The 57671-nt window shown below is 63.0% G+C and carries 52 protein-coding genes and 4 pseudogenes (2 of these 56 only partly in view); 23 read left to right on the top strand and 33 right to left on the bottom strand.

Annotated features, from left to right (window positions below):
- The 5 genes from ACYHH6_RS18485 to ACYHH6_RS18465 all read right to left on the bottom strand — a co-directional run.
- Positions 1–366, bottom strand: the beginning of a protein-coding gene (locus ACYHH6_RS18485) for an adenylate/guanylate cyclase domain-containing protein (protein WP_352587816.1). 705 nt of this gene lie to the left of the window's left edge; the window shows 366 of its 1071 coding nt (coding positions 1–366); its start codon is at positions 364–366; the stop codon falls past the left edge of the window.
- Between the two features lie 3 nt (positions 367–369).
- The gene (locus ACYHH6_RS18480) at positions 370–864 is read right to left on the bottom strand and encodes a Rab family GTPase (RefSeq protein ID WP_112561831.1); all 495 of its coding nucleotides are present in this window, start codon (positions 862–864) and stop codon (positions 370–372) included.
- A gap of 11 nt (positions 865–875) precedes the next feature.
- Positions 876–3554 (bottom strand): OmpA family protein, encoded by a 2679-nt coding sequence (locus ACYHH6_RS18475; protein WP_352587813.1) that lies wholly within the window; start codon positions 3552–3554, stop codon positions 876–878.
- Between the two features lie 7 nt (positions 3555–3561).
- A complete protein-coding gene (locus ACYHH6_RS18470; protein WP_112561868.1) occupies positions 3562–4227 on the bottom strand; it encodes a hypothetical protein in 666 nt (221 codons plus the stop codon).
- 306 nt (positions 4228–4533) lie between these two features.
- Positions 4534–4764 carry a hypothetical protein gene (locus tag ACYHH6_RS18465; RefSeq protein WP_352587810.1) on the bottom strand — a complete coding sequence of 77 codons (231 nt, stop codon included), beginning with the start codon at positions 4762–4764 and terminating at the stop codon, positions 4534–4536.
- Positions 4765–5008: 244 nt separating this feature from the next.
- On the opposite strand from ACYHH6_RS18465, the gene ACYHH6_RS18460 reads away from it, so the two are divergent.
- Positions 5009–6049, top strand: coding sequence for an aminopeptidase (locus tag ACYHH6_RS18460; RefSeq protein WP_352587888.1), 1041 nt, complete (start codon positions 5009–5011; stop codon positions 6047–6049).
- A gap of 36 nt (positions 6050–6085) precedes the next feature.
- On the opposite strand, the gene ACYHH6_RS18455 is transcribed toward ACYHH6_RS18460, so the two are convergent.
- Positions 6086–7291 carry an ROK family transcriptional regulator gene (locus ACYHH6_RS18455; RefSeq protein ID WP_352587807.1) on the bottom strand — a complete coding sequence of 402 codons (1206 nt, stop codon included), beginning with the start codon at positions 7289–7291 and terminating at the stop codon, positions 6086–6088.
- Between the two features lie 145 nt (positions 7292–7436).
- Here ACYHH6_RS18455 and ACYHH6_RS18450 point away from each other — a divergent pair, with 145 nt between their 5' ends.
- From ACYHH6_RS18450 to ACYHH6_RS18415, 8 genes are all read left to right on the top strand, one after another.
- Positions 7437–8705: an ABC transporter substrate-binding protein gene (locus tag ACYHH6_RS18450; RefSeq protein WP_352587805.1), complete on the top strand. Its 1269-nt coding sequence runs from the start codon at positions 7437–7439 to the stop codon at positions 8703–8705.
- 83 nt (positions 8706–8788) lie between these two features.
- The gene (locus ACYHH6_RS18445) at positions 8789–9724 is read left to right on the top strand and encodes a carbohydrate ABC transporter permease (RefSeq protein ID WP_352587802.1); all 936 of its coding nucleotides are present in this window, start codon (positions 8789–8791) and stop codon (positions 9722–9724) included.
- The gene (locus ACYHH6_RS18440; RefSeq protein ID WP_352587801.1) at positions 9717–10622 is read left to right on the top strand and encodes a carbohydrate ABC transporter permease; all 906 of its coding nucleotides are present in this window, start codon (positions 9717–9719) and stop codon (positions 10620–10622) included. Before ACYHH6_RS18445 ends, ACYHH6_RS18440 begins: the two co-directional genes overlap by 8 nt.
- Before the next feature lie 82 nt (positions 10623–10704).
- Complete coding sequence (locus ACYHH6_RS18435) at positions 10705–11811, top strand: ABC transporter ATP-binding protein (protein ID WP_352587798.1); 1107 nt, start codon at positions 10705–10707, stop codon at positions 11809–11811.
- A 23-nt stretch (positions 11812–11834) separates the two neighbouring features.
- Positions 11835–12602, top strand: coding sequence for an SDR family NAD(P)-dependent oxidoreductase (locus tag ACYHH6_RS18430; protein ID WP_352587795.1), 768 nt, complete (start codon positions 11835–11837; stop codon positions 12600–12602).
- Complete coding sequence (locus tag ACYHH6_RS18425; RefSeq protein WP_352587792.1) at positions 12599–13615, top strand: sugar phosphate isomerase/epimerase family protein; 1017 nt, start codon at positions 12599–12601, stop codon at positions 13613–13615. Before ACYHH6_RS18430 ends, ACYHH6_RS18425 begins: the two co-directional genes overlap by 4 nt.
- Positions 13615–14427, top strand: a complete 813-nt coding sequence (locus tag ACYHH6_RS18420; RefSeq protein WP_352587789.1) for an SDR family NAD(P)-dependent oxidoreductase — start codon at positions 13615–13617, stop codon at positions 14425–14427. The genes ACYHH6_RS18425 and ACYHH6_RS18420 overlap by 1 nt, the downstream gene beginning before the upstream one ends.
- A 487-nt stretch (positions 14428–14914) precedes the next feature.
- Complete coding sequence (locus ACYHH6_RS18415) at positions 14915–15757, top strand: SLC5/6 family protein (protein ID WP_352587786.1); 843 nt, start codon at positions 14915–14917, stop codon at positions 15755–15757.
- 84 nt (positions 15758–15841) lie between these two features.
- Here the strand turns inward: ACYHH6_RS18415 and ACYHH6_RS18410 are convergent, their stop codons facing one another.
- Positions 15842–16747 carry a LysR substrate-binding domain-containing protein gene (locus tag ACYHH6_RS18410; protein WP_352587783.1) on the bottom strand — a complete coding sequence of 302 codons (906 nt, stop codon included), beginning with the start codon at positions 16745–16747 and terminating at the stop codon, positions 15842–15844.
- Between the two features lie 138 nt (positions 16748–16885).
- On the opposite strand from ACYHH6_RS18410, the gene ACYHH6_RS18405 reads away from it, so the two are divergent.
- The 5 genes from ACYHH6_RS18405 (at position 16886) to ACYHH6_RS18385 (ending at position 22372) form a co-directional block, all read left to right on the top strand.
- Positions 16886–18250, top strand: a complete 1365-nt coding sequence (locus ACYHH6_RS18405; protein WP_352587780.1) for an FAD-binding oxidoreductase — start codon at positions 16886–16888, stop codon at positions 18248–18250.
- Positions 18251–18273: 23 nt separating this feature from the next.
- The gene (locus ACYHH6_RS18400; RefSeq protein WP_352587777.1) at positions 18274–19449 is read left to right on the top strand and encodes an MFS transporter; all 1176 of its coding nucleotides are present in this window, start codon (positions 18274–18276) and stop codon (positions 19447–19449) included.
- A gap of 97 nt (positions 19450–19546) precedes the next feature.
- Positions 19547–19930 (top strand): hypothetical protein, encoded by a 384-nt coding sequence (locus ACYHH6_RS18395; protein WP_352587774.1) that lies wholly within the window; start codon positions 19547–19549, stop codon positions 19928–19930.
- 307 nt (positions 19931–20237) lie between these two features.
- Positions 20238–20696, top strand: a complete 459-nt coding sequence (locus tag ACYHH6_RS18390) for a hypothetical protein (RefSeq protein WP_352587771.1) — start codon at positions 20238–20240, stop codon at positions 20694–20696.
- A complete protein-coding gene (locus tag ACYHH6_RS18385; protein WP_352587768.1) occupies positions 20687–22372 on the top strand; it encodes a hypothetical protein in 1686 nt (561 codons plus the stop codon). The genes ACYHH6_RS18390 and ACYHH6_RS18385 overlap by 10 nt, the downstream gene beginning before the upstream one ends.
- 342 nt (positions 22373–22714) lie before the next feature.
- On the opposite strand, the gene gloA2 is transcribed toward ACYHH6_RS18385, so the two are convergent.
- Positions 22715–23098 carry an SMU1112c/YaeR family gloxylase I-like metalloprotein gene (gene gloA2, locus ACYHH6_RS18380; protein ID WP_112561848.1) on the bottom strand — a complete coding sequence of 128 codons (384 nt, stop codon included), beginning with the start codon at positions 23096–23098 and terminating at the stop codon, positions 22715–22717.
- Positions 23099–23492: 394 nt separating this feature from the next.
- On the opposite strand from gloA2, the gene ACYHH6_RS18375 reads away from it, so the two are divergent.
- Both ACYHH6_RS18375 and ACYHH6_RS18370 read left to right on the top strand, forming a co-directional pair.
- Positions 23493–24032: a flavodoxin domain-containing protein gene (locus ACYHH6_RS18375; protein WP_352587765.1), complete on the top strand. Its 540-nt coding sequence runs from the start codon at positions 23493–23495 to the stop codon at positions 24030–24032.
- Between the two features lie 62 nt (positions 24033–24094).
- Positions 24095–24544 (top strand): pyridoxamine 5'-phosphate oxidase family protein, encoded by a 450-nt coding sequence (locus tag ACYHH6_RS18370; RefSeq protein WP_352587762.1) that lies wholly within the window; start codon positions 24095–24097, stop codon positions 24542–24544.
- Here the strand turns inward: ACYHH6_RS18370 and ACYHH6_RS18365 are convergent.
- The 19 genes and pseudogenes from ACYHH6_RS18365 to ACYHH6_RS18275 all read right to left on the bottom strand — a co-directional run.
- Positions 24519–25825 (bottom strand): annotated as a pseudogene (locus tag ACYHH6_RS18365) (mechanosensitive ion channel family protein). The gene ACYHH6_RS18370 and the pseudogene ACYHH6_RS18365 overlap by 26 nt on opposite strands.
- Before the next feature lie 173 nt (positions 25826–25998).
- The gene (locus tag ACYHH6_RS18360; protein ID WP_352587759.1) at positions 25999–26982 is read right to left on the bottom strand and encodes a substrate-binding domain-containing protein; all 984 of its coding nucleotides are present in this window, start codon (positions 26980–26982) and stop codon (positions 25999–26001) included.
- A gap of 122 nt (positions 26983–27104) precedes the next feature.
- Entirely contained in the window at positions 27105–28157 is a 1053-nt protein-coding gene (locus tag ACYHH6_RS18355) for an ABC transporter permease (RefSeq protein WP_352587756.1), read from the bottom strand.
- A complete protein-coding gene (locus ACYHH6_RS18350) occupies positions 28157–29674 on the bottom strand; it encodes a sugar ABC transporter ATP-binding protein (protein ID WP_352587753.1) in 1518 nt (505 codons plus the stop codon). The genes ACYHH6_RS18355 and ACYHH6_RS18350 overlap by 1 nt, the downstream gene beginning before the upstream one ends.
- Positions 29671–30543, bottom strand: a complete 873-nt coding sequence (locus ACYHH6_RS18345; RefSeq protein WP_352587750.1) for a LacI family DNA-binding transcriptional regulator — start codon at positions 30541–30543, stop codon at positions 29671–29673. The genes ACYHH6_RS18350 and ACYHH6_RS18345 overlap by 4 nt, the downstream gene beginning before the upstream one ends.
- A 4-nt stretch (positions 30544–30547) precedes the next feature.
- Positions 30548–30646: pseudogene (locus ACYHH6_RS18340) on the bottom strand (GFA family protein); the annotation flags it as partial.
- A gap of 34 nt (positions 30647–30680) precedes the next feature.
- Positions 30681–31217: an isochorismatase family protein gene (locus ACYHH6_RS18335; RefSeq protein WP_192249043.1), complete on the bottom strand. Its 537-nt coding sequence runs from the start codon at positions 31215–31217 to the stop codon at positions 30681–30683.
- 230 nt (positions 31218–31447) lie between these two features.
- The gene (locus ACYHH6_RS18330; protein WP_352587747.1) at positions 31448–33460 is read right to left on the bottom strand and encodes an amidase; all 2013 of its coding nucleotides are present in this window, start codon (positions 33458–33460) and stop codon (positions 31448–31450) included.
- A 299-nt stretch (positions 33461–33759) separates the two neighbouring features.
- The gene (locus ACYHH6_RS18325; protein ID WP_352587745.1) at positions 33760–34680 is read right to left on the bottom strand and encodes an ABC transporter permease; all 921 of its coding nucleotides are present in this window, start codon (positions 34678–34680) and stop codon (positions 33760–33762) included.
- 121 nt (positions 34681–34801) lie between these two features.
- Positions 34802–36544 carry an alkaline phosphatase gene (locus tag ACYHH6_RS18320; RefSeq protein WP_352587742.1) on the bottom strand — a complete coding sequence of 581 codons (1743 nt, stop codon included), beginning with the start codon at positions 36542–36544 and terminating at the stop codon, positions 34802–34804.
- A 207-nt stretch (positions 36545–36751) separates the two neighbouring features.
- Positions 36752–38350, bottom strand: coding sequence for a WD40 repeat domain-containing protein (locus tag ACYHH6_RS18315; protein ID WP_352587739.1), 1599 nt, complete (start codon positions 38348–38350; stop codon positions 36752–36754).
- Between the two features lie 106 nt (positions 38351–38456).
- The gene (locus ACYHH6_RS18310) at positions 38457–39227 is read right to left on the bottom strand and encodes an exodeoxyribonuclease III (RefSeq protein ID WP_352587736.1); all 771 of its coding nucleotides are present in this window, start codon (positions 39225–39227) and stop codon (positions 38457–38459) included.
- A gap of 7 nt (positions 39228–39234) precedes the next feature.
- Positions 39235–39879, bottom strand: a complete 645-nt coding sequence (locus ACYHH6_RS18305) for an alpha/beta hydrolase family protein (protein WP_352587733.1) — start codon at positions 39877–39879, stop codon at positions 39235–39237.
- A 207-nt stretch (positions 39880–40086) separates the two neighbouring features.
- Positions 40087–41208 (bottom strand): tetratricopeptide repeat protein, encoded by a 1122-nt coding sequence (locus ACYHH6_RS18300; protein WP_352587730.1) that lies wholly within the window; start codon positions 41206–41208, stop codon positions 40087–40089.
- Positions 41205–42107: a non-homologous end joining protein Ku gene (gene ku / locus ACYHH6_RS18295; RefSeq protein ID WP_352587727.1), complete on the bottom strand. Its 903-nt coding sequence runs from the start codon at positions 42105–42107 to the stop codon at positions 41205–41207. Before ku ends, ACYHH6_RS18300 begins: the two co-directional genes overlap by 4 nt.
- Before the next feature lie 221 nt (positions 42108–42328).
- On the bottom strand, positions 42329–44818 hold the full coding sequence (gene ligD / locus ACYHH6_RS18290; RefSeq protein WP_352587724.1) for a DNA ligase D: 2490 nt from the start codon (positions 44816–44818) through the stop codon (positions 42329–42331).
- A gap of 46 nt (positions 44819–44864) precedes the next feature.
- Positions 44865–45089, bottom strand: coding sequence for a hypothetical protein (locus ACYHH6_RS18285; protein ID WP_112566525.1), 225 nt, complete (start codon positions 45087–45089; stop codon positions 44865–44867).
- Between the two features lie 91 nt (positions 45090–45180).
- Positions 45181–45375 carry a hypothetical protein gene (locus tag ACYHH6_RS18280; RefSeq protein ID WP_352587721.1) on the bottom strand — a complete coding sequence of 65 codons (195 nt, stop codon included), beginning with the start codon at positions 45373–45375 and terminating at the stop codon, positions 45181–45183.
- 91 nt (positions 45376–45466) lie between these two features.
- Positions 45467–45775 (bottom strand): annotated as a pseudogene (locus ACYHH6_RS18275) (helix-turn-helix transcriptional regulator); the annotation flags it as partial.
- Positions 45776–45881: 106 nt separating this feature from the next.
- Here ACYHH6_RS18275 and ACYHH6_RS18270 point away from each other — a divergent pair.
- A complete protein-coding gene (locus ACYHH6_RS18270) occupies positions 45882–46889 on the top strand; it encodes an aldo/keto reductase (RefSeq protein ID WP_352587718.1) in 1008 nt (335 codons plus the stop codon).
- Between the two features lie 65 nt (positions 46890–46954).
- On the top strand, positions 46955–47452 hold the full coding sequence (locus tag ACYHH6_RS18265) for a GNAT family N-acetyltransferase (protein WP_352587715.1): 498 nt from the start codon (positions 46955–46957) through the stop codon (positions 47450–47452).
- A gap of 5 nt (positions 47453–47457) precedes the next feature.
- On the opposite strand, the gene ACYHH6_RS18260 is transcribed toward ACYHH6_RS18265, so the two are convergent.
- The 6 genes and pseudogenes from ACYHH6_RS18260 to ACYHH6_RS18235 all read right to left on the bottom strand — a co-directional run bounded on the left by ACYHH6_RS18260 (position 47458) and on the right by ACYHH6_RS18235 (position 53050).
- Positions 47458–47700, bottom strand: coding sequence for a hypothetical protein (locus ACYHH6_RS18260; RefSeq protein ID WP_352587712.1), 243 nt, complete (start codon positions 47698–47700; stop codon positions 47458–47460).
- 148 nt (positions 47701–47848) lie between these two features.
- Positions 47849–48478, bottom strand: coding sequence for a glutathione S-transferase family protein (locus ACYHH6_RS18255; protein WP_352587709.1), 630 nt, complete (start codon positions 48476–48478; stop codon positions 47849–47851).
- Positions 48479–48554: 76 nt separating this feature from the next.
- A complete protein-coding gene (locus ACYHH6_RS18250) occupies positions 48555–49565 on the bottom strand; it encodes a LacI family DNA-binding transcriptional regulator (protein WP_352587886.1) in 1011 nt (336 codons plus the stop codon).
- Between the two features lie 144 nt (positions 49566–49709).
- Positions 49710–50718 (bottom strand): annotated as a pseudogene (locus ACYHH6_RS18245) (alcohol dehydrogenase catalytic domain-containing protein).
- 35 nt (positions 50719–50753) lie between these two features.
- Positions 50754–51524, bottom strand: coding sequence for an L-iditol 2-dehydrogenase (locus tag ACYHH6_RS18240; protein ID WP_352587706.1), 771 nt, complete (start codon positions 51522–51524; stop codon positions 50754–50756).
- A gap of 206 nt (positions 51525–51730) precedes the next feature.
- Positions 51731–53050, bottom strand: a complete 1320-nt coding sequence (locus ACYHH6_RS18235) for an ABC transporter substrate-binding protein (protein ID WP_435053367.1) — start codon at positions 53048–53050, stop codon at positions 51731–51733.
- A gap of 295 nt (positions 53051–53345) precedes the next feature.
- On the opposite strand from ACYHH6_RS18235, the gene ACYHH6_RS18230 reads away from it, so the two are divergent.
- From ACYHH6_RS18230 to ACYHH6_RS18210, 5 genes are all read left to right on the top strand, one after another.
- Positions 53346–54332 (top strand): tagatose kinase, encoded by a 987-nt coding sequence (locus tag ACYHH6_RS18230; protein WP_352587703.1) that lies wholly within the window; start codon positions 53346–53348, stop codon positions 54330–54332.
- Positions 54332–55612: a D-tagatose-bisphosphate aldolase, class II, non-catalytic subunit gene (locus tag ACYHH6_RS18225; protein ID WP_352587880.1), complete on the top strand. Its 1281-nt coding sequence runs from the start codon at positions 54332–54334 to the stop codon at positions 55610–55612. The genes ACYHH6_RS18230 and ACYHH6_RS18225 overlap by 1 nt, the downstream gene beginning before the upstream one ends.
- A gap of 83 nt (positions 55613–55695) precedes the next feature.
- Entirely contained in the window at positions 55696–56286 is a 591-nt protein-coding gene (locus ACYHH6_RS18220; RefSeq protein WP_352587700.1) for a DUF922 domain-containing Zn-dependent protease, read from the top strand.
- A 195-nt stretch (positions 56287–56481) separates the two neighbouring features.
- Positions 56482–57567, top strand: coding sequence for an ABC transporter ATP-binding protein (locus ACYHH6_RS18215; RefSeq protein ID WP_352587697.1), 1086 nt, complete (start codon positions 56482–56484; stop codon positions 57565–57567).
- A 39-nt stretch (positions 57568–57606) separates the two neighbouring features.
- A protein-coding gene (locus ACYHH6_RS18210; RefSeq protein WP_112566560.1) for an ABC transporter substrate-binding protein crosses the window boundary here: on the top strand, positions 57607–57671 show its 5' end (the start). Its footprint extends 1261 nt past the window's final position; only the first 65 of its 1326 coding nucleotides appear in the window; the start codon lies at positions 57607–57609; the stop codon falls past the right edge of the window.

Here is a 57671-nt window from a genome sequence, read left to right as displayed (position 1 = left end):
GAGCGTCATTTCATAAGCCTTCTGCTGAAGCCGCTGCCTGTTGGCGCGTTCGGCGGAGGCGTCAAGAAAGACCAGCCACACGCAGTCATCGTCAGCAAAAAAATGAAGGTCCGCGACACGCCCGCTGGGCAGTTCGACCATGGGAATATGAAACGGAAGCTCCGGGCAAGGCAGCAGCCCTTCCATGAATTCAAGCTGCTCGGCAACAGGCTCGCCGATGCGAAGAGATGAGAGTCCGTGATGTTCAACATTACCGCCCTTCGCAGCTACGCAAAGCTGGACGTCGATTTTTACATATGCGACAGCGTGCCCATTGGAGAAGAAGTTGAAAATCCAACTTCTGACCTCTTTTGGCAATCCATGCATGGTCTATTTTGTGACCATCAAGGCAAGTTGATGAAACGCATCATCAACATGCTCACCCGTGAGCGCACTTGTCAGATAGATTTGCCATCCACGCTGCCTCAGTTCGTCAATCTCACTATCCGATATTGCCCACCGATCGGCCAGATCGGATTTGTTGATCAGCAATATAAACGGCATAGCGCCGAATTCGGCCTCGACCCGTTCGCGCAGCGTGAGCGCCACGGCAAGGGTTGCGGCGCGGGTTCCATCGACGACGAGCACGAGCCCGGTTGCACCTCGGACATAGCTGACGCGGAATGAGCCGATATCGTCTTCGCCGGCCAAGTCCCACAAAATCAGATCCACGGTTTTGCCCGGGAGTTCGACACTCTTCTTGTCGATTTTCACTCCCACCGTGGTCAAGTAGGTTTCTGAAAAGATGCTTTGCACAAACCTGCGAACCAGACTCGTCTTTCCGACAGCGAACCCGCCGAGCATACAGATCTTTTTTTGCAACATTTTGGGCTCCGCTAGTCCAGGTTTACGGTAATCGAAACCCGGCGATTGGTGGAGCTCCCAGCTTGACTATTTTCAGGCACCAGCGGCTCAAAGGTGCCCGCGCCCCGAACCAGCAGCAGTTCCGGAGAGACGCCGCGCTTGTTGAGAAGCGCACGAACTGTCTCGGCGCGGGCGGCGCTGATCGAAGCGTTGGCCGTCTCACGGCCCGTGGTGTCCGAATGGCCGGTCAACATGAACCGCGCTGTTACGCCTGACCTGCGGGCTTTTTCGGCGAATTCCTTTATTTGATCCGCCAATCGGTCGAGGACCGGCGTCTGCTCCGGTCCCGGCACAACTTTGCCGGAAGAGAAGAAGATATCGGTCGTCTGGATGGCCTCTCGCAAATAATTAAGTTCTGCAAGGTTCATCTCACTCAGCTGCGAGACATCCAGAACCACTCCATCCGCCGAAAGCTGGTCGGCGGCGGCCTGCGCCCGGCTGATCCAGCCGGCAGGAGCCTCACCCGCGGCAACGATGCGACCCTGGACGATCGAAAGCTGAACCGATTTCGGCGGGCTCAGCGACGCCGTCAGCCGCTTCACCACGAACTTCGGATCAAGGCTCTGATAGAATTGCCACTGTGAATGAACGCGGGCGGGATCAACTTCCGTTCCAGACAGCAGAGCCTGCGGGTCGGCGGCGAGCGGGTCTCTCAGGCCGGAAATGTAGAAATGTCCGCCCCTCGCCGTTTGTTGGGCGACGATGATTCCCGGTTGGGCCTCAAGCCGCGACACATAGTACTGCCAGTGCTCCGCCGCGCGTGCGTCGGGGCTCACATCACGAACCTTGGAGATGTCGAATTCCGGCCCGCCTGCCGAAAGCTGTCGGCCCGCTGCGCGCGCCCGATCAATCCAGGTGTCGGGAGCCTCACCCTCGGCAACGATGCGATCGTTGACGATCGAAAGTCGCACTGTATCGGGCGGATACAGCGACGCCGTCAGCCGCTTCAACACGAACTCCGGCTCAAGGCTCTCATAGAATTGCCACTGCGAATGAACACGGGTCGGATCGACCTGCGTTCCGGACAAAAGCGACTGCGGGTCGGCGCCAAGCGGGTCTCTCAGGCCGGCAATGTAGAATTGGCCATCGCGTATCTTTTGCTCTGCAACGATGATGCCCGGCTGCGTTTCCAGTCGAGACACATAGGCCTGCCAGCGCTCCGCCTCGCGTACTTCGGGGCTTACGTCACGAACCCCCGAGATATCGAAGACCGGCCCGCCTGCCGAAAGCTGCTGGGCCGCTGCGCGCGCCCGGTTGATCCACGTATCGGGAGCCTCACCCTCGGCAACGATGCGATCATTGACGATCGAAAGTCGTACTGAATCCGGCGGAGCCAGCGACGCCGTCAGCCGCTTCAACACGAACTCCGGCTCAAGGCTCTGATAGAATTGCCACTGCGAATGAACCTGGGCGGGATCGACCTCAGTTCCGGACAACAGCGACTGCGGGTCGGCGGCAAGCGGGTCTCTCAGACCGGCAATATAGAATTGGCCATCGCGTACCTGTTGTTCGGCAACGATGATGCCCGGCTGGGCCTCCAGTCGCGATACGTAACCCTGCCAGCGCGATACATAAGCTTGCCAGCGCTGCGCTGATTGCCAGGAAAGAAAGTACCAACCGCCTGCCAGACTCAAAAGCAGCAAGGCCACTGCCGCCACCAGCCAGGGAAATCCCTCGTGTGATTCATCCTGCTTCAGCTCGACGCAGGTCTGCAGCTGCGCCTCTACGGAGGCCAACTGCGAACCGTCGCCGTCAAACTGCTCTAAAGCCTGTGAGGATTCCTCATGGATGCGAAGCAATACATCGCGAACTATGTCGTGCAGTTCCTCTGGCGGATTTCCCCGGATCACCGAAACCAGGGTCGCAAACGGTCCAACTTCCGACCAGAGACGAAGGTCGCCGAAACGAATAGTGTCCAGGCCGCTCTGCTCTTTCTCGTTAAATGAGTCCTTCACAAAATCCTGAATTGCACTCAGCATCGAAGAGATGAGCTGAGGATCTTCGCTCGTTGCATTATCGGCCGTTACATGCGCTATCAAAAGCCCAGAATTGCGATGAATGAGAAAGGCATGCTCTATACGATAAACAAGTGAGTGCTTGAGAACAACTTGAGAGAAGCTTGCACCTGTTCTCCAAGCTTCAAATCTCCACTTGAGCCCATGCCAGGTAAATATATGCCTTAAAGTTTCATTCAGCGACTGGAAGGTCTGGTCGATCTTTTCCCCGATCGACTTGCGAATTGCCGGCAGAAACACCGGATACAATATATCCGTCAGCGTGCGCGGGCTTCTCTGGATCGACCGCTGCACAGCCCGTTCGACAGCCGGCGCAAGCGCCTCGCCGAGTTGCGCATGAGACGCTCGCGCGGCCGCATTGGGAAGAACATCGCCCACGGCTGCAGCAAGCTGCTCGGGTTCGCCGAGCAGCTGCGTAACGCGTGAAAGCTCCGAAATCTCGCGGCCGACCAGCAACTGGCGCAGCGTTTCCATGCGAGGATCGGCGGTTGGAACTGCCTCGAAACGCACACGGTAGTCCGGATCAACGTTCCGGGCAATTTCGATCAAAAGACGAGCCAGAGCCTCGCGATCAATCTCTGTATCGTTCGAGGCTGTTCTTTTCGGAAGGCTGACTGGGTCGACGGTTGACGTCAAGGTCCCATCAACTCACTTTCCAGCTACGGTCCGAGTTGCTCTTGCTCCCGACAGGATCCTGATTCAGACATTTTGCAACCTCGACAAACAGGCCGGCCAAAAGATTTCGGTCGGTCTTGACGTTGCTGAGATCGGCAAACATCTTCTCGATCAGCATCTGAACGCCTTCATTCTTCTGCTTGATTTCCTCACGCAGCAAATGATCGTTTCGATTGATCCGGTCCGAAACGTCGCGCTCAAGTGCGCTCAATTGATCCGACAAAGTGCGCACCTGCTTTTCAAGGGCCTGATTTTGCTCGCGAAGATTCCGATCGATCTCCTTGTCGGCATCGGCTCGTGAGTCTTTTTCGCTCCGCAATTGCCCCGCAAGCGAATCTATCTGCTTCTTTGCATTCGACTCGTACATTTCGAGATTGCGCTTGGCCTCGGATTCGACATCCTTGAAGCGCTGCAAGACTCGTTCTTCAAGCTTGGAAAAGCGGCGGTCATAGTCCTGCATCTGGTTGCCGAACAGCAGATCGCGTATCTTGTCGACACCTACAGCGTCGCCGGGGGCCCCGTTCTCGCGAGCCTGGACTCCCAGGAAGTTCAGCCCGTTTCCTTCTGCGTTACCTATCAGATTTGCGTCCGCCTTCTTTTCCGAAGAAACGGTATTCGTAGATTCCTTTGCCATGCTTTTGCCCTTCCATTTGAGCACCTGCCAAGGTGCAAAACCCCATAAAAAACAGAGCATGTCAGCAAAATACCCGGCTCGCAAGTCGGTATCTCTTGACTTAAGTTGATTCGTGAGGCAGCCGATTGCCGCGCGCCGATTCAGCAATGGACGTTTGGGGCCAGGCCATTTCAAATGGCGGCGGCGGCAACTGCAATATTGCGCTCAATATTATTCGATAAGGAGCGCTTCACCAATTACAAGGCAATACTGCGGGCGTTTCCGGTCTGAACTATGGTCGGCAGCTAGTCGACGCGCGCGACTCTGCTAGTCCGAAAAACTTACGCTCACGCCGCGCTGCCGAAAATAAGCCTGCATCAACTTGCGGCCCTGGCGGTTGTTCTGCGCCAATTTGGTTGGATCGAACACCGCCTGTTTTATTCCTTCTCGAGCCAGCGCAGCCTTGAGCGTCGCGATATGGGCGTCGATGTCGGCATTGTCCGCCCGAAGCGAGGCATAGATGCTCTCGGTCGCCTGGGCCACGCTGGGTTCGCTCACAGCTGTCGTCCTTTGGTTGGTTGAGCGCGGCTTAACACAGATTCGCGGCTCCGCCGATACCGGTGGACTTGCGTCCATCGAAGGCGAATGGCCGCATTGCCAACCCAACCAAAGTCGAAAGTCCGACCCGCTGCCCCTGTAGAGCTTGACGAAAATCGGTGCGCCTGTTTCAGAGCGGAGGATCGAGACATCGCTGCATGGGGCGACGAGCAAGGGTGGGCAAACTGTGAAGCGCGTTCTTCGGATGCTTGCCGCGGCGATCATGGCGTCCGGGGTGACCGGCTGCACAAGCATTTCCTATTACGCGCAGTCGCTGGAGGGCCATGTACAGATCATGGCCGCGCGCAGGAATGTCGGGAAACTCATTCATGATCCTTCGACGCCTGTCGCCTTGCGCGCCAAGCTGACGTCGGCGCGCGCCATAAGACGGTTTGCGACAGATGAGCTGGCGCTGCCCGACAACAGCAGCTACCGCAGCTATGTCGACATCCACCGGGATGCGGTGACCTGGGCGGTTTTTGCCGCGCCGCAATTCTCGCTCGCGCCACAAACATGGTGCTTTCCGGTTTTCGGCTGCGTTCCATACCGGGGTTACTTCTCCCGGAAATCGGCGACCGAGAGCGCTGTCGAGCTTCATGGACAGGGGCTGGACGTCTATGTCACGGGCGTCACCGCCTATTCCACGCTGGGCTGGTCCAGTGACCCGCTGCTGAGCACCATGCTGCGTCAGGACGACACCTATCTGGCAAGCCTTGTTTTTCATGAACTGGCGCATCAGCGCCTCTATGTGGATGGCGATTCCGCATTCAACGAGGCTTTCGCCGTTGCCGTCGAAACCACCGGCGTCAGGAAGTGGCTCCGCGCCGCCGGCGATCGGGCCGGATTGCGCCGCTACGAAGCCGATCGCAAGCGCAGCGCCGATTTTCTCGCACTGGTGTCGAAAACGCGCGACGAGTTAAGGCAGGTCTATGCAAGTCCCCGCACGCCGGAGCAGATGGCGGCAGCCAAAACAGCCACGATCGACAGGCTGCGGATGCGCTACCGGCAGATGCGCGACAAAGACTGGGCCGGATACCGGGGATACGACGCCTGGTTCGCTGCCCCGATCAACAACGCAAAGCTCGCCGCGACGTCTGTCTACGGTGAACAGGTTCCGGCCTTTCTTCGCTTGTTCGACTTGTGTTCGGGCGATTATCCAAGGTTTTACGCCGCTGTTCGACGGATCGCGGATTTGCCCAAATCGTCCCGTGCCGAAGCGCTCAAGGCTGCGGATAGGTGCAATTGATTTGAACGAGCACGCGACCCTGGCCTGAGGCTGCGATCAACCGAGCGACAGTTCCTTCGTCTGGTGTCGCAGCACGAGGCCGACCGCGCCCAGCAGTGAATCGTTTTCGGTGTGCTTGCCAACGATGATGCGCGTGCGCAGGGCCGGGGCGATATCGCGGGACTTGATGAGCGTGTGGCGTTCATAGGAGGCGATAAGCGGCGTCAACAGAATGTCGCCCGCTAAAGCCATGTGGCCGCCGATGATGATAAGCGGCGGATTGAGCACCGAGCCGATCAGGCCGAGACCCCGGCCGGCGATCTCGGCGGTATCCTCGATCATCCGCAACGCCCTGACGTCGCCCTCTTCGGCCATGGTGATGACATCGTCCATTGTGACTTGCCGCCCCACGACACGCGAAATCTGTTCCAGCGGCCGCGCAAAACTCGCATAGAGCTCCAGGCATCCGCGATTGCCGCACCGGCAAAGATCGCCGCCGGGATCGATGCTGATGTGCCCGAATTCGCCGGCGCCGCCGGCGATGCCCGTCACCAGCCGGCCATGCTGTACAATTGCGCCGCCGACACCCAGATCGATCTTGAACAGCACGAAATCGTCCTGGCCGACGGCCGCGCCCCACATCAGCTCCGCAATGGCCGAGCAGTTGCTCTCATTGTCGGCGAAGATCGGCTGTTCCAGGACGGGTCCGAACACATCCCGTATGTTGACGCCGGCCCATGTTGGAACCATGCTCGCGCGCAGCACCACTCCATCGCGGCTGACAGGGCCGGAGACGGAAACCCCAACCCCCAGGAGCCCAGCCACTGGCAGACCGTTTTCCTTGTAAGATTGGGCAATTGCCGATTTGACCATCTGGGCCGCCTGTTGCGGCTGGTAGTCGAGATCCATTGCTATAGTTTGTTCGGCAATGACGGAATGCGAGACATCAGCGACGATGAGCCGTATCTGCTGAAGAGCCAGGTGAATTCCGACGCAGGTGCCTGCTGTCGGATTGAGCGTAACGGCCGCGGCTGGCCTGCCGATACCTCTGATGCCAGCGCTGCTGGTCGGAGCTTCGATCACCATCCCCGACTTTCTCAAGCCGTTGAGCGCGGTTGAGACCGTTGAGCGCGCCAGACCGGTGACGCGTGCGATCTGCGACGCCGAGAGTACGCCGCGCTCGCTCAGGCAGCGCACGATCATGCTCTCCGGCGACGCGGACGGTCGGTCGATCAGCCAGGTTCTAAGCGAAGGTTTTGTCATGGATCAACATAAACATCGTTGACTGATAGCTCCAATATGTCATCTTGGAAAGAACTCGAGATTAACGCATCTCGCCGGCAGCGGCCTCAAGCCGCGGCCATAAGCGGTCGATACGAACCGTGCAACCATATGTGGGAGTGAAACCATGAAATCCGTTATGACCGCCTTCGCGGTCGCTGCAGCTGCGTGCACCTTTGTCGCCGGGGCAGCCTTCGCCGAGCCCAAGACGAACCTTTTGCACCAATGGGCGACCGGATCGGACGCGCAGGCGATCGCCAAGCTCGGCGAGATGTTCACCGCCAAGGGCGGTAAATGGGAACAGACCTCGATCGCCGGTCATACGGCCAATACGCTGGCCAAGCTGCGTGCCGACGTGATCGCCGGCAATGCCCCGCCTGCCGTGCAGCTCAAAGGCCCGGAAATCGCCGAGTGGAACGAGACCGGCATGACCGCCGATCTCGACGAGCTGGCGGCCTCTGAAGGATGGGAGAAAGTGGTCGCGCCGGAATTGCTGCCGGTGATGAAGCCGACCGGCAAATGGGTCGCCGCTCCCATGAACATCCACCGCATCAACTGGCTCTGGGCCTCGCCCAAGGTCATGCAGGCCGCGGGCGTGGCGGAAATGCCCAAGACCTGGGCCGAGTTCAATGCGGCCTGTGACAAGATCGTCGCCTCAGGCAAGATCTGCATCTCGCATTCGACCGCCGACTGGACGGATTCGACGGTGTTCGAGGTCGTGCTCTACGGCCAGGATATCGATCTCTATCGCAAGGCCTTCGTCGAAGGCGATGTCGAAGCCATGCGCAGCCCGGGGATGGTCAAGGCCTTCGAGCAGATGCGCCTGATGACGAGCAAGTACATGGATCCGGGCATGGTCGGCCGCGACTGGGATTCGATGTCGGCGCTCGTCGGCAAGGGCGACGCGGCGTTCCACATCATGGGCGACTGGACCATCGGCCTTTTGACCGCGGCCGGCTTCAAGGAAGGCACCGACTATGTCTGCGCCCAGGCGCCGACCGACTGGGGCAAACCCGGCTTCATCCTCAACTCGGACTCGGTGGTGTTCTTCAAGCAGAAGGACCAGGATTACATCGACGGCCAGAAGCTGCTTGCCAGCCTGATCCTGTCGCCCGACTTCCAGACGGTCTTCAACCAGGCCAAGGGCTCGATCCCCGCACGCCTGGATATCGATCTGTCGAAGGGCTTCAATCCGTGCCAGCAGCTGTCGCAGAAGGATCTGCAGGCGTCGATCAAGGACGGCACGCTAGTGCGCTCGATGGCCCACAACATGACCATCCCGCAGAAGATGCGCGGCGCGATCATGGACTCCATCACCGAGTTCGTGGCGACGCCCGACATGTCAGCCGAGGACGGCGCCAATGCGATGGCCGACGCGGCCGAAGCACAGAAATAGACGGGAAACGGCCGGGCGCAATGTCTATCCGCACCCGGCCATCCGCCATCCCAGTCCCGCGCCCTGCCAGTCCCATACTCTGAATGTCAAATCACGACCTGATCCTGTCGGTCCCTGCGCCCGCCCGCCCCTGGCGGGAGCGGCTGGGCTCCGCGATGCCCTTGCTGGTGCTTGGCCCCTCGCTGGTGGCGAGCTTCGTCTACGTCTTCGTCTTCACCGGCTGGACGCTCTACATCTCGCTCTCGAACTCCTCGCTGCTGCCGACCTACGGCTTCGTCGGCCTGGACAATTACGCGTCGCTGTGGGCGAACCGGCGCTGGAACATCGCCTACAACAACCTGTTCTTGTTCAGCGGTTTCTACATTGTCGGCTCTATGGCCGTGGGATTGCTGCTGGCGATCCTGATCGACCAGCGTGTGCGCGGCGAAGCGGCTTGGCGCACGATCTTCCTCTATCCGCTGGCCGTCTCCTTCATCGTCACCGGCACGGTCTGGAGCTGGCTCTACAACCCGGTCGATGGCATCCAGGCGATGGTGCGTGGTTTCGGCTGGACGAGCTTCAGTTTCGCACTCGCCAGCGACCGGCACTATGCGATCTACGCGGTGATCATCACCGGCGTCTGGCAAGCCTCGGGCTTTGCCATGGCGCTCTTCCTGGCCGGTCTGCGCTCGGTGGATCAGGATCTCGTCAAGGCGGCGCAGATCGACGGCGCATCGACCTTCCGCATCTATCGCAAAGTGCTTCTGCCGACGATTGCGCCGATCTTCCTGGCGGTCGCCGTCATCCAGATCCAGTTCGCCATCAAGACCTTCGACCTGGTGGCGGCCCTCACCAAAGGCGGCCCGGGAATCTCGACCACCTTCCCCGCCATCTACGTCTATGACCTGATGTTCCAACGCGGCCAGATCGGCGAAGGCGCGGCCGCCGCCATCATGATGCTTGCCGCTGTTGCCGTGGTGCTGGTGCCCTATTCGTTCTGGGTGGTCTGGCGCCGGCGCAAGGAAGCCGGCCATGGCTGACGTCTCACTGGACCAGTCGCTCGATCATCGCGCCGCCACGGTTGCGGCGCGGAGGCATTTCCTCACCCGCCTCGTCGTCTATGGGCTGCTGGTTATCTTCGCGGCGATCTACCTGATCCCGTTGCTGGTCGTGGTGCTGAATTCATTTCGCGATCAGCAAGAGATCGCGCGCAACGGGCTGATCTCGCTGCCACGCAGCTTCCGCCTCGACGCCTGGGGCCAGGCCTGGAGCACCTATTGCATCGGCGGCACCTGCGAGGGCATGCAGCGCAACTTCTACAACTCTCTGAAAATGACGATCCCGGCGACGATCATCTCGACAGCGGTCGGCGCGATGAACGGCTACATCCTGTCGAAATGGCGTTTCAGGGGTTCGGAAGCGCTGTTCACCTGCATGCTGCTCGGCGTCTTCATTCCGGGCCAGATTTCACTGATGCCGTGGGCGTTCATCCTCGGCAATCTGGGGCTCAGCAATTCGGTCTACGGGCTCGTCCTCATCCACGTCATCCAGGGCATTTCGTTCACCACCCTGTTTTGCCGCAACTACTACGTCAGTATCCCCGACGATCTCATCAAGGCGGCACGCATCGACGGCGCCGGCTTCTGGCGCATCTTCCGCAAGATCATTCTGCCGCTCTCCTCACCGATCCTGATCGTCACGGTGATCTGGCAGTTCACCGGCATCTGGAACGAATATCTGTTCGGTGTCGTCTTCACCTCCGGGCAGCAACAGCCGATCACCGCCGCGCTCGTGGCGCTGACGGCAAGCGGCACCAATGTACGCGCCTACGATGTCATGAGCGCCGCCGTGCTGATCGGCGCGCTGCCGCCGCTGCTGATCTATCTCTTCGGCGGCAAGTATTTCGTCCGCGGTCTGACCCAGGGTGCGATCAAATGAGCCGCAATCAAGTGAGGCGCGATCAAGTGAGCGGAGCCCGTCTCCTATCGCCGATCGTCCCGTCCCGGAAGAAGGCCATCGCATGTCGACATTGACCATCCGATCCCTGCGCAAGAACTTCGGCGCGGTCGAGGTGCTGAAGGGCATCGATCTCGAGGCGCAGAACGGCGAGTTCATCGCGCTGGTCGGACCGTCCGGCTGCGGCAAGTCCACCCTGCTGGCCATGATCGCCGGGCTGGAATCTGTTACCTCCGGCGAGATCCGCATTGACGGAAGGCTGGTCAATTCGGTTGCGCCGAAGGACCGCGACATCGCCATGGTGTTCCAGTCCTACGCGCTTTACCCGACGATGACGGTGCGCGAGAACATCACCTTCGGCATGGAAAGCCGCCGCGTGCCGAAGCCGCAGCAGGACGAGGCCGTCAAGCGAGTTGCCGCCTTCCTGCAGATCGAACCGCTGCTTGGGCGCAAGCCCGGACAGCTCTCAGGCGGCCAGCGCCAGCGCGTCGCGATGGGCCGGGCGCTGGTGCGTGATCCGAAACTGTTCCTGTTCGACGAGCCGCTTTCCAATCTCGACGCCAAGCTGCGCGTCGACATGCGTACCGAAATCAAGAAGCTGCATCACCGCGTCGGCAAGACGACGGTCTACGTCACCCACGATCAGGTCGAGGCGATGACGCTGGCATCGCGCATCGCCGTGATGCATCAGGGCGAGGTCCAGCAATTCGATGAGCCGGCCACGATCTACAACCGTCCGGCCAACATGTTCGTCGCCGGCTTCATGGGGTCGCCGGCCATGAATTTTCTGCCGGCCGAACTGAGCGAAGAAGGCGGCCCCCCCGCTGTTGCCTTGCAGACCGCCGACGGCAAGACGGCCAGCCTGCCGATCGTCCAGGCGCTCCCATCCGATACGCCGCGACAGCTCATACTCGGCATCCGGCCGGAGCACATCTACCGGTTCGATCCCGATCTTGCGCGCCGCAAGCCAGGCATCGCGCAAATCGATGCCGTGGTCGAACTGGTCGAGCCGACGGGTGCCGAGACCATGGCCGTTCTGCGCCTGGGCGGCAAGGAGATCACCGGTCGCTTCGACCCCGACGGCACGCCACGGATGGGCGAGACGGTGACGCTGGGCATCGACATGGCGCGGGCCTGCCTGTTCGACCCGACGACCCAACGCCTGATCTGACCTGACCTGAAATGAGTTCCTCCTTGTCCTTCGCCACCTATCCGAGCTTGGCCGATCGTGTCGTGCTGATCACCGGCGGCGCTTCAGGCATCGGCGCCGACACGGTCCGCGCCTTCGCCGCCAATGGCGCACGCGTCGCGTTTCTCGACCTGCAGCACGAGGCCGGCGAGGCGCTGGCGCGGGAACTCGCCGCCACGGCGCCGCACGCGCCGCTGTTCATGCGCTGCGATGTGACCGACATCCCTGCCCTCCAGGCCTCGATCGGCACGGTGCGCGAGCGCCTAGGACCTGTCGCGGTGCTGGTCAACAACGCCGCCGACGACAATCGCCAAACGGTCACCGACATCACGCAGGCAACCTGGGACCACGCCCAGGACGTGAACCTCAGGCACCAGTTCTTTGCCGCCCAGGCCGTGCATCCGCATATGAAGGAATTGGGCTTTGGTTCGATCGTCAATTTTTCCTCGATCGCCTGGCGTTCCGGCGCGGCACAGATGGCGCCCTATGCGGCGGCCAAGGCCGCGGTGGTCGGCTTGACCTTCGCGCTGGCGCAGGCGTTTGGCCCCGACAACATCCGCGTCAACGCCATCGAGCCGGGCGCCGTCATCACCGACCGGCAACGGCAGCTCTGGTTCAAGACGCAGGCGTCGGTCGACCAGGTCGTGCAGCGCCAGATGATCCGCAGGGTTCTGCTCGGCGACGAGATCGCGCGCACCGTGCTGTTCCTCGCCGCCGACGACAGCCGCATGATCACCAAGCAGTCGATCACCGTGGATGCCGGCCTGCGATGACCCAACCAAAGGATCGCTTCATGCTCGAGGTCGGCCTGAACCCCTACGGCCTGACCTATCATCTCGGCCTCCAGGGTCGCGGCACGCCACGCGCCAATCCCAGGCCCGCCGGGCTCGAAGGGTTCATCGCGCTGGCGAGCGAACTCGGCGCGCGAGTGCTGGAGATCTGGGTGCCATGGCTGAGCGAGCTTTCCGACGACGCGGTGATCGCGCTGCGCGAACGGCTCGCCAGCCTTGGCATCACGCCGATCGTCAGCGGGGGCCTGCTGGTGGGCGAACCGCTCGACGACGCGTTTCGGGCCGCACGCCTGCTCAGGGCCAAGATCATCCGAACGGCGCTGACGCCGGTTCTATGCGGCGACCGCAACGCCGCCGGCGAGAAATGGAGCGAGTTCGCCGGCATCATTCGAGACAGGTTGCAGGAATGGGGGTCCCGCGCGAATGCCGAAGGCTATGTCCTCGCGATCGAGAACCACCAGGATTTCACCAGTAGGGAAATCGTCGATTTCTGCGCCCTTGGCGGCGAAGGCGTCGGCGTCACCTTCGACACCGGCAACACCTTCCCGGTCGGCGAAGCGCCGCTCGATTTCACGCGGCGGATCGCCCCTTATGTCCGCCATGTCCACCTCAAGGATTACCGCGTTCAGTTCACGACCGAAGGCTACCGGCTGATCCGCTGCGCCATCGGCGATGGGGCGGTTCCGTTTGCCGAGTTGTTTGCCATTCTCGGCCAGCACCACGATCGCATGACCGCCGTTCTGGAACCCGGCGCGTTGGAGGCGCGGCACGTCCGCTTCCTCAGCGACGACTGGTGGCACGGCTACCCGCCGAAGACGGCGCGCGAATTTGCCGCCTGCCTGGCGGCAGCGCAGCGCAACCGGCTGCCCGACGATGCCGACTACCGCACCCCCTGGGAGCGCGAAGACGACGTTTCACTGGTTTCCTATGAGCTCGACATGATCCGGCGCAGCGCCGCCAACATGCGCAACCTTGGTTTGATGGAGAAGATCTGATGACGGCACGTGAACTCGATGGATTGACCGCCTTCGTGACCGGCTCCGGCCGAGGTCTGGGCCGCGTGATGGCCGAGCGGCTGGCGGAACTCGGCGCTAATGTCGCGATCCACGACATGGACGAGACAGCGCCGGCCAAATATGGCGAGTTCGCCAATCTCGGCGAGGTGGTCGAGCGGCTGAAGCGGCATGGCACGAAGATCACCTCGGTGACCGGCAACATTGGCGACCAGAAGGCGGTGGCCGAGATGAAGCGCAAGATCGAGGCCGATCTCGGCGACGTGCATGTGCTGGTCAATTGCGCCGGCGGCGACATCGGCGCCAAGGGCGGCAAGCCGAACCCCAACAACGCCCTCGACATCGAACTGGCCGACATACGCGTGCTGACCGAGAACAATCTGATCGGCACGATGCTGGTCTGCCAGGCTTTCGTGCCGCCCATGAAGCAGCGCGGCGGCGGCTCGGTCATCAACATCGCCTCGGCGGCGGCGCATCTCGGCTGCTCGCCCGAGGTCGTCTACTCCACCTTGAAGGCCGCGGTCGTGCATTATACCCGCTGCCTCGCCAAGGAACTGATCGACGACGGCGTGCGCATCAATGCGGTCAGCCCCGGCGCCACCAAGACGGCACGCTTCCAGGCGACCCGCACGGTCGATCCGGAGCGCATGGATTCAGCTAAGAAATCGCTGAACCGCTATGCGGAGCCGGAAGAGATCGCCGAGGCGGTGGCCTTCCTCGCCGGCCCCCGCGCGCGCTTCATCAACGGGCAGGTCATCCGCGTCGACGGCGGGTTTACGATCTTTCCGGGGTGAGTGGCGCGGTGCGGCTGCCGCAGGGCAATCGCAATCTGAGCGGCGCCCTGCGAATACCTCACATATGAAACGTCCCGAAGGTTTGCCCGGCACGTACCCCCACCCTTAATCCCTCCCCACAAGGGGGAGGGAGACCTGGTCGGCGCTGATCTCCGCAAATCGCTTGGGTTCGACGCCAAAAGGGCGGGCATGCGGCAGCGTTCCCTCCCACTTGTGGGGAGGGTTAGGGTGGGGGTCCTCTTCACAAAAACCCATATGCGTTTGCCCTGCCGGCTGCCGGGCGACCCATCGAGCGCGTGGAACACTACCATCGCCGCCCCTGCCCCCGTGGCTATGGACGAATCCCCTCATGCGCAATAAGGATTGGGATACGATCTGCCGTGGCGCTTTCGCGCTGAGGCAGGCGACGTTCGTTCAATGACGCTGCGCCGGGCGCCTTTCGATATGACGCCGCCCGGCAAAAGCGTCGATATCGGGGGACCTGGTCATGACTGACGACAACAAGCCGGCCGCAGACGTTACCAAGGATTGGCAAGCATCGCAGGGCCAGAAGGCCGGCGCCACGCGCCTCCGGCTTTTCGCCGCGCTGTCGTGGATCATTGCCATTGGCGGCGAGATCGCCGGCATTGTCTTGCTCTACCGGCACAAGTTCGACCAAGGCAACCTGCCGCTGCTGATCGGCATCCTGGTCGGGATCGCGATTTTTGCCATCGCCGGCAGCCTGCTCTGGAAGGCGGCCAACAGGAAGGACCCGGCCCGCGAATCCGACACATTCAGGTTCTTCGTCCAGAACCAGCTCGGCGCGATCATCACGCTGATTGCCTTCCTGCCGCTGGTTCTCTTGATCCTCAACGACAAGAACATGGATCCGAAGAGCAAGAAAATTGCCGGCGGGGTCGGCGCTGTGCTCGCCGTGCTGGCGACGCTGATCGGGGTCAGCTACCAGCCCCCATCGGTCGAGCAGTACACGCAGGACATGAACCAGTGCGCGGCCCAGATCAAGGCGGGACAGCCGACCACAGCCTGTTCGCCCGAGGTCGCCGCCCAGGCGCAGGCGATCGCCACCGACTCCACCACGGTGGCCGCGGCGACGAAGGACGCGGCCCACCCCAACGGCCAGGATATCGTGTACTGGATCGCGCCGGAAAACGGCGCCACGAAGTCCGACACGGAGCATGTCTTCCACCTGTGCGCTGCCGTCAGCCCGCTGAAGGACAAGACCGTGAACAGCGGCACCGTGACGGAAGCCTACGCCCAGAACGCCATCCGCATCACCAAGCAGATCGAGATGGAACAGAAGCAGTGCGGGTTCACGGCTACGACGCCGTGAATGGGGCTGTGGGCTGGCGCGGCCGGTGGCAGGCCTGAAGGCGGGCGAGAAAACAAGGACCTGCCTTCCGGACGTCCGACAGTCTCACAATACGATCCTCATCCACGCCAGGAAGGACTCCATCACCGCCGATCGCAGACTGTGCTGCATCCACACGACATAGAAGCTGTAGCCCGGCAACGACAACGGATGCGCTTTGACGAGCGAGCCGTTTTCCAGCTCGCGGCCGACCACGACGTCACTCAAGATCGCGATACCTTGCCCGGCGACAACCGCATCGATCGCATGCAGTTCCTCGCGGAAGCTCAAATCCCAGGCTTTGTCCGGGATCAGGTCCGGATCGATCGAGCGGGCCGTCGCCAACCATCGGCGCCAGGTGGGAGCGTCCGGATCTCGGTTCATCCAGTCGAAATGGATCCACGGATAGCGCAGGAGATCGGCGGCGCGCTCGATCGCCCGCCCATCGCTGGCCAGCAATCGCGGACTGCAAATGGGAAAGAAGGAATCGCGGCACAGCTCTTGCCCCGCAAAGCCCACAGGCGGGCGACGTGTGTAGCGGATCGCCAAGTCCGCGGCGCCGGCGCGCAGATCGAGCAACGCGTCCGTCCCGATGATTTCCAGCGGCACGGCCGGATTGGCCTCTCGCCAGTTCGGCAAGCGAGGCACCAGCCATCGGCTGGCGAAAGCGTTCGGGCTTGTCACCCGCAATGGCGCTTGGACATCCGGCTCGGCGACCGCAGCAAGGGAGCCGGCGAGAAGATCGAAGCCATTACGCAGAATAGGAAACAGCCGCGCTCCCGCGCTCGTAAGCACAAGCGGGCGCGGCCGGCGCTGGAACAGCTTGCGACCGCATATCTCTTCCAGAAGGCGGACCTGGTGGCTGATCGCTGTCGGTGTCACACCTAGCTCCGCCGCCGCGACCTTGAAGCTGCCATGCCGGGCCGCGGCCTCGAAGGCGTGCAAGGCGCGAAGCGGCGGACTGTTCTTCATGCCGGCAGTGTAGATGAATTCTGCTCATCCAGTAGCTAAGAATTTCGCTTTTGCAGAAGGTTGCTTTCCTGTGAGACGATCGTCCTGCCGGAACCGAGGGCGATATCGATGGAGCTTCCCCGACAGAGCGATACTCTAATGGGCCGATCCCATTCTTCGGGCACGGCGATCGAACAGCTCCGGCAGCGCTTATGGGGCGAAGTGGTACTGCCGACGGACGCAGGCTACGACCAGGCGCGCAGGGTCTGGAACGGGGCGATCGACAAACGCCCTGCGGCAATCGTCTTTTGCGCCAATCCCGATGACGTCGTGCATGCCGTGACCTATGCCAGGTCGCAAGGCTGCCTCGTGGCCGTTCGCAGCGGCGGCCATAACGTCGCCGGCCTGTCGGTCTGTGACGATGGGATGGTGATCGATCTATCACGCATGAAGAAAATCGGCGTCGATCCCGTGCGCCGCATCGCCAGGGCCGAAGCCGGCCTGACCCTCGGCGAGTTCGACGCAGCCACACAGGCGTACGGCCTCGCAACAACCATGGGCGTGAACGGCGACACCGGTATTGCCGGCCTGACGCTGGGTGGTGGCTTCGGCAAGCTCGGGCGAAAGCACGGACTGAGCTGCGATAATTTGATCGCGGCTGAAATCGTCACCGCCGAGGGACGGCTGTTGCGGACAAGCGCCAGCGAGCATCCCGACCTGTTCTGGGCCTTGCGAGGTGGCGGCGGCAATTTCGGCATCGTGACGGCGTTCGAATACCGGCTGCACCCGCTCGGCCCGGCGCTTCTCGTGGGCTCGGTTCTTCACGATTACAATCAGGCGCGCCAGGCTATGCGGTTTTACGACAAATTCTCCCGCGACGCCCCGGACGAGGTGAGCGTCGATGCCGCGCTCGTAACGCTGCCATCGGGCGACCGAGCCTTCAGCATCTCGGCTTGCTATGTCGGGCCACCCGAAACTGGCGGACCTGTCATTGCGCCGCTGATGAAATTCGGATCCCCCATCGACAGTCGGCTTCAGGCCATTCCTTACCTCCAGATTCAATCGGCGGGCGATGGCCTCTTTCCACGCGGGCGACGCTATTACTGGAAAGCGCAGTTCCTGCGCGAGATCAGCGATGGTGTGATCGCGGCGCTGCTCGACACTTACGCGAGGGCTCCCAATCACTCCTCACTGCTGGTTTTCCAGCAGGTCGGCGGCGCGATCGCTCGCGTGCCGGCATCGCACTCGCCCTATGCCAACCGCGATGCGGCGCTTGACTGCTTCCCGATCGCCATCTGGGACGATCCGGCAGATGACGACACAAATATCCGCTGGGCGCGCGACCTGTGGAATGCGGTCAGACCATTCTCAACCGGCGGCGTCTATGCCAACAATCTCGGTGACGAGGGTGACGAGCGCGTGCGTGATGCCTACGGCGCCAATTATGCGCGCCTCGCCGCCATCAAGAAGCAATACGACCCGACCAATTTCTTCCGACTGAACCAGAATATCAGGCCCGAATAGTTGGCAATATCCGTGGGGGAACCGTGCGCAGTCGCTGGACGATCCTTGCTGTCCTGTTTGTCGCCCGCACCGCAATGGCGTTTCAGTTCCAGAGCGTCGGCGCCGTCGCGCCCCTGGTCAGCGACAGCCTCAGTGCGAGCCTTGCCGACATCGGCGTTCTGATCGGTCTCTATCTTGCGCCGGGAGTGGCGTTGGCCCTGCCCGGCGCGACCATCGGCCGGCGCTATGGCGACAAGGCAACTGTTCTCGCCGGCCTCCTGATGATGCTGGCGGGTGAAATGCTGATGACGACGTCGACATCCTGGAACCTGCAGGTCGGCGGCCGGCTGATCGGTGGCACTGGCGGTGTCCTCCTGAACGTCCTGATGACCAAGATGGTCGCCGACTGGTTTACCGGCCGGGAAATCGCAACCGCCATGGCTATCTACATCAACTCGTGGCCAGCAGGCATCGCCATCGCTCTGGTCCTGCTGCCGGCAATCGGAACGACGTTCGGGATGACCGCCGTGGGCGTTGCCGTTTCGCTGCTCGTCATCGCCAGCATCGGCCTGATGACCTTCGTCTATCGTACGCCGGAGGTGCGGCCCGCCGGCGGAATCGAACGCTCCGGCATTTCGGCAGGGACAACCTATGCCCTCATTGCCGCCGGCCTGATCTGGTGCCTTTACAATGTCGGCTTCGCAATGGTTTTCAGCTTCGGTCCGTCGATGCTCGTTGAGCGTGGCTGGTCCAACTCTGCGGCGGGATCGACGATCAGCATCGTGCTTTGGCTGGCCACCCTTTCGGTCCCCCTGGGTGGCTTCCTGACCGATCGCACCAAGCGCGGCGGCGCGGTTCTCGCCCTGGGCTGTGTCGGCTTTGCACTCCTGATGCTCGTTCTGTCGCGAAGCGGACCAGTGCTGCCCCTCATCATTGCCATGGGGGTCGTATGCGGCCTGCCTGCCGGCGCGACTATGAGCTTGCCCGCGCGGCTGCTCGATCAGAGGACTCGATCGATCGGGATGGGGGTGTTCTACACTGTCTACTATGCCGGCATGCTGGCGGGGCCGGCGATTGGCGGCAAACTTGCTGTTTGGGCCGGCACCGCGACGGGCGCGCTCGATTTCGGCGCTGCTGCACTCCTCCTTTGCCCTTTCCTCCTTTGGACATACCATCGGATCAGCCGCCTCCCACAACCGATGGTGGTTCCATCCAGCTAAGGCGGCTAGAGCAATTCCAGGAAAAGTGTGATCGGTTTTCCGTCCGGAATTGCGCAAAAACAAAGAGATAGAGCGGTTCGCCGTTTCCGTGAAACGGGTGAAACGCTCTAGTCGCGCCGATACCGCTGGTACGCTCGGTGGGCCTATCCATCCCGTCGCCAGCCGTGTGCGGGATTCTTTCGGCATTGCAGCCTATCTTTCGCCTGAAGTCGCCGCCCAGGCGCAGGCGATCGCCACCGACTCCACCACGGCGGCTGAGGCGACGAAGGACACCCCGCCGGTCAGGATGTCGTGTACTGGATCGCGCCGGAGCGCCGCGACGTCCGACACGGAGCATGTTTTCCACCTCTGCGCAGCCGTCAGGCCGCTGAAGGACAAGACCGTCAACAGCGGCTCGGTGACGGAGGCCCAGAACTCCATCCGCATCACCAAGCAGATCGAGATGGAACAGAAGCAGTGCGGGTTCACGACCACACCGTGAATGAGGGGGCGGTGGGGCGCGCCCGGGCGGGTGGCGGGCATGATGGCGGGCGAGAAAACAAGAACGTGCCTACAGGCGTCAGCGGCGCCACGAGCGGACATCACGGAACCGAGAGCTGAATCTCGCATTTTGGGCCGGAAGCCGTCGGTCCGCTATCAGAACGCGTTTAGCGGATAGCTGCCCCATCGAGCGTATCAGTTTTTTTAAGTCCTCGTGGTCCAGCCCAAGGGGTTCACTCCACATCGTCTCACTTGTGAGATCCGTTGATCTGGCGCATAGAATGGGAGGCAGGCTGGGAGGCACGTTCATGGCACGGCTATACATTAAGGACAACGACGATCCAACGCGCCCGAGCAAATGTGGATATTCCAATTTCGCCCTGAAGGCGATCTTAAACAATGGAAACTTTAAGGCGTTCGTCGGCGCTCAAGACGACGACCGGGCTGATCTGGTGCAGGAACATGCGGGAACAGATTCGAAGGGTCGAAAATGCGATGTTACTCACCTATTGATTGATGGAGGCGAGGAATCTATCAACCATAGAAATTGTCTGGTTGAGATAAAGGAAGACTTGCAGAAGAAGACTTCAAGTTCGAAGCACAACATTTCATTGCCCAAGCAATGGACAAGCGGGAAAGAGGTACCAGACATCGCCTATCTGGATAAATACGTCACTGCGATTGTTGAGATCGTGAAGGACGAGAAAGATCCAGTCAAGGCAAGAAACTTCCTTTTCGGGCTGATGCTTCTCACACGTTGCAGATAGCACGTGCGCCAGCGCTGGAAGCGGCACACTGCAACTTCCGCCGTTGCGGAGCCTTTGACCCGGTCATCGAAGGTGGGGCGATGAGAGGGCGGAGTAGTATTGCCGGCACATTGGCCGCGCTTTTGTTCGGCAGTGTCTCTTGTGAAACGGTTGCTCGCGCAAGACAATGCACTGCGAGCCTCGATCAAGTCGTTATCAAACAGTCCTTGATCGTGACATTGGAAGATTGGCCAACCTTCTTCTCGAAGGCAGATTTTAGCTTCGCGCGCACCATCGATGCCATTCTAGCGAGCCTCGAAGTTGACCCAGATGCCAATCGCATCGGCCTCGTGCAAACTCTCCTCGACACTTACGACATTGACCGGCAGAACAATCCCGATCCCCACAGTATGCTGCCCATAGCCATCGAGAAGCAGCGGGATAACAATATCCCAAGCGCTGACATGCTCTTGGATGCCCATTCTGGGCTACGACCCGTTGCTCTGGTCAATCGCCTCGACCGCGCCCCGCGCGACGGGGCGAACTGCGGCGAATACCGGATCGTATACGCGATGAAGTACCGGTTGCAGACAGGGGGAGAGGGGCGCTTCTTCCTCAACTTTGAGGCAGTGCTACCCAATCCTGAACGCGAGCGCGGGATCGCCGGCTGTATGCCGGTTGCCGAATTCTGGAGCGGTCTGTCTGGAAAAGCCGAGCAGCAAATGGCGGCGGATCTTGAAACATTTTACTACAAAGGCTTAGGTTCAGGGTTTGTCGCAGCGGTGCTGGCCAAGAACTACGGCATACCGGACGGGCAAGTTCGCGGCAATGCTACGCTTAACGGCCCAGAGCACTGGCAGTTGCGTGAATGGAAGATTGTGCCTCCTTCGAAAACCTCTGACGCGGCCTTCCGAATCGAGACCGTGAAGAAAAATGCCTTGGCAGAATTTTACCGCGACGACAGTAAAGGCGCGATAGACGGGAAAGCGCAGGACCAGCAACGCATAGCCTATCAGCAGGCCTTTGTTGATCAGTACCTGCCTCAACTTTTCAGTCCCGAGCTTACATCATCGCCTGTGCCAGGCGACGATCCAGCGATAGCGGCCTACATGCTTAGTCTGTTGAACGAGTTCGGTGCCGACATCGACAACCGGTTCAACGAATTTCAGAACATATCTTCGAACTCTGAGGACGATCCTGAGCTTGAGGCCTCAGGGCTCAAGCCGAGAATTGATGCAGCACTTTCCCAGTTGGACCTCTTATCGAAAGGCGTCTCATCAAACGAGGCCCTGGCAAGGGCGGGAGCGATCACATGCGGGGGGTGCCACGCGTTCTCGAACGGCAAGACGGTGGGGCACGTCGCCGGTAGGGAGATTAGGTGGCCCAACAGCCTCGGTTTCGTTCATATCGACCAAGATGGGCACCCCTCTCCGGCGCTCCGCGAATGGAACCTGCCATGGAGGCGGCAAAAACTATACGAGATGCTTTGCACTGAGCCAAAGTTGCCGGAGCCCGGTTTCGAGGAGGAGCTTGTCTTGCGGAATGAGTTGGCAGAGTTGCTCACTGCGCTGATCGAGAAGAAAGCGTCGTTAGACGGCCAAGAAACGGACAACCGATTCCGTTCGTTGGTCGATAGGTTGACGCGGATTGATCTCGAAAAGGAGGGTTATTTCGTCCGTTACCGCCGCACGCACTAGCAGTGACGATGGCCCGGCGGCGACAATCGAACTGCCAATTTGTTAAGCTGCGTTGATCTCAAGACCCCAATCCTGGTGTTCTCGGGTCGCCCTTCAGGCCACCATACTCCTGGAGAAGCAGTGCGGGTTTACGGCCACGCCGTGAACCGGCCCGGGTTCTGGCGTGCCGAGGGGTGCGCCAAAGCGGACCAGACTGTAGTTGTCTAGCGTTGGCGTGCGGCTCCCAGGGACCGAATGCTTACCTGGCAGAGCTGAACGCAACGTAGGCAGGCGGCGGCTCGCTAAATCCCTGGCAGTGGCGTTCCCACCTCCGATGACGTGGTCGCGAAAGCTAACCGTTCTCTATGGGGCTTCGTAGAGTTCCAGCGGCAATCCATCTGGGTCTCTGAAAAAGGTAAACCGTTGGTCTGTATATGGGTCGATCCGGATTGGCTCAACGGCAACGCCGGCGGCTTCCAGGCGCATAATTACGGGATCAAGATTCGCCACGGCAAATGCCAGATGTCTCAAGCCTGTCGCCTCTGGATGGGACGGCCGCATCACTGGTGCAGGGAAGGAGAACAATTCCAGTTGGACGGACCCGATCTGCAGATCCGCCTTCCATGACTGCCGCTCTTCCCGATAGACCTCCCGGATCAGTTCGAGGCCGAGGAGTTCGACGTAGAACCGTCGCGACCGGTCGTAGTCGGTGCAGATGAGCGCGACGTGGTGAATGGCGTTCAGCATGCTACGAACTCTAGCCAAGCCGGGATTTCAGGCCAAGGTCACCATCGGGTACGCGGGGCACTTTGTTGATGTCGCCGTTCGCGAGGGTCGCCTTGTCCGGATTGGGCACAGCGTCGGATGGTCGGCCTGCCCGTTGTCTGTCAGTGCCCCGCCCGGGTCCCGACGCAATAGAGCGCCTCAATCGCAGCGCGCCCGCCCCCGTGGCGGATGGTCATAATCGGATGGCTTATGGTGCTGATCATGGCTCTGATCGGGTTCTTCGTGCCGCTGAGAAAAGCAGTTCGTGCAGCCCGTTCCATGGGCTATAATGCGCGCAGCATTGAGGTACCGGGATGCCGGGCTGGCTCGTATCGATCGTCCTTGTGAATGTCGCTTCTGCTGTCGGAGGGACATCGTGAACGTCCTGATTGTCTATGGAACGACCGAAGGGCAGACGGAGAAGATTTCCGCACGGGCGGCAACGCGTATTCGCGAGCGCGGGCACCAGGTCGAGCTGCTGGATAGCACAGCGCTCGCATCCGATTTGAAGCTCGGACACTTCGACGCGTTCGTCATTGCCGCGTCGGTCCACCAGGAGCACCACCAGGAAACCGTCACGAACTTCGTATTTGCGCATCACGAGGCGCTGAGCACCAGGCCCTCGGCCCTCATATCCGTCAGTCTGTCGGCGGCGCTGGAAGACCAAAAGTCGGAGGCTCAAAAGTATGTGGATCGCTTCGTCTCCGTGACAGGGTGGCAACCACGCATGACCCTTCTTCTCGGGGGCGCATTGCGCTTCACCAAGTACGATTACTTCCAGGAGCAGTTCGTCAAATTCGTCGTCATGAAGAGCGTCGGCCCGAGCCCCGAGCGCGATCACGAATTCACTGACTGGAACGCACTCGCCGACTTCGCCGATCGATTTCTCGAGACGGCCAAACAAGGAGGTGCCTGAGTCCGGCGCAGCCTGCATCGAGATGCACAAAGTGAAGCTGGCCCTTTCACCTGGGGAGTCCCGTGACCGTCACTGAGATGACCGCCCAAGAATGCAGGATGCACCTGGCCGACAGCAGGGTCGGGCACCTCGCGTGCATAAGGGACGGGATGCCGTACGTCGTACCGATCAGCTTCGTATACGAGAACGGCCACATCTACAGCTTCTCCCTGATCGGCCAGAAGGTCCGGGCGATGCGCGAACATCCTCAGGTCTGCTTCGAAGTCGACGAGATTGCCAACCCTCGCAGCTGGTGGAGTGTCGTTGCTTTCGGCCTCTACGAAGAACTGGCCGAAGCGGGCCCTCGGCAGAATGAGCGCGACCATGCCTGGTCGCTGTTGCAGAAAGCGCGCCCCAACTGGTGGGAACCTGGCAGCGAGACACCTTACGCCGAGGACAAGGTGGCCAGTCCGCCTCACCTCTTCTTCCGCATCAACATCGAGAAGATCACTGGTCGTCGTGCCCTGGTCTGACCGGCCCAGCCTGTTTCATGATGATCTCGCGATGCGGATAAGGGATGCTTATGCCGTTTGCCTTGAACGTGTCCCACAGCGCCAGCAGCACTTTGCCGCGCACGTTGGTCAGGCCTTGCTGCGGGTCTCGGATCCAGAAGCGCAGGACGAAGTTCAGCGAGGAGTCACCGAAGTCGGTCAGCCAGCAGACCGGTCGCCGGTCGGCCTCGACCCGGCCGACGCTGATTGCGGCCTCTATCGCCAGTTCGCTGACCTTATGCGGATCGGCGTCGTAGGAGACGCCGAAGTTCACGTCGAGGCGCACGAGGTTGTCGCTGAACGACCAGTTGATGACCCTCTGGGTGATGAAGTCCTCGTTGGGGATCAGGAATTCGCGGCCGTCGCGCGTCACCACCGAGACGAAGCGCGCCCGCAATTCGCGGATCCAGCCGAAGGTGCCTTCGAGCGAAATGGTGGGCCCGGCTTGATCGACTTGTCGAGCAGGATGATCACGCCGGAGACGAAATTCGAGACGACCTTCTGCAGACCGAAAGCGAGACCGACACCAACGGCGCCGGAAAACACCGTCAGCGCCGTCAGGTCGAGGCCGACGGCCGAAAGTGCCACGGCGCCGGCCACCAGCACGAGGCCGATCTTGGCGACCTTGCCGACGAGGACGCGGATCGACGGTGTCAGCTCCTCGGAGAGGCGGACGCGCTCATCGATGTAATTGCCAGTGACCACCGCAAGCCAGACCGTGGCGATCAGGAGCAGCGCCGCCTTCAGCACCATAAGGGCCGAAATGCGAACCGCGCCCAGAGGGATTGCCAGGCTGTCGAGGAAGGCGGCCGCCTCGTTACTGACGCCCAGTATGACAAGGGCCGCGTAGATCCAGGCCAGCCAACCCAGCGTGCGCGCGACGAGGCGGTTGCGGATGATGCGCGACAGCACGGTCGCAAACAGCCACGCCAGCGAGAGCAACAGCGCGACGAGCAGGAGATGGGTGCGGCTCGGCCAGGTGATGGCGAGCAACAGGTTGAGCGCGGCAAACAGGAAGATATTGAACAGGATCCAGTCGGTGCGACGCAACAGCGCGATGACGACCCTTAAGAGTCCGGGATGGCCCTTGATCTGGCGTGCCTGGTTCTCGATGAGAGGCTCGACCCGCAGCGCCGCCAGCTTCGCCATCGCAAAGAGCGCGGCAATGATGCCGATCTGATAGACGAACCAGGGCGCGGCGGCATAGTCGAACCATCCGCCGGCCCAGGCCAGCGCTCTATCGATGGCGTCGCGAAAATCCATTGCCACACGACCACTTGGCTACGAATTGCAACTCGCGGTCCACAATGTCGTCGGCCTTGCGATTGGTCAAGTTGAGCTTGAGGATGGCTTTGTGAGCGGCAGCGGCGGAACAAACGCAGCAAGGGCCCCGCGAGGGGACCTTGCCACTGATTCCTGCAAGATGATCGCCAGCCCTACTTCCCCATCAACTGCTTGGCATTCTCGGCCGTGATCGCAGTGGTCTCCACCGTCACCGTCGGCTCAACCTCTGTTGCGCAATCCAGCAGGATCTTCTTCGACATCTCGATCGCTTCCTTGGCACCCGTCGGGTAGGTGAAGGTCGCGGCCCAGTCGCCCTTGGCGACCGCCTCGATGCCGCCGGCTGGACCCGGCAGGCCGTCTGTGCCGATGATCTTGACGTCCTTGCCCGCGCCCTTGGCGGCGAGCAGCGCGCCGGCGGCCATCATGTCGTTGGAGGCGTAGAGCACCTTGATGTCGGGGTGCGCCTGCAGCATGGCGGCGAAGGCGACTTGCGCTTTGTCCGGTACCCAGTCGGCGGCCTGCTCGGCCACCACCTGGATCTTGGCGTTTTCCTTCACGCCGTCCTTGAAGCCGTTGAGGCGCTCCACTGCCGGCGTCGAGCTCGGCAGGCCTTCCAGCACCGCCGTCTCGCCGCCATCTGGCAGCAGCGTCTTGGCGGTGTATTTGCCGGCCTCGAGCGCGATCTTGTAATTGTCGCCGCCGATGAAGGCGGTGTAGTCCTTGCCGGGGTCGCCGACCGTCTTGCGGTCGAGCTCGATGACCGGGATGCCGGCATCCATGGCGCGCTTCACCGCCGGCGTCAGCGGCGCCGCCTCGAAGGGCGAGATCAGCAGGATGTCGACCTTCTGGGTGATGAAATTGTCGACCTGCGAGGTCTGCGTGTTGACGTTGCCGGCGCCGTCGGCGATCTGCAGCGTGAAGCCAGGCACTTCCTTGGCCGCCACCTCCAGCTCGTCATTGACGTGCTGGCGGTAGGGCTCGGCATTGTTGGCCTGCGAAAAACCGATGATGAATTGGCCGTCCTTGGCGCAGGCTTTCACCAGCGGCTCGGCGGCATAGGCGGTGCCGGCAATGCACAGGCCGGCGCCGGCCAGAAGCACGGCCTTGAGGGTCGATGCTCTTGCAATGGTTCTCATAACTCACTCTCCTCCTCGTCGGGCCGGGGGGCCAGACCTTGGTTTGACGTTTCGCCGTCTCCTCCTTGTTTGTTGATGCATGTCGTTGTCGCAAAACCGATTTCACTTTTGCGCGACATGCATTAACGACCCAAACCCTCGCGGCGGCGAACGAGGGATTGAAGCACTGCCGCCAGAACGATGATCGCGGCGGTCGCGAGCAGCTGCATGGCGGGGGTGATGTTGTTGAGCTGCAAAATGTTGGCGAGTGCGCCCAGCATGATGGTGCCGGCGACGGTGCCGACCATCGAGCCGGCACCGCCGAACAGGCTGGTGCCGCCGATGACCACAGCGGCAATCGCCGTCAGCTCATAGCCCATGCCGTCATTGGCGCTGCCGAAATTGAACTGGCCGGCATGGACGATGCCGGCAAGGGCTGCGGCAAAACCGGTGATGGCATAGACCGAGATTTTCACCATCGACACCGGCACGCCGGAAATGCGCGCGGCGCGCTCATTGCCGCCGACGGCAAAGACATAGCGGCCGAAGCGCGTGGTGTTGAGCACGATGGTGGCGATGGCGGCAAAGACGATGAAGACCAGGGTGGCCACCGGCACGGTGTTGTTGAACAGACGCTCGCCAAGCACGGCGAACACAGGCGGCGCCAGGCCCGGCCCGTCGCCATAGGATATGTTGATGTACTGGTTGCCCGACACGACGAGCGCGAGGCCGCGCGCGGCCTGCAGGCCGGCCAGCGTGACGATGAAGGGTTCCAGCCTAAAGCGGGTGGAGATGGTGCCCTGGATGGCGCCGAAGACGATGCCCATGATGAGCACGGCAAGGATAGTGGGGATCAGGCCGAAGCCGCCGGAGATCATCATGGATGCGGTGACGACGCTGGACAGGCCCAGCACCGCGCCGACCGACAGGTCGATGCCGGCGGTGATGATGACGAAGGTCATGCCGATGGCGATGATGCCGGTCTCCGACACGGCGCGCACGATGTTGGCGATGTTGTCGGGGTTGAGGAACAGGATTTCGCCGTGGCGGCGCGGCGAGAAGATGATGCCGCCGATCGCCACCAGCACCAGGCCGATCAGGCTCTGGAAGCGCACGATCAGCGCCAGCGGATCGCGATGTTTTTGAGGCGCCGCCGTCACGGGTGCGCCTGCCGCCGAAATCTTCTCGTCAGACATCAGGCCTCCCTGCCGCTTGCCGCGGCCAGCACCGTGTGCTCGTCGACGCCGCCCATGAATTCCGCCACATTGCGCCCCTGGCGCAGCACCACGATGCGGTCGCAAAGACCGATCAGCTCCGGCATTTCGCTGGAGGCGACCAGAATGCCGAGCCCCTGCGCCGCAAGCGCCCGCAGCCGCGCGTAGATCTCGCCCTTGGCGCCCACATCGACGCCGCGCGTCGGCTCGTCGAGCAGAAGGAGCCTGGGGTTCCCGAGGATTTCCTTCGCCAGCACCACCTTCTGCTGGTTGCCGCCGGAAAGCGCGCCGACAGCGATGTCCGGGTTCTTCGGCCGGATGTCGAACTGGCCGAAGGATTGTTTCACCGCTTCCGCCTGACGGCTTGGCGACATCAGGCCGGCTGGCGAAATGCGACGGATGACCGACATCACGAGGTTGAGGCCGACCGCCATGCGCAGCATCAGGCCTGAGCCCCGGCGGTCGTCGGTGACGAAGGCGATGCCCGCAGCGCGGGCCGCGCTGATCGAATCCAGTCTTACCGGCCGGCCCGATATGGCGACCTCGCCTTCCCAGCGGCCGGACAGGCCGGCGCCATAGAGCGCGGACAAGAGTTCGGTGCGCCCTGCCCCCATAATGCCGGCAAGGCCGACGATCTCGCCTTCATGGACATCGAGGGACACGCCTTGCGGCGCCTGCCAGCCGGCGCTGTCGCGGGCGAGCCGGAAGCTTGCATCGCGCAGGCTGAGCAGTGGTTTGCCCGCCGCTTTGGCGCGCTGCGGATAGAGCTCGTTGAGCGGACGGCCGACCAGCAGCCGCACCAGTTCGGCCTGCGGCGCGTGCGGCTCGGTGATGCCGGCGACACGGCCGTCGCGCATCACCGTTACCCGGTCGGCAATGCCGGGCACTTCCTCCAGACGATGCGAGATGTAGACGATGCCGACGCCGGTGGCGGCGAGCTTGCGCATGATGCCGAATAGCCGCTCGACCTCGCCTACGGTGAGGGCCGCCGTCGGCTCGTCCATGATCAACACGCGCGAGGCGTAGGACAGCGCCTTGACGATCGCCACCACCTGGCGCTGGCCGATTGAGAGGTCGGCGACCATCGCCCCTGGATCGATGGCGATCTCGATCGCTTCCAGCCGCTTCTTCGCCTCGCGGCGCATCGCCGGCACGTCGAGGAAGCCGCCCGGGCGCATCAGTTCGCGGCCGAGGAACAGATTGGCCGCGACATCGAGCGACGGCACCAGATCGAGCTCCTGAAAAATGGTGGCGATGCCCGCCGCTTGCGCCTCGCGCGGATTGTTGAAGCGCACGGGTTTGCCGTCGATCTCGATGGTGCCTTCGTCCGGCGTGTAGACGCCTGAGAGAAGGTTCATCAGGGTCGATTTGCCGGCGCCGTTTTCGCCGAGCAGCGCATGGATCTCGCCCGCCTTGAGGTCGAAGTCGACGCCGCGCAGCGCCTGCACGCCGCCGAAGCGTTTGACGGCGCCGGTCATCACCAGAAGCGGCGCAGTCATTTCGGCCTCCCGCAGGATTCGCGCGCCTGCAGCGTCGCTTGCAGCCGCACCGAGCGCGGCGCGGAGCCGGTCGCCGCGATGCGGGCGCTGAGCAGCGCCGCCGCCTGCCGACCAATCTCGGTGCAGGGCTGCTCGATCAGTGTCAGCCTGGGTTCGAAACAGTCGGCCCATTCGAAATCGTCGAAGCCGACCAGCGACAGATCGCGCGGGATCGAAAGACCCTTTTCGCGGATGGCGCGGACTGCCCCGATCGTCGTCATGTTGTTGCCGGTGACCAATGCGGTGGGCGGCGTGGGCAGCGACAGGATCGCATGCGTCGATGCGGTCGCCGCCGCCGTGTCGACATTCTCCGGCGAGACATAGTGCGGCACGCTTTCAAGTCCATTGGCGGCGAGCGAAGCCTGGAATGCCTCGATGCGCTCGCGCGTCGTCGCCAGCCCGGGCTGGCCGGCGATGTAGCCGATGCGCTTGTGGCCGAAGGAGGCGACATGGTCGATCAGCGCGCGCATCGCCGTGTCGTTCTCGACGCCGATCTGATCGAAGCGGTCGTCGGCGAAGCGGTCGATCAACACGCACGGCACTTTCTTGTCGGCGAGATAGTCGATGGCGCGCTGCGGCGAACCCGACGGCGCCAGGATGACGCCGTCGACGCGGCGCTGGTGGAAGGCGCGCACCACTTGCAGCTCGCGGTCCGGGTCTTCCTGCGTGTCGGAGAGAAACACCATCAAGCCGAGGCGCGCGCATTCGGCCTCGACCGCGCAGATGATGTCGGTGAAATAGGGATTGGAAATCGCCGAGATCGCCAGGCCGACGCTGTTGGTGGTCGAGGCTTTCAGCGACCGCGCCAGCTCGTTGGGCTGATAGCCCATGGCGGCAATGGCAGGCCATCGTCAAAAGCGGCTTTGCGGAAATTTTCAGCCGCACACGTCCGCAGCGGCAGCCGCCTTCGGCCGGCAAGGTCAGGGTTGGCAAGGCAGCCTCCTGTCTTCGTCGAGATTCGTGCGCTTCAGCTGCCGGTCAGCGCCTTGGTCGTCACCAGCGTGGCGCCGGCATCGGTGAAGTCGGCATTGTACCGGGCGATAATCTCGGCAGCGGTTGCGTCGGGCGTGTCCAGAGTGGAATGGGCATCGGACACGACGGTGACGGCAAGGCCTTCGGCCAAAGCGCCCTTGACGGTGCCGGCGATGCAGAAATCGGTCTGCGCGCCGGCGAGCACGACTTCATCAGCACCCTGCCCGGCCACCCATGCGCCAAGCTCGGGATTGGAAAAGGCGTTGCGGACGGTCTTGGAGAAGGTCGGCTCGTCCTTGGCCTGGCCGAGTTCCGGCCATACCGGCCAGCCCGGCTCGCCCGGCGCCAGCGGATCGCCGGCCGGCCCGTCATGCCTGATGAAAGCGACCTTGCGGCCCTCGCGCCGCGCCCAGTCGATCAGGGAGCGGGTGCGCTGGGCAATGCCCGGCGCATCGTGGATCGGCGGCTCGACGCGCCCGTCGAACATGTTGGTCTGGAGATCGATGACGATGAGGGGAGCGAGTTTTGACATGGCGCGAAGATAGCGCGGGAGGTGTGCGGGTCAAGGAGAGGCTGCTAATCTCCCCCCTCGTGGGGGAGATGGCCGGCAGGCCAGAGGGGGGCGCTGTCCCGCCGGCTTCTCAGTCAGCCAAAGCTGCTACGCCGACAGTTTCCGGAACGAAAATACGCTATGTCGCGATCCTTCGCGCCCCCCTCTGCCCTGCCGGGCATCTCCCCCACGAGGGGGGAGATCAACTACCCTCACCCGATCCCGCCCGTGACCGTATAAGCGCCGGCGGTGCGTCCGTCCTCCAGCCGCACGATCGCTGTGACGATCGAACCGTAAGCGCCTCGCCAGACACTGTGCGTCCGCTCATGCTCAACAGCTGGCACCACGATGCGACCATGGAAACTTGCGCCGCTTCGCTGCATGGCGACGGGCTCGCCATTGACGTGGACTTTGACGCCTGCGGTCTCCGCGTCATTGGCATCGAGCTCGACCGCTACAGCGATCTCGGCCTGGTCTCCCTGCTGTCTCGTCTCGGCGGTTAGCCTGAACGTCGGCCGCGCATCGCTAACCGGCAAACCGCCGCGCCCCTCAAACACATCGTCCGTAAGCGTCGGCGTACGCGGCGGGGCGGTGCGGCGTTTGGTGGAGCGTTCGAAATCGCCGGCGAATTGCAGCAGCCTGACATCGTCATAGGCCTTGCCCGCGAAAGTCAGCCCGACCGGCATGCCGATATCGGTCATCGTGCCCATCGGCACGGTGACGGTCGGGATGCCGAGATGGCGCCAGACCAGATTGCCGTTGGCGACCCAGGTGCCGTTGCGCCAGGCAAGGTCTGCCGAGGCTTCGTTGACGTCGGCATCGGCCGGCCCGACATCGGCGACCGCCGGCAGCACCACCGCGTCGAGCTTATGCTCATCGAGCCAGTCCTCGAAATCGATGCGCCGCGTCGCTTCCAGCCCCTTGAGCCCATCGGCCAGCGTGGGGATGTCCCGGAGCGGCGTCACACCTTGCCTGGCGCGAGTGACATAGTCGGCCAGATCGAACCCGTCGTCGCCATAGCGATCCGGCAGCGTGCCCGGCGGCTGCGGGAAGATTTTGGGGCCGTCGACCGAAGCCAGATCGGGGATGGCGGGATCGGCATTGGCGCGCAAAAAATCGTCCCAGCCCCAGATGCACAGATCCCAGATTTCGCGCTCGGCGAAGGCTTCCGGCACCAGTCCGCGCTCGACCATGGTTTGCGCGCCCGGACGGTCGCGCTCGTAGTTGGAGACGACGGGGAAATCGACCTCGACCACTTCGGCGCCGAGCCGTTCAAGATCGCGCGCCGCTTGCTGCCAGAGGTCGAGCACCGAAGCGCGGGTCTCGATCGGCCGCGTGGCATCGGCATCCTTGCCGATATACATTTTCGGCACCCCGAGGCGCTTGCCTTTCAGCGAGCCTTCCAGATTGAGCGCCGTGTAGCTTGGTGGCCTGAGATCGGCACTTTTCGGAATCGTCACCCAGGGCTGCGCGCGCCAGAAATCGCCGCGCGTCTCCGGATCGTCGGCGACGATCACGTCGAGCAGTTCCAGCATGTCGGCCATGCCACGCGTATGCGGCACCACCACATCCATGGTCGGCACCAGCGGCCAGTTGCCCCGGACCGAGATGATGCCGCGCGACGGCGTATAGGCGACCAGCGCATTGTTGGAAGCCGGCGCGCGGCCCGACGACCATGTCTCCTCGCCGAGCCCGAAGGCGGCAAAGCTGGCGGCTGTGGCCGTGCCCGAACCGTTGGACGAGCCGGAGGCGAAGGCGGCGGTCAGGTAGCCGACATTGTATGGGCTTTCGGCGCGGCCATAGACGCCGCGCTGCATGCCGCCATTGGCCATTGGCGGCATGTTGGTCAGCCCGATCAGCACCGCGCCGCCGGCTCGCAGCCTGGCAATGGTGAAGGCGTCCTCATTGGCGACGAGATGCTCGAAAGCAGGCGAACCGGCCGCCGCCGTCAGGCCTTTCACCTTGTAGCTGTCCTTGGCGGTGTAGGGGATGCCGTCGAGCGGACCAAGGGTGGCGCCGTTGCGGCGCCGCAGATCGGAGGCCGCTGCCTCCTCGAACATTGCGGGGTTGAGCACCGGGACCGCATTCAGCGCGATGCCATGGCGGTCGTAGTGCGCGATGCGGCTGAGGTAGGCGCCGACCAGTTCGACGCTGGTGACGGTGCCGTCTTCCAGCGCATGGCGCAGGTCGGCGATCGAGGCTTCGACGAGGTTGAGGTCGGGCATGGGATTCTCAAGATGCAGCAGGCAAAGACTCTTGGCATCGGGCGATGCAAGTGTCACGCCTCAAACGGATAGGCATGGTCGGCGACGCTGCTGATCTCCCCCCTCGTGGGGGAGATGGCCGGCAGGCCAGAGGGGGGCGCTGTCCCGCCAGCCTCTCGATGAAACCGGATAACGTCCCATCGAATATTGGATGTCGGTAGTGCGAAACCAATCAGAGGTCGCGATCCTTCGCGCCCCCCTCTGGCCTGCCGGTCATCTCCCCCTCGAGGGGGGGGAGATCGCTGTCCCTTCGCCCAGCTTCAGTTCCTCAGCGCCTGCGCGGGCGATTGCCGATAGGCGAGGATCGACGGCACCACCGCGGCAAGGCCCGCCACGACAAGCAGGATCAGCACTGAGCGCATATCCTCGATGCGGAATGTTACAGGCATGGAAAAACCGCTCGCCTCGCCCATCGTATGCGCGATGGTTCGGGCGGCGAGATAGCCGAAGAGGAAACCGAGCAGGACACCGGCGCCGACGATGACAAAGGTTTCCACCCAGACGATCCCGAACACCACCGCGCGGGGCGCTCCGAAGGCGCGCAGGGCGCCGATCTGATGCCTTCGCTGGAGAACATGGACGATAACGACCAAAAGGATTGCCGCCGCGACGAGCAACTGCGCCCCGGCCGCCACCACGGAAAGGATGCGCCTTGCATCGCCAAGAGTTCCGTAAAGCCGGGTCAGCACTTCGCCGGGGAAGACCGCCAGCTTGCGGTCGCTGCGGTATTGCTGGCGCAGCTTGTAGGCGTCGGCGATGGTGTGCGGTTTTACCAGGACGGCGGGCAGGCCGGGCGCCGAGGGATCGAGAACGGCATCGGGGTTGATCGGCGCTTCGAAACCGTGCGGTTCGGCACCGTCTTTTGCGTCAAGCTGCTCGACCAGTGCTGCTATTCCGGCGCGTCCATTCTCGTGCTTATGAACATGCCAGACCGCCTCGATCGGCACGATGATCGCCCGGTTCCAGGCTGTGCCAGTAGGGCTGAGGCGCCCGACAATCGTATAGGTGAAATCATTGTGGATTTCAGTCGCCGCATGCAGCTGGCCGTGCGCGGGATGAAAGCAGGCACCGACGCTTTTGGGCACGGCGCCGACCAGCGCATCGCCAAGCGGCGCAAAGCCTGGGAAAGACAGACCGTAGCCGAACCGAGCAGCATGTCGCGACGGGTGATCGGTCTGCACTCCATGATTGCTATTCCCTTGTCGATTGGCGCGGGCGCCGTCAGCGCCCGAACCGTCGTCCCTGGCCGCTCCATCCGCAAGCGCCGGATGGAGCGGCCGGGATCATCATAGGCCGTGCGGCTCAGTTCGTCGCCGGCGCCAGTCCGAGCGCGTCGGCGAGGACTTTATAGACGTCGCTCTCCTCCATGTAGCCCTTGAAGCCTTCCGCACCCGGACCGCTGGCCTGCAGCACGACGTCATCGACGGCATGGACCGCTGTATCGGCCGACTTCGGCAGATTGCCGATGCGCAGCACGGCGCCGGGCACGTCCTTGTACTTCTCGTTGGCGACATACTGCTTGCTCTCGTTCTGCACCGCCGGCACGAACGGGCCGTCGAGCTTCGGGCGGAACGTCTCGTAATAGTCGGGGAAGTTGGCGCCGAAGATGGCCAGACGGCGCGAGACATCGACGCTGTCGGGATAACCGTCGTTGTTCTTGTCCTCGTAGTTCGGGAAGCCGGCATCGGCATAGACACCGACCTTGTCGCGCATGTCGGGGCCCGGCTTGCTGTCGTCGATGGTGCCGATGATTGAAACGCTGTGGGTGTGGTCGCCGGTCATCACGATCATCGTGTCGGGATGGGTCTTGGCGAATTCCATCGCAACGCCGACCGCCTTGTCGAATTCGATGACCTCGATCATGGAGCGCTCCCAGTCCATCGGATGCGACATCTTGTCGACCGAGGCACCTTCGACCATCAGGAAGAAGCCTTCGGGGTTCTTCGACAGCTCACCAAGTGCAACATTGGTCATTTGGACGAGACCCGGCTGATTGGGGAAGGTTTCCACGGTGCCCTTCTTGAGGAAGTCGCGGTCCAGCGTGACGTCCATGTTGCCGGTATGGAACAGGCCGAGGAACTTGCCGGTGTTGGTCTTGGCTGCAGCCTCGAGTTCGGTCTTGTCGGTGGCAAGGGCGTATCCGGCATCGCGGAATTTCGCGATGTAGTCAGTGTCATCCTTGCGCTTGGAGCCGGCCGTGCTCTGCGGCAGGAAATAGGCGGAGCCGCCGCCGAGGATGACGTCGGGCTGCGTCTGGTAGAACATGCCGACGATGTCGGCCTTGTCGCTGCGGCTGCGGGTATGGGAGACGACGGCTGCCGGCGTGGCGTCCTCGATCTCGGCCGTCGAGACGACGCCGATCGACTTCTTGCCGGTGCGCCGCAGAGCCTCGGCGATGGTCTCGACCTTCGGGTCATCCTGGCTCGGCTTGGTGCGGTCGGCATAGACGCCGAGCGCGTTCACCGCCGTCTTGTGGCCGGTCATATAGGCCGACATGGTGTTGGCGCTGTCGGTGGCGATCGCGTTGGTCGACGACGTGCCGATAAAGGCCATATAGTCGAGATCGTCCATGTTGAGCCGGCCGTTCGCCTTGCCTTCGGTCATGCCCTTGGACATGATCCGCGCACCGGTCCGATGCGCAACAGAGAGGCCGTCGCCAAGCAGGAAGATGACGTTCTTGGCGCGCGGGGTCGCCGAGGTTCCGAACACCTCCCAATTGACGGACTTGGTCTCGTCGCCAGCCTTGGCTTCGATCTCATAGGTGCCGGGCTGGGCGATGCTGGCAGCGCGGATCAAAATGGCGGAGGCATCGACCCCCTCTTCCTTCTCAACGAACTCGACCTTCTTGCCGAGGACCTCGTCGGCCGGCTTGCCGTTGATCGTCACCGTGACCTGGTCGGGGCTGACGACCTTGTCGAATTCGACCTTCAGGTCGAAAGGAGACTGGGCGAGGATCGTGGCGCGGTCGAGAGGATAGATCGTGGCAGCACCAGCAGCGCTGGCAAGACTTGTCGTAACGGCAAGTGCGATGAGGGGGCGAAGCATAAGTGACCTCCAAAATTGACTGATAAAAGGCAGTTTTTGGTAGTCGTTGCCGATGTCCGTTATATGACAAAACCTCTCCCGGGCCGCTCACATTTCTGCGTCATCCGAAGCCGGTTGAGAATCGGGATTGAACGAAGCTCCGATGGGCGCATCGCTGGCCTGCCGGCCATATTTCCGTGCGGGGAATATGCGACCCAATCAGCGTCCTCACTGCGGCGCGCCGGCGAACAGGATTTCGCCGTCGCCGGTGGCCGGCCAGTCCCTGATGGTGCGGTCGTCGCCGCCGGTCAGCAGCGTTCCGTCGGGCGCGAAGGCGACGGCGTAGATCGGGCCGGTGCGGCTGTCGAACATGGCGATCTGGTTGCCGGTGTCGACGTCCCACAGCCGCGCCGTGCCGTCGAGTGAGCCGGAGGCCAGTCGCTTGCCGTCGTACGATAGCGTCAGCGTGTAGACGGTGCCTTCGTGGCCTTCGAAGCGGCGCAGTTCCCTAAACGTGTCGAGGTCCCAGAGCTTGATCGTGTAGTCGCCGCTGCCGGTGATGACGTGATGGCCGTCGGCGGTGAAGACGGCGCCGTAGGTGCCCTGCTCGTGGCCGTGCCAGCTGCGCAATTGCTTGCCGCTTTCGACGTCCCAGAATTTCAGCGTGCCGTCGATGGAGCCGCTCAGCGCGCGCGTGCCGTCGGGCGAGATGGCGACCGTGCTGATCGGCCAGTCGTGCCCGGTCATCACATGCAGCGCGGATTTGTTGACGAGGTCCCAGACGATGACGTTGCCGGTGTCGTGACCGCTGACGGCACGCTTTCCGTCCTGGCTGATCGCCAGCTTGCGCACACCGCCATTCTGCCCCGACGAGAACACATGCAGCACAGTGCCGTCGGCGAGCTTTCGCAGCACGACTTCGCCGTCATCGCCGGCGGTCAGCGCGGTGGCGCCGTCGGGCATGAACAGCGCCGTGCGCGCCATGTCCTTGTGTTCGCCGAGATTGCGGATCAGCCGCTTGCCGGCGATGTCCCAGAGCTTGATCATGCGATCGGTGCTGGCGCTCATGATGTCGCGGCCATCGGCTGACACGGCGAGCCAGACGACGGCGTCGCGGTGACCGTCGGGCTCGGTCGGCAGTGGTGGTTCGGCCGGCGGCAAGGGCGCGACCGTTTCCGGCGGTGTTGGAAGTGCGGCTTGTGGCGGTGTGGCTGGAGCCGGCGGCGGGGCCGCTTCCGGTGGCGGGGTTGCCGGAGCAAGTGCGACGTCAGGTGGCCGTGGCGGCGCAGGCGGCGCCGGCTCCGGCGGTTTGGCTGCCTGCACGGGCGGAGTTGGCTCAGGCGGGATAGCGATCGGCGGCGAACTCGGCGGAGTTGGCGGCGCCGCCAGGTCCGGCGGAACGCCGGCGATATCCTGACCCTTCGGCTCGGCCTTGGGTTCCTTCGGGGCGGCCACCTCGCCGCCCGGAGCGGAGCGATGAACCAACCATGGGCCGAATCGATCGGCCAGCAACGCCAGAACGACAAGCGCCGGCAGAACCAGGAAAACTTGCCGCAGCCTCGGTCTGCCGGGATTTTGTACCTCAGCGGCCCGGCCGAACAGCGGTGCTCCGGACAGGTGGGCCGAACCGCGCGGCAACAGCCCGGCAAAGAACAACAGCGCCCCGATCACGCAGGCCACGCCTGCCACGAAAAGGGCCACGGAGCGCATGGACGCGAGGGATGTCGCGATGCTTGCGTCGCCCTGCGCCAGGCGCAGCATGGCGAAGCAACCGACGCCGATAACCAGCAAGACCAGCGCGAGCAGCCTGTCGGCACCCCTGTTCATTGGCTCTCTTCCCCAAGCCGCGTGCTGTGCGGCCGCCCTGTCACGAAACTAGCAACGAAACGCGTAACGCAAAATGCCAAGTATGAATGTGGCTGACATCACGCTGCTACTTCAATTCCACCCATACCGGCGCGTGGTCGCTGGCGCCGTCCTGCCCGCGAACATCGCGATCGATGCCGGCAGCAGTGAGGCGGCGCGCCAGTTTCTTCGATAGCAAAATGTGGTCGAGCCTCAAGCCGGCGTCACGCGGCCAGCGGTTGCGGCGGTAGTCCCAGAATGTGTAGAGCGTCTCGTTCGGATGTTTCTTGCGCAACGCATCCGTCCAGCCCTGGTCGAGCAGGCGCTGGAAGGATGCGCGGCTTTCGGGCTGCACCAGCGCGTTGTCGTCATAGGAGCGGGTGGCGTAGATGTCGCGCGGCTCGGGCACGATGTTGTAGTCGCCGACCAGCGCCACCGGCAGGCCGGTATCGAACAGCTGTTCGGCATGCGCCTCCAGCCTTTCATGCCAGGCCAGCTTGTACTGGAATTTCGGCCCCGGCTGCGGGTTGCCGTTGGGCGCATAGAGGCAGGCGATGACGACACCCGACACCGCCGCCTCGATGTAGCGGCTCTGCCTGTCGGAGTCATCGCCGGGCAGCGCGTCCGCGGTCAGCACCGGCTCGGATCCTCGCGCCAGTATGGCAACGCCGTTCCAGGTCGGCTCGCCCTTCCACACCGCGCCATAGCCGGCGTCTGCCAGCGCCGTGCGCGGAAACTGCGTGTCGCGCGCCTTCAGCTCTTGCAGGCAGACGACATCGGGTTTGGCTGACGCCAGCCATGCCAGCAGGTTTTGCAGCCGGCTGTTGATGTTGTTGACGTTGAAGGAGGCCAGTTTCATTTGGCGATCAGAAGACGATCCGCCCCGCCCACGCCTTCACCGTCTCGGCCAGCGTCTTCAGATGATCCGCCGTTGAGAAGCCGGAAATCGCCTTGCGCGGCTTCAGATCGTGGTCGCCGTCCTCCAGCCAGATCACCTCGATTGCGTGGGAAAGGCCGTAGGTCGCGACCTCTTCCTTCGTGCCGAACTCGTCGCGCGTGCCCTGGAAGATCAGCGTCGGCGTCTTGAGAGCGGCGAGATGTTTGGTCCTGAGTTGCTCCGGCTTGGCCGGCGGATGGAAGGGATAGCCGAGGCAGACGAGGCCTGAAATCTCGCCTTTGGCAAACATCTCGTCGGCGACCATCGAGGCGACGCGCCCACCCATCGACTTGCCGCCGATGATGAGCGGACCGGTCACGCCCCGCGCCCTGAGATCGGCGATTGCCTTGATGTATTCCGGGTTCACCGTCTCGGCGCGCGGCGGCGGCTTACGGTGGCCGTAGCGGCGCGCCGCCATATAGTGGAATTCGAAGCGCGCGACCTGGAAGCCGGCGGTGGCCAGTGCCTTGGCCGTGGCGGTCATCGAAGGCGAGTCCATCGACGCGCCGGCGCCATGGGCTAGCAAGATGGTGACGGGAGCGGTGTCGAAGCCGTCGAAGAGGAAGGTGGTCATGGGGCGGCCTTGTTGGAGAGGTCGAGTTCCCACCCACCCCCCTCTGGCCTGCCGGCCATCTCCCCCGCAAGGGGGGAGATCAGCAGCTCATGCGCCCAGCCTTTTCTTGCATCGTTGAAGATTGGCGAAAGCGGGTGAGCGCTTAATCTCCCCCCTTGCGGGGGAGATGTCCGGCAGGACAGAGGGGGGTGTTCACGCGCTAACATCTCACCCCGCCGTGCGCGCCAGTTGCAGATCTACGAACTGTATCCCCTTTTGCGCCGTGCGGGACCATTCGCTTTCCGCATCGAGTTCGAGGTAGCGCACCCAGTTCCGCCGTGCCTCTGCCAGATTGCCGGCGTCGAATTCGAGCCTTGCGAGGTTGAACACCGGATCGGCATAGCCCTTGTCGAGGGTAATCGCCTTTTGCAAATGCCGGCGCGCCGACGCTACCTTGCCCTGATCGCTCATCAGCCCGGCGAGGTTGAACCACGCCTCGACGAAGGCAGGATCGAGTTTGATGGCGCGGGCATAGTCATGAGCGGCCTCGCTGACACGGCCGGCGCCGCGCAGGCAGTTGGCGCGGTTGAAAGCGGCGATGGCGTCGCTCGGATCGATGCTGAGGCAGCGCTGGTAAAGGGTCGCGGCGGCGTCGTGCCGGCCCTCCTCTTCCGCGCTTTCAGCCTCGGCGAACAAGTCCTCCAACGTGTCGTCGCCGGCTGCGCTGCCGAGGTCGAACAGCAGCTGGCCGTCGAGTTCGCTTTGGCCGCCTTCGAGATAGATCGCATCGGGCCGGCCATGTTGCGAGCCGACATTGAGCGATTTGGCGGTGAGCGAGGCGACCGGGCCGGAGCGGTGCACAGAGCGCGCAATCGCGCCCCATGACGCGCCGCCGGCGACCAGCCCGGCATATTTGCGGGCGAGGATCAGGTCGCGGAAGGAATAGGGTTCGCCATCATGCTCGAAAGCGTCGAACAGGCTGAGCAGGTCGAGATCGGCGCCCGACAGTTTCGACTGGTCGATGAGAGATTGCCTGGACAGCGACGACGCCTCGGGCGCCTTCATCAGGCCGAGCAGGCGCAGGAAGCCGTTCTCGCTGAGGAGTGTGCGGCCGGCGGCGCGTTCGGCCGCGACACGGCGCTCGATTTCGGTATCGCCACCCTTTGCCATACCCGCCTTGGCGAGCAGCGTGCGCCCGAACACGATATGGCTGGTGCGCCTGGTGACGCCGCGCCGCAACTGGCCGTGCCGGCGCTCGACCTCGCGCGCGGCCAGCCGCAGCGGAAACGCCGCCAAGGCGCCGATGCTGCCGAAAACGGCGCCGGGGATTATGCCGGTAGGCGCCGTCACCCTTTGCTCTTGCCGACGGCCTTGAGCAGGTTGGCCTTCAACGGGTTTTCCTTGGCACCGGCCTTTGCCTTGGCGGCTGGCTTCTCAGCTTCGTCGGCCTTGCTCTTCGACTTGGCCGGCGGCTTGGCCGACTGCGACAGGCTCGCCTTCAGCGCATCCATCAGGTTGATGACATTGCCGCGCTCGGGTGCAGCCGCAATGATCGGCTTGTGGCCTTTGAGCTTCTCGCGGATCATCGTCATCAGCGCGATCTCGTAGCGGTCCTCATAGTTCTTCGGGTCGAAGGTGGTTTCCTTCTGCTTGATCAGCGCTTCGGCCAATTGCAGCATTTCGGGGTCGGGCTTGCCGGCCGGGATGTTGCCGAAATATTCAGCCGTACCACGCACTTCGTTCGGATTTCTCAAGGTGCAGACGAACATGCCGTTCTCGCGCGCGCCGATCGTCACCACGCGCTCGCGGCTGGACAGGACCAGGCGGGCGATGGCGAGCTTGCCGGACTTGCGCATGGCTTCGCGCAGCACGGCGAAGGTCTCCTCGGCCATGGCGCCGTCCGGCGCCATGTAATAGGGCGCGTCCTGATAGATAACGTCGACCTCGTCTTCGTCGACGAAAGCCTCGATGTTCATCGTGTGGTTGGATTCTATGCGCACCGCTTCGAGGTCGGCATCATCGATGATGATGTACTGCTTGTCCTCGTACTCGTAGCCCTTGACCAGATCCGAACGCTCGACCAAGCCCAGCTCAGGGTCGACCGGCTTCATGTTGATACGGTTGTGGGTCTTCTTGTGCAGCTGATTGAACGTGATGCGCTCGCTGGTCGTCGTTGCCGGATAGAGCCGGACCGGACAGCTGACGAGGCTGAGCTTGAGGTAACCTTTCCAACTTGCCCTGGGCGCCATGAACTCTCTCCTACGCGGCCACGCACTGACAACAAACTGCAGCGCTTTTCGTCCGTAGGACGATTAGCGCCGAGAAAATCCTACACCGACCCCGCACGATACAGGCAAATTCCTAGCGAAATCTTCCAGCCGCCTTGGAGGTCCAAGGTCGAGAATAATTCAAATTGTCCGAAGCGTCGATGGATTTGGGTTCCTCGCCACCGCTTTGGTGGGAGAGGAACCTAGATTTTGAAAGCCGGCAAATCCCGGGCGAAATCCTCCATGTCCGCCCAGGGGTCGCCCGACGTCGCCAACAGCCCCGGCAGCGAGGAGTAGTTCAGATCCTGCGGCGCATCGATCGTCTCCAGGTCGCTCCAGCTCACCGGCGTCGACGCCGGCAGGTTGGTACGGGCGCGCAGCGAATAAGGGGCGGCGGAGGTGTGGCCGCGCGCGTTGCGGTGGTAGTCGATGAAGATACGCCGCTTGCGGTTTTCCTTGCCCATGGTGGTGGTGAAAGTGTCGGGCGCGGTGGCCGCCAGATGGGTGGAGATGGCGCTGGTCGCCTGATGCAGCTTTTTCCAATTCTGCTTTTGCGTGACCGGCACCGTGATATGGATGCCGCTGCCGCCTGATGTTTTGGCGAACGGTACAAGGCCGAGCCCTTCCAACTGGCCCTTGATGTGGACGGCGGCCTCGACCACTTCGCGCCAGGCAATGCCCTCGCCCGGATCGAGGTCGAAGACGATCAGGTCGGGCTTGTCGAGGCTGGTGCGGTGCGTGCCCCAGGTGTGGAACTCGACGACGCCGAACTGCGCCAGCGCCAGATAGCCCTTGGCGCCCTCGACCGACAGGAAGGATTTGGTCTCGCCTTCGGAATTGACAGTATCGAACGTCACCACCGAGGGTGGCATTCCGGTGAAGGCGTGACGCTGGAAGAAGCAGTCCTTCGGCAGGCCGGTCGGGCAGCGCACCAGCGACACCGGGCGACCCATAATGTGCGGCAGCATGAAATCGCCGACCAGCGCGTAATAGACGGCGATGTCGAGCTTGGTCGGTCCGGTCTTGCCGAACAGCCGGCGCTCCGGATTGGTCACCCAGATGGTGGCGAGATCGGCCTCGGCGATCAGCCGCTTGCGCTTGGGTGAGACCGGCGTCGACAGGCCGACATCGCGCAAGCCACGAAACACACCGTGGCGCAGGGAATTGTCCGCCGTGCGGTTGGCATAGTGGATGCGGGCCGACAGCATTGGCCGCACCCATTTCATCTCGCGCATGATCTCGCGCGGCACGCCCTCGGGCGGCGTCGCGCCATCGCGCAGCGGCTCCAGCCGGGCCAGCAATTCGGCAGCCGTCGGGGCATCGAAGCCGGTGCCGACCTTGCCGAGATAGTGCAATTCGCCATCCTCGAATTCGGCCATGCCGAGCGCGGCCAGCCCTTCGGCCGCGTCGGAGATGGTATAGCCGGCGATGACGAAATCGCCCTTCTGCAGCGCCTTGACCTTGGTCCAGCTCTTGGTGCGGCCGCTCTGGTAGGTCGCGTTGGCGCGCTTGGAGACGATACCTTCCAGCCCGTGTTCGGTCGCCTGATCGTAAAGCCCCTGCCCGTCGCCCTCGACATGATCGCTCAGCTGGATGGCGGAGTTGGCGCCCATCCCTGCGAGCAGCTCCGCGAGCAACGCCTTGCGCCTTGCGAGCGGTGCCTTGCGCAGATCCCAGCCGTCGAGATGCAGCAGGTCGAAGGCGTAGAAATGCAATTTGCTGCCCGCACCCGCCGACAGCGCATCCTGCAGCAACGCGAAACGCGAAATGCCCTTCTCGTCCAGCACCATGATCTCGCCGTCGATGATTGCCTGGCTGAGCGGCAGGCGCGAGAAGGCTTGCGGCAGGTCGCCATAGCGTTTCGTCCAGTCGATGCCGCCGCGCGTGATCAGCCGGACCTCGCCATCGACGATATGCGCCATGGTGCGATAGCCGTCGAACTTTATTTCGTGCAGCCAGAGCTCGCCCGTATCCTCCAACGGTCCGCCCGGTGGCTTCGGCACCTGGGTTGCGAGTTGCGGTTCGATGCGCGAAGGCGGATCGCCTTTCACCGCGCCGGGCAGCGCGCCGGGTTTCAGCGAGCCGGGACTGGGCGGCAGGCGCGCCGGCTTCTTCGGCGGCGCCACCAGTTCCTCGATGCGCTTGCCGGATTTCACGCTCTCCGGCCGAGCTTCCAGGATATCGATGCTGGTATCGGCGGCAAGGTCACGCTCCTTGAACAGCAGCCAGTTCTTCTTGTTCTCGTCCTCGCCGGGCTTTGGCTTCAGCCGGGTCAGCATCCAGCCGCCGTTGAGTTTCTCGCCGGCCAGCCGGAACTTGAACGCGCCGGTGCGCAGGCTTTTCTCGACATCGTCCATCGGCGCCCAGGTGCCGGTGTCCCAGACGATCATCGGCCCGCCGCCATATTCGCCTTCGGGAATGACGCCTTCGAAGTCGATATATTCGAGCGGATGGTCCTCGGTCTCGACCGCGAGCCTTTTGTCGGCCGGGTTGAGCGAGGGCCCGCGCGGCACCGCCCAGCTTTTCAGCACGCCGCCGACCTGCAGGCGCAAATCGTAATGGTCGGCGGTGGCGTGATGCTTGTGCACGACGAAGCGGTTGCCATCGCCTGAAACCAGCCCGCCCGCCGGTTCCGGCGTTTTCGAAAATTCGCGCTTGGCGCGATAGGCTCTGAGCTTGGGCGGGGCGGTCATGTCCGCATGCTAGGCGGGATGCGGTCGGTGCTCAATCGATGGCAGCTCAATCGTCGGTGGCCGGCGTCAGGTCGAGCTCTGCCGGGGAAAGACCGCCCTGAAGCTGGCTCAGCCGGAACTCGTCGACCCAGTAGGCTTCGCCATCGACCAGCACGCGGGCAGAGTAGACGCCGCCGGAAAAGCTTTGCGCGGTGACATACACCTTGTGGCGATCGAGCGCCTTGCGCACGGCGGCGCGCTTGGAATTCTGGCTGGAAGTAGGACTGACCATCCGACGCTCATACACAACAGCCGCAGGACATAACGGCTACCTAAGGATGCTGGAGATCAGGTGCTCTGTCAATTTTGACTGCTTGTCGGCGTCAGGCAGCCTTCCGCTGTATCAGACTGGCCAGAACGGTGCGCATTCCCGAATACGAAGGGCCGCCAATTTTCACTTCCCAATCTGTGTTGCGTTTCCGGGGGTGCTTCACGCGCCGCAACGCTGCGCGGAATGTGTCCGGGTCAACACCTACAGTTCGAGCCATCTCTTCGGCGGTCGTGCGATTGGCGATCATGTCATCTCCTATGCTTTCCGCCACGCATATAGGGCTTTTGCACAACTCGACCAGGGAATTAGGGCGTTTGCTCCAATTTCAACCTGAGACACTACCTCAATTCCGCCGCCAACTCGCGCCGCGCTCTCACCCTACTGCGATAGATCTTCGGCGCCCTGCCGGTGATACGCTTGAAGGCGTTGGAAAAGGCGCTGTCGGAGGTGTAGCCGAGCCGGCGGGCGATGCTGGAGACAGCGATATTATCCTCGCGCAGCGCCCGTTCGGCCAGCCGCATGCGCCATTGCGTGAGATAGGCGAGCGGCGCCACGCCGGCCACCGCGTTGAAATGCAGCGCGAAGCTGGTGCGCGACATGGCGGCGGCGGCAGCCAGTTCGCCAAGCTGCCAGGCGCGGCCAGGCTCGCTGGCGTGAATGCCCTATGCGATCGAGCTAGAAACCGCCGAGTGTCTATGGAAATTGAGCGAGCGGCTCCTATAACTCCATCTATCCTCCCGGAGATCACAGACAATGACCTTGAGAACCCGCAAACTCGGCAGCCAAGGGCTGCAGGTGTCCGCTATCGGCCTCGGCTGCATGGGCATGAGCCAGTCCTACGGGCCGGCCGACGAGGCGGAATCGATCGCCACCTTGCACCGCGCCATCGAACTCGGCTGTACCTTCCTCGACACGGCGGAAGTCTACGGCGCCTATGCCAATGAAGAATTGCTTGGGCGGGCGCTGAAGGGCCGGCGCGATGCGGTGACGCTTGCCACCAAGTTCGGTTTCCGCATCGAAAACGGCAGACAGGTCGGCACCGAGCGCGACAGCCGGCCGGCGCATATCCGTGAGGCGCTGGAGGGCTCGCTGAAGCGGCTCGGCACCGATCATGTCGACCTCTACTACCAGCACCGCGTCGACCCTGCGGTACCGATGGAAGACGTTGCCGGCACGATCGGCCGGCTGGTTTCCGAGGGCAAGGTGCGCTTCTTCGGCCTGTCGGAGGCAGGTGCCGCCAACATCGGCCGCGCGCATGCCGTGCATCCGGTATCGGCGCTGCAGAGCGAATATTCGCTGTGGGAGCGCAACCTGGAGCCGGAGATCATCCCGCTGCTCAAGAAGCTCGGCATCGGCCTGGTGCCGTTCGCGCCGCTCGGCCGCGGTTTCCTCGCCGGCGACGTCAAGCGCGCCGAGGATTATCCGGAAGGCGATTTCCGCCGCGGCGACCCGCGCTACCAGGGTGCCAATTTCGACGCCAACGTCGCGGCGGCCGCCGCGGTGCAGGAGGTGGCCAGTGCCAAGGGAGTAAAGCCCGCGCAGATCGCGCTGGCCTGGGTGCTCGGCAAGAGCGACGGTTTCGGCATCGACATCGTGCCGATCCCCGGCACCAAGCGGCGCAAGTATCTCGAAGAAAATGTCGCCGCGGCGGCAATCACGCTCGACGCGGCCGAAATGGCCGCTCTCGACGCGGCGCTGGCACCCGACAAGGTCTCGGGCCCGCGCTACAATGAGCGGGTGATGACGACGATCGATCGGTAGGGCGCCTTCTTTCGCACCCATGCGCGGCCCTTGATTGCCGGCGCGATCTTGGCATGATCATCGCAATGACCCAGATCAGAACCATGACCGCAAGAGACGTGCCGTCGGTGTCACGGTTGTTGGGCGAATCCTGGCGACGCACCTATTCACCGATCATGGGGCCCGAGACCACCGCGCGGCTCTCGGACGACAAGCATGCGCCCGCGCGGTTGGCCGCTGAATTGCTGGATGACAACAAGATGTCATTCGTGGCCGAACGGCCGGACGGTTCGATCGCCGGCTATGCGATGGCGGCGATGGACGATCGCGGCGACGTCCTGCTCGACCGGCTGCATATCGACAAGACCGAATTCGGCAGCGGGCTCGCCACCGACCTGCTGCACGCAGTACTCGCCGCCCACGCCGGGATTCCCAGCATTGCGCTGGAGGTGATCGAAGGCAACGACCGGGCGATCGCCTTCTACCGCAAGCACGGTTTCGAGATGGTCGAGCGCCGGCCGGCCGCGCACGGCGTCGCCGACCACGCCTCGGTGATCATGCGCAGGCTGCTGTCGAGGGCGTGAAGGCCCTACTGAAACCCCATCGCTGGTGCCACCGGCCCATCCTCGTCCTCGGGCACGTCGAGGATCTCGATCAGCCGCGCTACCCGTGTTCCCGGCAAGGGGCGGCCTTCGTTGACCAGGGCCTCGTCGGCACCGAGCCAGGCGAAGGCCTCGCGCAGTTCGCCAAGGCTGGCGCCGGTCAGCGCGATGTCGGCGATGACCGCCTCGTCTACTGGGCCTAACACCGAAATGATGTCGTCGCGTGTCATGGTCACCTCCATGCAAGGTGCCGGCCTGTCGTCGAGATGACGCCGGGATCCGGCATCCAGCCGGCGGATTGCGAGCTCGAAAACCGCCGACAAAGCAGAATCTGGGTCTTGTTTTCGACCAGACAAGGTGAACGCGCGGCTTTTGCCGTCAGGTACCCGAATGCGGATCGATGCCGTAGACATGAACGGGATAGCCGGGACCGATCGCGTTGCGCACCCGGTCCATCCAAGCGAGGACCGCCGGAAAATCCGCCAGCGCATAGCCGCAGTCTTCGGCCAGATGGCCGTAGGCATAGACGGCGATGTCGGCGATGGTGAGCGTGTCGCCGACAAGGAACGGCGTGCCGGTCAGGCTGCGCTCCAGCGCGGCGAGCGTGCGGGCGCCGGCCTCGCGCTTGGCCGTGACCATAGCCTGGTTGCGCTCCAACCTTCCGGTCAGCATCCAGAAACGCAGCGAGCCGATGACCGGCTCGACATGGTACTGTTCGAAGAACAGCCACTGCATGATCTTGGCGTTGGCGTAGCGGTCAGCGGGCAGAAACGGCGTGCCTTCGGCGAGATAGATCAGGATGGCATTCGATTCAGCAATCGCGCGGCCATCCTCGAGCTCGAGCACGGGAACGGCACCGGCCGGGTTGAGCTTCAGGAAGGCCTCTGTGTGGCTCTCGCCCTCGAAGATCGAGACAAGGCGGCTCTCATAGGGAATGGCGAGCAGCCCGAGCACGACCCTCGCCTTCCAGCCATTTTGCGACGGCAGATAGTCATAAAGCTTAAGCATGGCTGTCCCTCTGGTGCGAGCGGCATCAGTTTGCGCGCCGCCGCGATACTCGCCACCCGATTCCTGCTGCCTCGCCTCAGGCTGAGCTGCGCAGCATCAGCTCGGCGTTGAGCAGGATACGGCCGCTGCCGGGTTTGGCGGCCGGCGATTTTTCATCCAGCCTCTGCAGCAGAAGTTCGATCGCCAGGCGGCCGATCTCGTTGTAGTTCTGCGCCACCGTCGTGATCGGTGGGCAGGCGTAGCGCGACAGCGGATGGTCGTCGTGCCCGGCGACCCTGAGGTCGCAGTCCGCGCCATGGCCCACCTTCAGGCCTAATTGATAGGCGGCGGCGAGCACGCCGAAGGCAACACGGTCGTTGGCGCAAAGGACCGTTTTGGTCGGAAAGCCTTGTGACTTCAGGACACGCAGCGCTTCGTCAAAGCCGAATTTCTCGAAATCCCACGACCGCGCATCAGTGACGGGCACGATTTCAGGCGTCATTTTGAACTGCTGCATGGCCTCGACATAGGCATCCTGCCGCGCCGAGGCGTTGTTGTTGACCAGCGGCATGGCGAAGTAGCAGGGCGGCTCGCCGGAGCGGCAGAGATAGTCGACGATCAGCCTGAAACTCTGCCTGTTGTCGGTGCCGACGAAGGAGGAGGTCTCGTCGAGCGGCGAGTCGACGTAGATCAGCGGAATGCTCGATCCGAGCTCGGCCAGGATCCGGTGGTGCGACCGCACGCCGAGCGGCGCGATGATGGCGCCGGCGATGTTCATCGACCTGAACGTCTGGATCGCCTGGTCCTCCATCTCGGCCCGTCCGTCGGAGGAAAGGACAAACGCCAGGAAGCCTGCTTCGTTGGCGATCAGCTCGATGCGGCGCGTCAGCGCCATGTAGAACGGATCGGTCGAGTTCGGAATGATGACGCCCAAAATGTTGCTGCGGCGGCGGTTGAGGTTGACGGCGAACATGCTCGGCCGGAAGTCGGATTTCTTCAGCGCTGCCTCGATGGCGCTGCGGGTGTTCTTGCGGACCGAATTGGGGTCGTTGAAATATTTGGAGACGGTGGTGCGCGACAGACCGACGAAGTCGGAGAAGTCCTCCATCGTCCTGATCGTCTTTGCCATTCACACGCTCCCTGTCCGGACTGCCATCTTGATAGATGAGTCACGTTTTTTCGGAAAGGCGAAGCCAACAGTCATTCCCGCATGGCCGCAGCCTGCCTGCCCTTGGCAGCGGCCATGCGGATTCTACTGTTCCGCGGAGAATTGTACCTTCATTGTTGCCGGATCACTGCCGCCCTTGGCGAAGAACGGCAGCAGCTCGGCAAGCGGCAGCTGGTGGCAGCCGCGCCATCGTGCCGTCGTCTTGGCTTAGGATGTCGAGCGCCTGAGGGATGTTGCGGTTGAGCGAATGCGATCCTGCCAATCTGATCTGGCGGCGGAAAATCTCGAATGGGGCAACCGAAATCCTGGCGTCGGGCGCGCAAACGCCGAAGACAAGCGCCGTGCCGCCATCGGCGGTGAAGCCGATCATGCCCTCGACCACCCTGGCGACACCGGTGGCGTCGGCGACGAAATCGAAGCCGCGCGCCCGCGCCGAGAGTTCCTGCGATCCGGATACCAAAGGCTCCAGCCCGAGCGCCTCTGCAAAGGCGAGGCGTTGTTCGCTGATGTCGGCGACGGCCACGCTTTTCACGCCCTTGGCCCGGAGCGAGAGGGCCAGCAGCAGGCCGATCGGCCCGGCGCCGAAGACCAGCGCGGTGCCTGGCGTATTCGTGCCGGCCCCGAGCCCGGCGGCACCGAGACCGTTGAGAACACAGGCGAGCGGCTCGGCAAGGGCTGCGGTGGCGAAACCGAGGTCGCCGATGCCATGCAGATGGTCGACGGCAACCAGGCTGAACTCGGCGAAGCCGCCATCCGCGGTGACGCCATAGGCTTTCAGGCTGGCGCACAGATTGGTGAGGCCCTTGCTGCAGGCGGGGCAATGCCCGCACGGGATGTTGGGATCGACGGCGACCCGGTCGCCGGGCTTGACGGTGGTGACATCGCTGGCGACCGCCTCCACCGTGCCGGCATATTCATGACCGGGAACCAGCGGAAACGCGCCCTCCCCGTAGCGGCCATGCAGGACCTCGATGTCGGTGTGGCAAAGCCCTGCGGCGCGGACCCGCACCAGAGCGTGGCCCGGCTTGACCTTTGGCAGGTCCAGCTCCGCCATGCCGGCAACGCCTGCGGCGGTAAATCGGATGGCCTTCATGTCAGTCTCCCTTGGCGATGCGGCTTGGAGAGCGCTCAGCTCATCCAGTTGCCGCCGTCGACATTGTAGGTCTGCGCCAGAATGTAGTCGCTGTCGGACGAGGCCAGGAAGACGGCGAGCCCGGCAATGTCCTCGGGCTGAGCAAAGCGGCCGATCGGGACCGACTTCGCCACGGCCGCCTTCTTCTCTCCCGGCTTCAGGCCCTCCCAGCGGGCGAAATGGGCATCGACGACATCCCAATGTTCGCCGTCGACGACGCCGGGCGCGATGGCATTGACGTTGATGCCGTGCTTGACCAGCGCCAACGCCGCCGACTGCGTCGCCGAGATGATCGCCGCCTTGGAGGCGCAGTAAAGCGTCACCAGTGCCTCGCCACGGCGACCGGCCTGGCTCGCCATGTTGATGATCTTGCCGCCGCGGCCACCCGCGATCATCACATTGGCTACCGCCTTCATCATGAACAGCGGCCCCTTGAGATTAATGGCGAAGACGCGATCGTAGCTGGCTTCGGTGATCTCGGTGATCGGCGCCATGTCGAAGATGGCCGCATTGTTGACGAGAATGTCGATGCCGCCGAAATCGCGGTCGACTTCGGCGACCACCCTGTCAATCGCTTCGAGATCGGTGACGTCGAGCTTGACGGCGCTGGCCGAAGGACCGATCGCCGCGGCCGCCCGCGTCGCACGCTCGACGTCGATATCGGCAATCACAACGGTGGCACCTTCGCGCGCATAGGCTTGCGCAAAGCCGAGGCCAATGCCGCGCGCACCGCCGGTTATGAGGGCAATCTTGTTTTTCAGTCTCATTTTCAATTTTTTCCCGAGTTCTCGAAAAGATGTGCCGCCAATAGGCGGCCGGCGCGTCGTCAAGGCAAGCATGGCCCGGCCTTCGCCGCCTGCAAGGAAAACACGGACCCGCTGTGGGACGGGTCCGTGCATCCTCCGGGCCTGCTGCAATGGGAGGCTTTTCCAGGCCCGGATCGCCGGGGACGGCACACGCACCGTGAACGCGCCTATTTGATGTAACCCGCCTCCGTCATCGTCTTTTCCACCGAGGCCTGGGCGCCGCTCAGCACATCATCGACCGACTGCTGGCCGGTGACCGCTGCGGCAATCGCCTGACCGACCTCGGTGCCGATGCCCTGGAACTCAGGAATGGCGACGAACTGGATGCCGGTATAGGGAACCGGATCCTTGGTCTGCTTGGTTGGATCGGCGGATTCGATCGCCGAAAGCACCGTTGCGGCGAAGGGCGCCGCCTTCTGGTAGTCGGCGCTGGCATAGGTGGACTTGCGCGTTCCAGGAGGCGCCGCGACCCAGCCTTCGGTCTCGCCGACGCGCTGGACATAGGCTTTCGAAGTTGCCCATTTGACGAAGGACTTTGCGGTATCTGCCTTCTTGGTCGAAGTCGGGATAGCGAGGCTCCATGCCCAGCCCCAGGCCGAACCGTTCGGGGTGACCGCCACCGGCGCCTTGGCGAAGGCAACCTTGTCGGCAACCTGGCTTTGCTTCGGATCATAGACGCGACCCGCCGCCGACGTGGCGTCGATCCACATGGCGCAGTGGCCGGAGGCGAACAAGGTCTGGTTCTCGTTGAAACCGTTGGAGCTTATTCCCGGAGGTCCATCCTTCTTCATCGTGTCGACATACCAGCCGATCGCCTTCTTCCACTCGGGCGAATTGAGCTGCGGCTTCCAGTCCATGTCGAACCAGCGGCCGCCGAATGTGTTTATCAGGGTGCCGAGGAAGGCCATGTTCTCGCCCCAGCCCGGCTTGCCGCGCAGGCACAGACCATACTGTTCCTTCGACTTGTCGGTGAGCTTGTCGGCGAATTCCGTGATCTGGTCATAGGTTGGCTGCTCCGGCATCTTCAGGCCGGCGGCGTCGAACAGATCCTTGCGGTAGAGGGTGAACGAGCTTTCGGCATAAAACGGCACGGCGTAGAGCTTGCCGTCGACGGTCAGGCCACTGCGGACCGGTGCGATCAGATCGTCATAGTCGTAGTCGTCGCCGAGATCGTTGAGCGATGTCAGCCAGCCGCTCTTGCCCCAGATCGGTGTCTCGTAACCGCCGATGGTCAGAACGTCGAACTGGCCGCCCTTGGTGGCGATGTCGGTGGTGACCCGCTCGCGCAGAACGTTTTCCTCGAGCACCACCCAATTGACCTTGTTGCCGGTCGCCTTCTCCCATTCCGGCGACAGCTTCTGCATGATGATCATGTCGCCATTGTTGACCGTCGCCACCGTGATTTCCTCGGACAGGGCGGCACCCGTCGCCAGTGCCGACGCAGCGACCGACGCGGCGAAAATTCCAATACGCTTACCAATTGGCATTTCGTCTCCTCCTTTACGAATGCGCATGTGTAAGTGAACATGCGTATATATTTTATTGCGCTTGGAGACAGGCGAGTCAAGCTCGGCACTAGGCGATTTTTTGGCGCAAGGGTCGCTTGCCGCATTGGTTGCGAGGCGGCGAAGCACTCCAATAAGGCCGCACGCGAATGAAAATAAATGTACGCACGTTCAGTTTGTGTTGACTTCACTCTCCCGGCGATTTACCTCGACTATAGCCGGTACACGCCGCCACGATCCGCGCGCGGTCCGGCTGGGAAGAGAAGGATTTGCAAGCATGAGCCTTTCGCGCCGCAGCGAGATCGCCGCCGAGGCCGCGGGGCCAACGATTGTCGCCGGCGAGATCCTGGTCGAGATCATGGCGACGGAACGGGGTTTTGGCTTCCTCGAACCGCAGACGCTGACAGGGCCATTCCCGAGCGGCGCGCCGGCGATTTTCATCGACCAGGTCGGCAGGCTGGGCGGCGGTGCCGGTATCATCGGCTGCATCGGGCGTGACGATTTCGGCACGCTCAACCTGGAAAGACTGAAGCGCGACGGCGTCGACATCTCTGCCGTCGATGTCAGCGACCGTTTCCCGACCGGATGCGCCTTCGTGCGCTATCGGCCCGATGGCGGCCGCGACTTCGTCTACAACATCGCCGAATCCGCCGCCGGGCAGATCCGCCTTACCGCCGCTGCACGTCTGCTGGCGGATAGAGCCGGCCATCTGCACATTATGGGATCGACGCTGTCGGTGGCCGGGCTGAGGGAAATTGTCACTTACGCCGTGCAGGCGGTTCGTGCCCGCGGCGGCTCGACCTCGTTCGACCCGAACATGCGCAAGGAGTTGATCGACGGCGCCGACGGCGCGCTGTTTTCGGCGCTGGTCGACGATGCCGATCTTTTGCTGCCGTCCGGCGACGAATTGCTGGCCGCGGCCGGCGTCGATGATGAGCGCCAGGCGGTGGCGGCACTGTTTGCCCGGGGCGTCGGCGAGATCGTGCTGAAGCGCGGGGCGGCCGGCTCGTCCTGGTTCGGCGCCGACGGCTCCCGGATCGACTGCGCCGGTTTCCTTGTCGAGGAAGTCGACCCGACCGGCGCCGGCGATTGCTTTGGCGCCACCTACCTGAGTTGCCGGCGCAAGGGAATGGAGCCCGGCAAGGCGCTGCTTTATGCCAATGCCGCCGGCGCCCGCAACGTCACGCGGCAAGGCCCGATGGAAGGCGTTGCCGGCTTCGACGGGCTCGACGATTTCATCAAGGGAACAGTGAGGCGGACATGATGGCCAATCCCCTTGCCGGTCTCGCCGCTGCCCGCCGCAACGGAACACCTTACGGCATCACCTCGATCTGCTCGGCGCATCCGCTGGTGATCCAGACGGCGATCAGGCACGCCGTCGCGGACAAGGAAGCCACCCTGCTGATCGAGGCAACCTGCAATCAGGTCAACCAGTTCGGCGGCTACACCGGGATGACCCCGGACCTGTTCGTCGCTTTCGTCCTGGAGATCGCAAGCAGGGAAGGTCTCGACCCCCGGCGCATCATCTTTGGCGGTGACCATCTCGGACCGAACCCGTGGCGTGCGGAGCCGGCCGCAAAGGCGATGAGCAAGGCCGAAGCCATGGTCACGGCTTACGTCTGGGCCGGCTTCAGCAAGATCCATCTCGACGCCTCGATGGGCTGCGCCGGCGAGCCGGCGGCCCCGGACGACGAGACCATCGCGACCCGGGCGGCGCGGTTGGCCAAGGCGGCTGAAAAGGCAGCGCTCGCGCGCGGTGGCACATTGCCGGTCTACATCATTGGCACCGAGGTTCCCGCTCCGGGCGGCGTCGATCACGCGATAAGCGAGTTGAAGCCCACTGAAGCGGCAGCGGCGCGGCGCACGATCGAGATTCATCGCGACATCTTCGCCCGCGAAGGCCTGACGGACGCCTTTGGCCGCGTCATCGCCGTGGTGGTGCAGCCGGGCGTGGAATTCGGCAGCCAGAATGTCGTCGCCTACGCGCCCGAAAGGTCGAGAGGCCTGACCGGATTGCTCGATGAGCAACCCTCGCTCGTCTACGAGGCGCATTCCACCGACTATCAGAGCCGCACGGCGCTGACAGCTCTCGTCGCAAACGGCTTTCCGATCCTCAAGGTCGGCCCCGGCCTGACATTTGCCCTGCGCGAGGCGTTTTACGGTCTCGACCTGATCGCCTCCGAAATGGTCGCCGACTATGGCGAGAGGCCACTCGCCCACACGATGGAGCGCGTGATGCTGGCAGCACCCGGCCATTGGCACAGCCACTATCATGGCAGCGAAGCGGACCTCTATCTGCAGCGGCACTACAGCTACAGCGACCGGATCCGCTACTACTGGAGCAACCCCACCGCCATCGCCGCCGTCGACCGCCTGCGCAAGGCGCTCACCGGCGTGGCCATTCCCGAAACGCTGATGCGGCAATTCCTGCCGACACTGCCGGCCGGGCTTGGATCAGCCGGCAATCCCGAGGCGATTTTCCACGCGGCGATCGGCCAGGCGCTGGCAGACTACGATGCTGCTTGCCGGGGCGGCAGGCACTAAGAACCCGAAGCCACTTTGTCAGCCGGCGCGCGCGATGCTAGAGCGAAAGGCATGACATCCGTGGCAGCCTCCTCGATATCTGCATGAAATCAGTCGTTCTGTTCGCGTTGCTGGCGGCCTTGCTCCTTGCTGCGCCCGCACGCGCCGACTGGAAGCCGGTCGAGAAGGTCGAGACCTACGCCATTACGGGACAAAGCGGCCCCGAGCTCTATGCCTCGATCGGCGAAGCGGGCCCCTTGCTGGGCAAAGGCCGCGTCATTGCACACACCAATTTCAAGCTGACCTGGACCCGGGACTACAAGCCGCAAGGCGGCGCCTGCGTGCTGCGATCGGCGCGGCCGAAACTCATCATAACCTACACCTTGCCAAAGCCGGCCGCGCCGCTGTCTCCCGCCGTGCAGAAGAGCTGGGAGATTTTCGCCGCCGGGCTCGCCGCCCATGAAAAGGTGCATGGCGCAGCCATCGTCGAGATGGTGCGCAAGATCGAGGCGATCAGCGTCGGCATGACCGTCGCCGACGACCCCGGCTGCACAAAGATCAGGACCGAGTTGACCCGGCAGCTTGCCCAGATCTCACTGGCACAGCGGCAGGCCAGCCGCGACTTCGACAAGGTCGAATTCGGTCCTGGTGGCAATTTGCAGAAGCTGGTGCTGGCTTTTGTGAATGGAGGGTAGTTTGCCGAGCTGCCAGTCGTTGCGCCGGGCCTTCGAACGACAAGAGCACCGGCCGCGTGGCCGCTTTACAGGCAGGCTTGGTAGCGCTACCGTCTGATCGTCGCGCGACCTATTGTGGGAATGGGAGACGGTCGCGAGGCGGGAGAGGAGCGGTTTCCTTCGGGGCGTCGCAAGAAGCTGTTCGGGAGGAAATCGATGGCGTCTGTCGCGATCGGCGACGTTTACAAATCGTTCGGGACCGTCGAGGTTCTGCATGGCGTCAGTGTGGACATTAATGACGGCGAGTTCGTCACGCTGGTCGGGCCGTCGGGTTGCGGGAAATCGACCCTTCTCAGGATGATCGCCGGCCTGGAAAAGATTTCGCGCGGCCAGATCGCGATCGGCGGGCGTGTCGTCAACAACGTTGCGCCAAAAGAACGCGACGTCGCCATGGTCTTCCAGAACTATGCGCTCTACCCGCATATGACCGTGGCCGAGAACATGGCGTTCTCGCTCATGCTCAAGGGTGTATCGAAAGCACAAAGCGATGCCGGCGTTCAGCGCGCGGCCGAAATTCTGGGGCTGCTGCCCCTGCTGACGCGCTATCCTCGTCAGCTTTCCGGCGGCCAGCGCCAGCGCGTCGCCATGGGCAGGGCGATCGTACGCGATCCGCAGGTTTTCCTGTTCGACGAACCGCTGTCCAATCTCGACGCCAAGCTCAGGGTGCAGATGCGCGCCGAGATCAAGGAATTGCACCAGCGTCTCAAGACCACGACAGTCTATGTCACTCACGATCAGATCGAGGCCATGACCATGGCCGACAAGATCGTCGTCATGCACGACGGCATCGTCGAGCAGATCGGGCCGCCGCTGGAACTCTACGACAAGCCGAACAATCTCTTCGTTGCAAGCTTCATCGGCTCGCCGGCCATGAACCTGATCAAGGGTGAAATCGCAACCGACGGCTCCCCGTCCTTTCGCGGCGCCGGGGGGATTTCCCTTCCGTTGGCCGCGGCGCCTGCCGTCGGCAATGGCGATCCGGTGGTGCTGGGAATACGGCCCGAGCATCTGCGCCTGTCGTCCGACCAGGGCATTCCGGTCACCGTCGTGGTGGTGGAACCGACCGGGTCGGAGGTGCAGCTCATCGGTCGGACCGCCGGCGGCGACGAGATCGTCGCGAATTTCCGGGAACGCCATTCGTTCACGCCGGGCGAAACCATACGGCTCTCGTCCGAACCTGGTTTGATCCATCTGTTTGACGGCAAAACAGGAACACGATTCGAAACGCGCACTGGATTGTAAGGACCGCACAGCAAGGAAAACAAACCGGAGGAGACTACTATGAAATTCACGAGACGGGATGTAATCCGCACGACCGCAGGTGTTGCGGCGGGAGCCTTGGGAAG

It is taken from the genome of Mesorhizobium sp. P171375 (genome assembly GCF_057786075.1).
This window is presented reverse-complemented; position numbering and strand designations above follow the sequence as displayed.

Coding starts and splice junctions, on each gene's coding strand:
- ACYHH6_RS18480 (WP_112561831.1), bottom strand. CDS start 864: ATGTTGCAAAAAAAGATCTGTATGCTCGGCGGGTTCGCTGTCGGAAAG.
- ACYHH6_RS18470 (WP_112561868.1), bottom strand. CDS start 4,227: ATGGCAAAGGAATCTACGAATACCGTTTCTTCGGAAAAGAAGGCGGAC.
- ACYHH6_RS18460 (WP_352587888.1), top strand. CDS start 5,009: ATGCTTGCCGCGGCGATCATGGCGTCCGGGGTGACCGGCTGCACAAGC.
- ACYHH6_RS18455 (WP_352587807.1), bottom strand. CDS start 7,291: ATGACAAAACCTTCGCTTAGAACCTGGCTGATCGACCGACCGTCCGCG.
- ACYHH6_RS18450 (WP_352587805.1), top strand. CDS start 7,437: ATGAAATCCGTTATGACCGCCTTCGCGGTCGCTGCAGCTGCGTGCACC.
- ACYHH6_RS18445 (WP_352587802.1), top strand. CDS start 8,789: ATGTCAAATCACGACCTGATCCTGTCGGTCCCTGCGCCCGCCCGCCCC.
- ACYHH6_RS18440 (WP_352587801.1), top strand. CDS start 9,717: ATGGCTGACGTCTCACTGGACCAGTCGCTCGATCATCGCGCCGCCACG.
- ACYHH6_RS18435 (WP_352587798.1), top strand. CDS start 10,705: ATGTCGACATTGACCATCCGATCCCTGCGCAAGAACTTCGGCGCGGTC.
- ACYHH6_RS18425 (WP_352587792.1), top strand. CDS start 12,599: ATGACCCAACCAAAGGATCGCTTCATGCTCGAGGTCGGCCTGAACCCC.
- ACYHH6_RS18420 (WP_352587789.1), top strand. CDS start 13,615: ATGACGGCACGTGAACTCGATGGATTGACCGCCTTCGTGACCGGCTCC.
- ACYHH6_RS18415 (WP_352587786.1), top strand. CDS start 14,915: ATGACTGACGACAACAAGCCGGCCGCAGACGTTACCAAGGATTGGCAA.
- ACYHH6_RS18410 (WP_352587783.1), bottom strand. CDS start 16,747: ATGAAGAACAGTCCGCCGCTTCGCGCCTTGCACGCCTTCGAGGCCGCG.
- ACYHH6_RS18405 (WP_352587780.1), top strand. CDS start 16,886: ATGGGCCGATCCCATTCTTCGGGCACGGCGATCGAACAGCTCCGGCAG.
- ACYHH6_RS18390 (WP_352587771.1), top strand. CDS start 20,238: ATGGCACGGCTATACATTAAGGACAACGACGATCCAACGCGCCCGAGC.
- gloA2 (WP_112561848.1), bottom strand. CDS start 23,098: ATGCTGAACGCCATTCACCACGTCGCGCTCATCTGCACCGACTACGAC.
- ACYHH6_RS18360 (WP_352587759.1), bottom strand. CDS start 26,982: ATGAGAACCATTGCAAGAGCATCGACCCTCAAGGCCGTGCTTCTGGCC.
- ACYHH6_RS18355 (WP_352587756.1), bottom strand. CDS start 28,157: ATGTCTGACGAGAAGATTTCGGCGGCAGGCGCACCCGTGACGGCGGCG.
- ACYHH6_RS18350 (WP_352587753.1), bottom strand. CDS start 29,674: ATGACTGCGCCGCTTCTGGTGATGACCGGCGCCGTCAAACGCTTCGGC.
- ACYHH6_RS18345 (WP_352587750.1), bottom strand. CDS start 30,543: ATGGGCTATCAGCCCAACGAGCTGGCGCGGTCGCTGAAAGCCTCGACC.
- ACYHH6_RS18335 (WP_192249043.1), bottom strand. CDS start 31,217: ATGTCAAAACTCGCTCCCCTCATCGTCATCGATCTCCAGACCAACATG.
- ACYHH6_RS18330 (WP_352587747.1), bottom strand. CDS start 33,460: ATGCCCGACCTCAACCTCGTCGAAGCCTCGATCGCCGACCTGCGCCAT.
- ACYHH6_RS18320 (WP_352587742.1), bottom strand. CDS start 36,544: ATGCTTCGCCCCCTCATCGCACTTGCCGTTACGACAAGTCTTGCCAGC.
- ACYHH6_RS18315 (WP_352587739.1), bottom strand. CDS start 38,350: ATGAACAGGGGTGCCGACAGGCTGCTCGCGCTGGTCTTGCTGGTTATC.
- ACYHH6_RS18310 (WP_352587736.1), bottom strand. CDS start 39,227: ATGAAACTGGCCTCCTTCAACGTCAACAACATCAACAGCCGGCTGCAA.
- ACYHH6_RS18305 (WP_352587733.1), bottom strand. CDS start 39,879: ATGACCACCTTCCTCTTCGACGGCTTCGACACCGCTCCCGTCACCATC.
- ku (WP_352587727.1), bottom strand. CDS start 42,107: ATGGCGCCCAGGGCAAGTTGGAAAGGTTACCTCAAGCTCAGCCTCGTC.
- ligD (WP_352587724.1), bottom strand. CDS start 44,818: ATGACCGCCCCGCCCAAGCTCAGAGCCTATCGCGCCAAGCGCGAATTT.
- ACYHH6_RS18285 (WP_112566525.1), bottom strand. CDS start 45,089: ATGGTCAGTCCTACTTCCAGCCAGAATTCCAAGCGCGCCGCCGTGCGC.
- ACYHH6_RS18280 (WP_352587721.1), bottom strand. CDS start 45,375: ATGATCGCCAATCGCACGACCGCCGAAGAGATGGCTCGAACTGTAGGT.
- ACYHH6_RS18270 (WP_352587718.1), top strand. CDS start 45,882: ATGACCTTGAGAACCCGCAAACTCGGCAGCCAAGGGCTGCAGGTGTCC.
- ACYHH6_RS18265 (WP_352587715.1), top strand. CDS start 46,955: ATGACCCAGATCAGAACCATGACCGCAAGAGACGTGCCGTCGGTGTCA.
- ACYHH6_RS18260 (WP_352587712.1), bottom strand. CDS start 47,700: ATGACACGCGACGACATCATTTCGGTGTTAGGCCCAGTAGACGAGGCG.
- ACYHH6_RS18255 (WP_352587709.1), bottom strand. CDS start 48,478: ATGCTTAAGCTTTATGACTATCTGCCGTCGCAAAATGGCTGGAAGGCG.
- ACYHH6_RS18250 (WP_352587886.1), bottom strand. CDS start 49,565: ATGGAGGACTTCTCCGACTTCGTCGGTCTGTCGCGCACCACCGTCTCC.
- ACYHH6_RS18240 (WP_352587706.1), bottom strand. CDS start 51,524: ATGAGACTGAAAAACAAGATTGCCCTCATAACCGGCGGTGCGCGCGGC.
- ACYHH6_RS18235 (WP_435053367.1), bottom strand. CDS start 53,050: ATGCCAATTGGTAAGCGTATTGGAATTTTCGCCGCGTCGGTCGCTGCG.
- ACYHH6_RS18230 (WP_352587703.1), top strand. CDS start 53,346: ATGAGCCTTTCGCGCCGCAGCGAGATCGCCGCCGAGGCCGCGGGGCCA.
- ACYHH6_RS18225 (WP_352587880.1), top strand. CDS start 54,332: ATGGCCAATCCCCTTGCCGGTCTCGCCGCTGCCCGCCGCAACGGAACA.
- ACYHH6_RS18220 (WP_352587700.1), top strand. CDS start 55,696: ATGAAATCAGTCGTTCTGTTCGCGTTGCTGGCGGCCTTGCTCCTTGCT.
- ACYHH6_RS18215 (WP_352587697.1), top strand. CDS start 56,482: ATGGCGTCTGTCGCGATCGGCGACGTTTACAAATCGTTCGGGACCGTC.